This is a genomic window from Haloferax sp. Atlit-10N (assembly GCF_003586325.1).
GTDB classification, from domain to species: domain Archaea; phylum Halobacteriota; class Halobacteria; order Halobacteriales; family Haloferacaceae; genus Haloferax; species Haloferax prahovense.
In genome coordinates this window covers 225,014-282,684 of record NZ_PSYX01000005.1, presented here as the reverse complement: position 1 = coordinate 282,684, position 57,671 = coordinate 225,014, and the positions used below count along the sequence as shown (strand labels likewise).

General features: G+C 65.8%; 48 protein-coding genes (1 of these 48 cut by a window edge). 21 read left to right on the top strand and 27 right to left on the bottom strand.

Annotated elements, in window-relative coordinates; genetic code table 11:
- From C5B91_RS16020 to C5B91_RS16010, 3 genes are all read left to right on the top strand, one after another.
- Window positions 1-507: the 3' end of a glycosyltransferase family 2 protein gene (locus tag C5B91_RS16020; protein ID WP_049968921.1), read on the top strand. The gene continues 528 nt to the left of window position 1, outside the view; only the last 507 of its 1,035 coding nucleotides appear in the window; its start codon lies off the left edge, out of view; the stop codon is at window positions 505-507.
- A gap of 105 nt (window positions 508-612) precedes the next feature.
- Entirely contained in the window at window positions 613-2,241 is a 1,629-nt protein-coding gene (locus C5B91_RS16015) for a right-handed parallel beta-helix repeat-containing protein (RefSeq protein ID WP_115819998.1), read from the top strand.
- Window positions 2,242-2,301: 60 nt separating this feature from the next.
- The gene (locus tag C5B91_RS16010; RefSeq protein ID WP_115819997.1) at window positions 2,302-3,522 is read left to right on the top strand and encodes a glycosyltransferase; all 1,221 of its coding nucleotides are present in this window, start codon (window positions 2,302-2,304) and stop codon (window positions 3,520-3,522) included.
- A 136-nt stretch (window positions 3,523-3,658) separates the two neighbouring features.
- On the opposite strand, the gene C5B91_RS16005 is transcribed toward C5B91_RS16010, so the two are convergent.
- The 3 genes from C5B91_RS16005 to C5B91_RS15995 all read right to left on the bottom strand — a co-directional run bounded on the left by C5B91_RS16005 (window position 3,659) and on the right by C5B91_RS15995 (window position 7,969).
- Window positions 3,659-4,120 (bottom strand): hypothetical protein, encoded by a 462-nt coding sequence (locus C5B91_RS16005; RefSeq protein WP_233514277.1) that lies wholly within the window; start codon window positions 4,118-4,120, stop codon window positions 3,659-3,661.
- Between the two features lie 149 nt (window positions 4,121-4,269).
- Entirely contained in the window at window positions 4,270-6,810 is a 2,541-nt protein-coding gene (locus C5B91_RS16000) for an oligosaccharide flippase family protein (protein ID WP_199519535.1), read from the bottom strand.
- A 130-nt stretch (window positions 6,811-6,940) separates the two neighbouring features.
- Window positions 6,941-7,969 (bottom strand): hypothetical protein, encoded by a 1,029-nt coding sequence (locus C5B91_RS15995; protein ID WP_115820014.1) that lies wholly within the window; start codon window positions 7,967-7,969, stop codon window positions 6,941-6,943.
- 141 nt (window positions 7,970-8,110) lie between these two features.
- Here C5B91_RS15995 and C5B91_RS15990 point away from each other — a divergent pair, with 141 nt between their 5' ends.
- The 4 genes from C5B91_RS15990 to C5B91_RS15975 are packed head-to-tail and all read left to right on the top strand — an operon-like array spanning window position 8,111 to window position 11,455.
- Window positions 8,111-8,938, top strand: a complete 828-nt coding sequence (locus C5B91_RS15990) for a DUF4129 domain-containing protein (protein WP_115819995.1) — start codon at window positions 8,111-8,113, stop codon at window positions 8,936-8,938.
- A complete protein-coding gene (locus tag C5B91_RS15985) occupies window positions 8,935-9,516 on the top strand; it encodes a hypothetical protein (RefSeq protein WP_049968917.1) in 582 nt (193 codons plus the stop codon). Before C5B91_RS15990 ends, C5B91_RS15985 begins: the two co-directional genes overlap by 4 nt.
- Window positions 9,513-10,775 carry a DUF58 domain-containing protein gene (locus C5B91_RS15980; RefSeq protein ID WP_115819994.1) on the top strand — a complete coding sequence of 421 codons (1,263 nt, stop codon included), beginning with the start codon at window positions 9,513-9,515 and terminating at the stop codon, window positions 10,773-10,775. The genes C5B91_RS15985 and C5B91_RS15980 overlap by 4 nt, the downstream gene beginning before the upstream one ends.
- Complete coding sequence (locus C5B91_RS15975) at window positions 10,772-11,455, top strand: hypothetical protein (RefSeq protein WP_115819993.1); 684 nt, start codon at window positions 10,772-10,774, stop codon at window positions 11,453-11,455. Before C5B91_RS15980 ends, C5B91_RS15975 begins: the two co-directional genes overlap by 4 nt.
- Here the strand turns inward: C5B91_RS15975 and C5B91_RS15970 are convergent.
- Window positions 11,433-12,401, bottom strand: coding sequence for a MoxR family ATPase (locus C5B91_RS15970; protein ID WP_008094252.1), 969 nt, complete (start codon window positions 12,399-12,401; stop codon window positions 11,433-11,435). The genes C5B91_RS15975 and C5B91_RS15970 overlap by 23 nt on opposite strands.
- A gap of 115 nt (window positions 12,402-12,516) precedes the next feature.
- Here C5B91_RS15970 and C5B91_RS15965 point away from each other — a divergent pair, with 115 nt between their 5' ends.
- Window positions 12,517-13,431, top strand: a complete 915-nt coding sequence (locus C5B91_RS15965; protein ID WP_049913484.1) for a glycosyltransferase family 2 protein — start codon at window positions 12,517-12,519, stop codon at window positions 13,429-13,431.
- A 55-nt stretch (window positions 13,432-13,486) separates the two neighbouring features.
- Here the strand turns inward: C5B91_RS15965 and C5B91_RS15960 are convergent, their stop codons facing one another.
- The 4 genes from C5B91_RS15960 to C5B91_RS15945 form a co-directional block, all read right to left on the bottom strand.
- Window positions 13,487-14,824, bottom strand: coding sequence for a helix-turn-helix domain-containing protein (locus tag C5B91_RS15960; protein ID WP_004977915.1), 1,338 nt, complete (start codon window positions 14,822-14,824; stop codon window positions 13,487-13,489).
- Between the two features lie 324 nt (window positions 14,825-15,148).
- Window positions 15,149-15,751: a hypothetical protein gene (locus C5B91_RS15955; RefSeq protein WP_049905289.1), complete on the bottom strand. Its 603-nt coding sequence runs from the start codon at window positions 15,749-15,751 to the stop codon at window positions 15,149-15,151.
- Between the two features lie 262 nt (window positions 15,752-16,013).
- Entirely contained in the window at window positions 16,014-17,003 is a 990-nt protein-coding gene (locus C5B91_RS15950; protein WP_008094247.1) for a Gfo/Idh/MocA family protein, read from the bottom strand.
- A complete protein-coding gene (locus tag C5B91_RS15945; RefSeq protein WP_115819992.1) occupies window positions 16,996-18,138 on the bottom strand; it encodes a DegT/DnrJ/EryC1/StrS aminotransferase family protein in 1,143 nt (380 codons plus the stop codon). The genes C5B91_RS15950 and C5B91_RS15945 overlap by 8 nt, the downstream gene beginning before the upstream one ends.
- Before the next feature lie 249 nt (window positions 18,139-18,387).
- Here C5B91_RS15945 and C5B91_RS15940 point away from each other — a divergent pair, with 249 nt between their 5' ends.
- Window positions 18,388-18,996 (top strand): hypothetical protein, encoded by a 609-nt coding sequence (locus C5B91_RS15940; protein ID WP_049913483.1) that lies wholly within the window; start codon window positions 18,388-18,390, stop codon window positions 18,994-18,996.
- A 268-nt stretch (window positions 18,997-19,264) separates the two neighbouring features.
- Window positions 19,265-19,426: a hypothetical protein gene (locus tag C5B91_RS22135; protein WP_156037901.1), complete on the top strand. Its 162-nt coding sequence runs from the start codon at window positions 19,265-19,267 to the stop codon at window positions 19,424-19,426.
- Window positions 19,427-19,551: 125 nt separating this feature from the next.
- Here C5B91_RS22135 and C5B91_RS22670 read toward each other — a convergent pair whose 3' ends face one another.
- The 5 genes from C5B91_RS22670 to C5B91_RS15915 form a co-directional block, all read right to left on the bottom strand.
- On the bottom strand, window positions 19,552-20,031 hold the full coding sequence (locus tag C5B91_RS22670; RefSeq protein ID WP_233514276.1) for a hypothetical protein: 480 nt from the start codon (window positions 20,029-20,031) through the stop codon (window positions 19,552-19,554).
- A gap of 373 nt (window positions 20,032-20,404) precedes the next feature.
- Window positions 20,405-20,974, bottom strand: coding sequence for a helix-turn-helix domain-containing protein (locus C5B91_RS15930; protein WP_004977928.1), 570 nt, complete (start codon window positions 20,972-20,974; stop codon window positions 20,405-20,407).
- 146 nt (window positions 20,975-21,120) lie between these two features.
- On the bottom strand, window positions 21,121-21,954 hold the full coding sequence (locus C5B91_RS15925) for a phosphatase PAP2 family protein (protein ID WP_115819991.1): 834 nt from the start codon (window positions 21,952-21,954) through the stop codon (window positions 21,121-21,123).
- Window positions 21,951-23,825 carry an ABC transporter substrate-binding protein gene (locus C5B91_RS15920; protein ID WP_233514275.1) on the bottom strand — a complete coding sequence of 625 codons (1,875 nt, stop codon included), beginning with the start codon at window positions 23,823-23,825 and terminating at the stop codon, window positions 21,951-21,953. The genes C5B91_RS15925 and C5B91_RS15920 overlap by 4 nt, the downstream gene beginning before the upstream one ends.
- Before the next feature lie 61 nt (window positions 23,826-23,886).
- On the bottom strand, window positions 23,887-25,356 hold the full coding sequence (locus C5B91_RS15915; RefSeq protein ID WP_115819989.1) for a hypothetical protein: 1,470 nt from the start codon (window positions 25,354-25,356) through the stop codon (window positions 23,887-23,889).
- 139 nt (window positions 25,357-25,495) lie between these two features.
- Between C5B91_RS15915 and C5B91_RS15910 the strand changes: the two genes are divergently transcribed.
- From C5B91_RS15910 to C5B91_RS15895, 4 genes are all read left to right on the top strand, one after another.
- Window positions 25,496-26,848 carry an aryl-sulfate sulfotransferase gene (locus C5B91_RS15910; protein WP_115819988.1) on the top strand — a complete coding sequence of 451 codons (1,353 nt, stop codon included), beginning with the start codon at window positions 25,496-25,498 and terminating at the stop codon, window positions 26,846-26,848.
- Window positions 26,849-26,858: 10 nt separating this feature from the next.
- The gene (locus C5B91_RS15905) at window positions 26,859-28,562 is read left to right on the top strand and encodes a glycosyltransferase family 39 protein (protein WP_115819987.1); all 1,704 of its coding nucleotides are present in this window, start codon (window positions 26,859-26,861) and stop codon (window positions 28,560-28,562) included.
- Window positions 28,563-28,590: 28 nt separating this feature from the next.
- The gene (locus C5B91_RS15900) at window positions 28,591-29,925 is read left to right on the top strand and encodes a phosphoglucosamine mutase (protein ID WP_115819986.1); all 1,335 of its coding nucleotides are present in this window, start codon (window positions 28,591-28,593) and stop codon (window positions 29,923-29,925) included.
- A 104-nt stretch (window positions 29,926-30,029) separates the two neighbouring features.
- Window positions 30,030-30,626, top strand: coding sequence for a SprT-like domain-containing protein (locus C5B91_RS15895; protein WP_008094227.1), 597 nt, complete (start codon window positions 30,030-30,032; stop codon window positions 30,624-30,626).
- Between the two features lie 32 nt (window positions 30,627-30,658).
- On the opposite strand, the gene C5B91_RS15890 is transcribed toward C5B91_RS15895, so the two are convergent.
- Entirely contained in the window at window positions 30,659-30,853 is a 195-nt protein-coding gene (locus C5B91_RS15890) for a hypothetical protein (protein WP_049905292.1), read from the bottom strand.
- A gap of 403 nt (window positions 30,854-31,256) precedes the next feature.
- Here C5B91_RS15890 and C5B91_RS15885 point away from each other — a divergent pair, with 403 nt between their 5' ends.
- The gene (locus tag C5B91_RS15885) at window positions 31,257-31,946 is read left to right on the top strand and encodes a DUF1028 domain-containing protein (RefSeq protein WP_115819985.1); all 690 of its coding nucleotides are present in this window, start codon (window positions 31,257-31,259) and stop codon (window positions 31,944-31,946) included.
- A gap of 45 nt (window positions 31,947-31,991) precedes the next feature.
- Here C5B91_RS15885 and C5B91_RS15880 read toward each other — a convergent pair whose 3' ends face one another.
- From C5B91_RS15880 to C5B91_RS15865, 4 genes are read right to left on the bottom strand one after another with little or no spacing between them, the layout of a single operon-like run.
- Window positions 31,992-34,145 carry an ABC transporter ATP-binding protein gene (locus tag C5B91_RS15880; RefSeq protein WP_119712791.1) on the bottom strand — a complete coding sequence of 718 codons (2,154 nt, stop codon included), beginning with the start codon at window positions 34,143-34,145 and terminating at the stop codon, window positions 31,992-31,994.
- A complete protein-coding gene (locus C5B91_RS15875) occupies window positions 34,142-35,041 on the bottom strand; it encodes an ABC transporter permease (RefSeq protein ID WP_008094223.1) in 900 nt (299 codons plus the stop codon). Before C5B91_RS15875 ends, C5B91_RS15880 begins: the two co-directional genes overlap by 4 nt.
- The gene (locus C5B91_RS15870) at window positions 35,041-36,000 is read right to left on the bottom strand and encodes an ABC transporter permease (protein ID WP_008094222.1); all 960 of its coding nucleotides are present in this window, start codon (window positions 35,998-36,000) and stop codon (window positions 35,041-35,043) included. The genes C5B91_RS15875 and C5B91_RS15870 overlap by 1 nt, the downstream gene beginning before the upstream one ends.
- A gap of 15 nt (window positions 36,001-36,015) precedes the next feature.
- Complete coding sequence (locus C5B91_RS15865; RefSeq protein ID WP_008094221.1) at window positions 36,016-37,689, bottom strand: ABC transporter substrate-binding protein; 1,674 nt, start codon at window positions 37,687-37,689, stop codon at window positions 36,016-36,018.
- A 167-nt stretch (window positions 37,690-37,856) separates the two neighbouring features.
- Here C5B91_RS15865 and C5B91_RS22130 point away from each other — a divergent pair, with 167 nt between their 5' ends.
- From C5B91_RS22130 to C5B91_RS15855, 3 genes are all read left to right on the top strand, one after another.
- On the top strand, window positions 37,857-38,027 hold the full coding sequence (locus tag C5B91_RS22130; protein WP_158545704.1) for a hypothetical protein: 171 nt from the start codon (window positions 37,857-37,859) through the stop codon (window positions 38,025-38,027).
- 88 nt (window positions 38,028-38,115) lie between these two features.
- Window positions 38,116-39,363: a Zn-dependent hydrolase gene (locus tag C5B91_RS15860; protein ID WP_008094220.1), complete on the top strand. Its 1,248-nt coding sequence runs from the start codon at window positions 38,116-38,118 to the stop codon at window positions 39,361-39,363.
- A gap of 400 nt (window positions 39,364-39,763) precedes the next feature.
- Window positions 39,764-40,579, top strand: coding sequence for an IclR family transcriptional regulator (locus C5B91_RS15855; protein WP_004977952.1), 816 nt, complete (start codon window positions 39,764-39,766; stop codon window positions 40,577-40,579).
- A gap of 915 nt (window positions 40,580-41,494) precedes the next feature.
- Here the strand turns inward: C5B91_RS15855 and C5B91_RS15850 are convergent.
- Both C5B91_RS15850 and C5B91_RS15845 read right to left on the bottom strand, forming a co-directional pair.
- Window positions 41,495-42,256 carry a universal stress protein gene (locus C5B91_RS15850; RefSeq protein WP_008094217.1) on the bottom strand — a complete coding sequence of 254 codons (762 nt, stop codon included), beginning with the start codon at window positions 42,254-42,256 and terminating at the stop codon, window positions 41,495-41,497.
- Window positions 42,249-43,718, bottom strand: coding sequence for an APC family permease (locus tag C5B91_RS15845; protein WP_049968906.1), 1,470 nt, complete (start codon window positions 43,716-43,718; stop codon window positions 42,249-42,251). Before C5B91_RS15845 ends, C5B91_RS15850 begins: the two co-directional genes overlap by 8 nt.
- A 202-nt stretch (window positions 43,719-43,920) precedes the next feature.
- Between C5B91_RS15845 and C5B91_RS15840 the strand changes: the two genes are divergently transcribed.
- Window positions 43,921-45,171: a tyrosine-type recombinase/integrase gene (locus C5B91_RS15840; RefSeq protein WP_008094213.1), complete on the top strand. Its 1,251-nt coding sequence runs from the start codon at window positions 43,921-43,923 to the stop codon at window positions 45,169-45,171.
- Window positions 45,172-45,256: 85 nt separating this feature from the next.
- On the opposite strand, the gene C5B91_RS15835 is transcribed toward C5B91_RS15840, so the two are convergent.
- Window positions 45,257-45,610, bottom strand: a complete 354-nt coding sequence (locus tag C5B91_RS15835) for a DUF1269 domain-containing protein (protein ID WP_233514274.1) — start codon at window positions 45,608-45,610, stop codon at window positions 45,257-45,259.
- 378 nt (window positions 45,611-45,988) lie between these two features.
- On the opposite strand from C5B91_RS15835, the gene C5B91_RS15830 reads away from it, so the two are divergent.
- Both C5B91_RS15830 and C5B91_RS15825 read left to right on the top strand, forming a co-directional pair.
- A complete protein-coding gene (locus tag C5B91_RS15830) occupies window positions 45,989-50,137 on the top strand; it encodes a PKD domain-containing protein (protein WP_115819983.1) in 4,149 nt (1,382 codons plus the stop codon).
- A gap of 69 nt (window positions 50,138-50,206) precedes the next feature.
- On the top strand, window positions 50,207-50,650 hold the full coding sequence (locus C5B91_RS15825) for a DUF5518 domain-containing protein (RefSeq protein WP_008094197.1): 444 nt from the start codon (window positions 50,207-50,209) through the stop codon (window positions 50,648-50,650).
- A 72-nt stretch (window positions 50,651-50,722) separates the two neighbouring features.
- Here the strand turns inward: C5B91_RS15825 and C5B91_RS15820 are convergent, their stop codons facing one another.
- From C5B91_RS15820 to C5B91_RS15795, 6 genes are all read right to left on the bottom strand, one after another.
- Complete coding sequence (locus C5B91_RS15820) at window positions 50,723-50,938, bottom strand: hypothetical protein (protein WP_008094195.1); 216 nt, start codon at window positions 50,936-50,938, stop codon at window positions 50,723-50,725.
- 68 nt (window positions 50,939-51,006) lie between these two features.
- On the bottom strand, window positions 51,007-51,495 hold the full coding sequence (locus tag C5B91_RS15815) for a universal stress protein (RefSeq protein WP_115819982.1): 489 nt from the start codon (window positions 51,493-51,495) through the stop codon (window positions 51,007-51,009).
- A 3-nt stretch (window positions 51,496-51,498) separates the two neighbouring features.
- On the bottom strand, window positions 51,499-53,148 hold the full coding sequence (locus C5B91_RS15810; protein ID WP_008094190.1) for a VC_2705 family sodium/solute symporter: 1,650 nt from the start codon (window positions 53,146-53,148) through the stop codon (window positions 51,499-51,501).
- On the bottom strand, window positions 53,145-53,582 hold the full coding sequence (locus C5B91_RS15805; RefSeq protein WP_008094189.1) for a DUF4212 domain-containing protein: 438 nt from the start codon (window positions 53,580-53,582) through the stop codon (window positions 53,145-53,147). The genes C5B91_RS15810 and C5B91_RS15805 overlap by 4 nt, the downstream gene beginning before the upstream one ends.
- A 55-nt stretch (window positions 53,583-53,637) precedes the next feature.
- The gene (gene acs / locus C5B91_RS15800) at window positions 53,638-55,632 is read right to left on the bottom strand and encodes an acetate--CoA ligase (protein WP_115819981.1); all 1,995 of its coding nucleotides are present in this window, start codon (window positions 55,630-55,632) and stop codon (window positions 53,638-53,640) included.
- Window positions 55,633-55,830: 198 nt separating this feature from the next.
- On the bottom strand, window positions 55,831-57,597 hold the full coding sequence (locus tag C5B91_RS15795) for a bacterio-opsin activator domain-containing protein (RefSeq protein WP_115819980.1): 1,767 nt from the start codon (window positions 57,595-57,597) through the stop codon (window positions 55,831-55,833).
- Window positions 57,598-57,671: the final 74 nt, after the last annotated feature.

Here is a 57,671-nt window from a genome sequence, read left to right as displayed (position 1 = left end):
GCGATTTCCCACGAGGCGCTTCGGCAGGCCGACATCGAGAACATGTACGAGTACTACGGCTACTGCAACGACCTGCTCGTCAAACTCAACGCCGAGAACCTCCGCGTCGCGGACATCGCCTGCTCCGCGGAGTACCTGTACGACGACGACTGGAAGAGCCACATCAACTACAGCGAGTACGTCCCCCGCGTCTCGGGCATGCTGCTCCGGAACTACTTCTGGCGGCTGAAAAACAAGTACATGCTCCGGGACTTCCACCCGCTCGCGGCGTTCTACTACCTCGGAACCGTCATCGCGGGCGTCGCGGCCATCGGCCTCATCGGCTCGGGACTGACGGGTGGCGGTGACGGCGACGACGACTCACGCGGCCTCGGCAGTTGGGCGATCGGTCTCCTCTTCGGTATCACGTTCCTGCTTTTCGGCACGGTCCTCGACCACGACGACAACGAAGCGCTCGAGATTCGGGTCGACGACGACACCTACGAGACCGAGGTTCCAAGCGAGTAACCCGAGTCGAATCGGGGGCCGTAGGCCGCCGAAACTCGCAGGCATACTTAAAGACTGAACATGTGAAGCCGGGAACGTTCGTGAGTATACGACGTTCTCGGTTGTATGAGATTCACGCAATCTGACGACACCGACGCCAATGACTCCCGCGACCCGAAGCTCACGCGGCGCTCGTATCTCCTCGGAGCCGTCGGCACCCTCGCGGTCGGAAGCTACCTGTCGCACCCCGTCAACAGCGTCGAGGCGAACGCGATGAGCGTCGACGTTCCGCAGGCGTACCTCGACCGGTTCTCGAACGTCGTCAACGTCGTCGATGCGGGGGCCGACCCGAAGGGCGTCGAACCCATCGACGACGTGCTCTCGCGGCACGTCGCGGACGACACGCTCCTTGTCTTCCCGGAGGGGCGATACCTGATGCACAGGCAACTCCGAAAGACCGGGTTCGAGAACCTCGGGTTCTACGGGCCGAACGCGACGCTCACGCACGGCCGAATCGACGCCATCGACAGCAACGTCGTCACCGAAGGCGAGTTTACCGGTGCGGCCCGATTCTTCCGGCTCGGCGTCATCTACGCCCCCGGCAAGGACCTCCTCTTCGAGGGGTTCACGTTCGATTTCACCGCCCCGCAGACCGGGATTCGGGCCGTCGAGGCCTACGTCACGGACGGGCTCGAAGTCCGCGACATCACTATCGCGGGCGAACACGACACCGGGACCCTCGGTCCGGCGCTGTTCAGCGTGACCACCGCCAACGGGACCGGGACCGTCGAGCGGTTCAGCGCGCCCGACGGCGCGGCGTTCACCGAAGACACCATCGGCGACATCAACCTCGGCCCAACCGGGATACTCATCGACCCGAACAGCGCGGGGACGCTCCGCTTCGTCGACTGCGAACTCGGTCGGTTCCCGGACAACGGGCTGTACGTCTCGGGGTCGAAAGGCGTCGTCCACGTGGAGGGCGGGACGTACAAGAACAGCACCGTCTCGTCGATTCGACTCAAAGGGTACGGCAGCAGTATCCGCGGCGCGACGGTCGTCATCGACGAACTCGTCCCCGGCATCAGCCAGCGCGGTATCCGCCTCGACGACGGGGCCGACCTCCGCATCGAAGACACCACCATCGAGGTCACGGGCTCCGCGGAGAACGCCATTCGCGTCCTCGACGACGCACAGACCTCGGTCATCGAGAACTGCAGCATCGTCCTCAACGACGACGAGGGCTGTGCGCGCGGCATTCAGGTGACCCCTGGCGCGGGTCGCCTCGAAGTCCTCGACACGACCATCGACATCCACGGGTCGAACTTCGCCATCTACCTCCAGGGCGAAAACGCCCCGGAGGACCCGATGGTGCTCGTCAAGAACGTCACCATCACCGGCTCGGCACCCGGCGACGGCCAGCGTGAGGCGATTCGCGTCGAGCGCGCGAACGCCCGGTTCGAGAACCTGACCGTCCACCAACCCGGCGAGAGCTACCGTCGCTGCGCCGAGATTCTCGCGGACGACGCCCTGTTCGTCGGCGGGACCTACGAGGCGACGCACCACCCCTTCATCAACAAGGGCAACCGGACGCGCTTCGACGGCATCACCGCGCGGTCCCTCGGCGGACGGCAAGCCATGAAGCTGTACTCGCAGGGGACCGACGTGGTCGTCATGGACTCGGTGCTCTACGGCGGCTACATCGACGGCGGCGCGGAGGGGTTCGTCGTCGACAACACCGAACTGCCACCCGTCTGAGACGAGCGGACCTTACCGACCCGATAATCATGGGGGTCGGTACGCAACTGCGGGTAACGCATGGACCACGACCGACTGGCCGACAAGGACCTCCTCGTCGTCTCACACGGCTACAAACACTTCGTCAAGTCGCAGGTCGACGTGCTCGCGGAGTACTTCGACTCCGTCACCGTCTGCGTCAGGTACAACTGGTTCGCCGACGTAGCGTCTCGCCTCCCCGTGAGCGGCGGTGAAGGGTTCGGAAAAGACGCCAAAATCGCCACGACGAACGTGCCGGACAACGTGCACGTCATCGAGACCCCGCTTTTGTACCTCCCGGTCGACGCGCAGCGCGAGCACCTCCTCGGACAGCAACACGCCCGGAAAGTCCGCAAGAAACTGGCGGACCACCCCGTCTCGTTCGACCTGATTCACTGCCACATGACGTGGACCTCGGGGTACGTGGGCGCGCGCCTGAAGGAGGAACTCGGTATCCCGTACGTCCTCACCGTCCACGCCAACAGAGACTGGTTCGAAACGCAGCTCACCTCCGACAACGCCCGGCTGAAGCGGGCGTGGACCGATGCCGACCGGCTCGTTCGCGTCAACCGACGCGACCGCTCGAAACTGGACGCCTACAACGACGACGTGGTCCACATTCCGAACGGCTACGACACCGACGCGTTCGAGCGCGTCTCCGCCGCCGCGGCCCGCGAGCGACTCGGCGTCGACGACGACACGCCCGTCGTGTTCGCGCTCGGGACGCTGAAACCACGGAAGGGCTTCCAACACCTGATGCGAGCGATGACGCGGGTTCACGCGTCCGAACCGGAGGCGCGGCTCGTCATCGGCGGGCAGGGCGGCATGCGCGACGAACTCGAATCCCTCGCGGGCGAACTCGGTATCGACGACCGGACCGACCTGCTCGGCTACGTCGACTCGGAGACGCTCAACGACTGGATGAACGCGGCCGACGTGTTCGTCCTCCCGAGCTACAGCGAGAGCTTCGGCGTCGTCCAACTGGAGGCGATGGCCTGCGGGACGCCCGTCGTCGCCACGAAAAACGGCGGGAGCGAAGAAGTCGTCACGAGCGACGACTACGGCACCCTCGTCGAGGGACCGGAGTCGCACGACGAACTCGCCGACGCCGTCGTCGATGCCCTCCGCGGGCCGTGGGACGCGGACGCCATTCAGGCGTACGCGAACGAGTGCACGTGGGAGAACGTCTGCGAGGACATCGCCGACCTCTACGTCGAGGTCCTCGACGAAAACGAAACACAGACCGTCGCAGCCGCGCGGTAAGCACCGGAGAAACGGCGGAGAACGGCCAGTCATTCCTTTCTTTGGTCTCGGCCGCCGGCGACTAACACAGTAACGAACGCAGTACGCTGTCTCGATTCGGCGACGCGCGCTGTCGAATCCGCGGAGTCGAACGTTCCTACAGCGTGGTCGTCCCTTCGGGGACCGACGTCCAGCATCGGTGTCGGGGGTTTTCGGACGAGACGAGCGGCGTCTCCGAACACATCGGTCTGTACGCGAGGCGGTAGACGAAGCCGTCGTGACGAACGTAGAAACCGGACGGAATCGATAGCTCACCCTCCGTTCGGTCGTAGTACGGGAGCGTCTCCAGCGCGTCTGCGACGGACCAGTACTCGCTTCTATCCAATCGGAAGTCCATCACGCCGCGAGCCTCGTCTTGCGTCACGCGGTCGAGCGCTCGCTGGAGCAACGGTTCGTCGGAGAGTCGCTCGTCGGAGGACGGAACGACGTCTGGGAACTCGGACGACGACACGTGCATCACCGTGAGGACGCCGCCATCGACGCCTTCGAGATTGAGACAGCCACTTAACGCAGAGATGGAACCGAGACCCAGCGTCGCGAGTAATGACCGTCGGTTCACGCTAAGGGAACCAACCTGTTAGTATATTATCATTCCGATTCCCGAATCGCGCCGGCCGGGGGACGCGCCGAGTTCGGCACGGTTCTCGAAAAGTGGCCGGCGACTGCGGCCGCCAACAGAAGTCATCGACCGGGAGACGAGACAGCCCGTTAGCGCGCGCTTCGACCGGCGAGCGCCACGATTCCGACGAACAGAACCGAGTGGAACCACGGCGACCCGCCGAGCGGAGGCGACTGCAAATCGAGCCACTCGACCGCCGAAAGCGGTTGCGCCATCAGAAGCGTCGACCCGCTGTCAGTCGTATTCGATGTCGTCGTCTCGGTCGTGGTCGTGTCCGTCGTGGTCGTGGACGTGTCCGTCGTGGTCGTGTCCGTGGAGGTTGTCGCGGTGTCTGTGGTCGTGGTCGTATTCGTCGTTGTGGTCGTCGTATCCGTGCTCGTTGTCTCGGTCGTGGTTGTGTTCGCCGCCGTCGTCGTCGTGTCTGTGGTCGTTGTCGTGACCGTATCGGTCGTGGTTGTCGTCTCAGACGTTGTCGTGGTCGTCGTGTCCGTCGTCGTCGGTGACGAGGTAGTCGTCGCCGTCGTCGTCGTCGTGTTGTCCGACGGCGTCTCCGTCGCTGTCGATGTCGAGGTAGTCGTCGGCGATGAGGTGGTCGTCGAAGTGGTGGGTGCCGTCGAGGTGGTCGTCGTGTTGTTCGACGGTGTCTCTGTCGCTGTCGTCGTGTTGTTCGTCGGCGTCTCCGTCGCTGTCGGCGACGCGGTCGTCGTCTGGTCGTCGCTATCATCGCCGTCGTCGTCAGCGTCGTCGTCACCGCCCCAGAGCCAGCCGCCGCCGTCGTCCGACTCGGTCGTCGTCGTGTTCGACGGCGGACTGGTCGTGTTCGTCGTCGTCGCCGTCTCGGTCGTCTGCGTGGCCGTCTCGGTCGCCGTCGTCGTCACCGGCGTGTCGGTCGTCGGCATCGGCGTGTCGGTGACCGGCGTGGTGTTGTTCACCTGCGGCACCGGCGAGTCGCCGTCGACCGAGGGAGCGATGCCGACGCTCGGGACGCCGACGGCGAGCGCGACGCCGGAGAGCGAAAGCAGGATACCGGCGACGAGAAGAACGCGTTGCAGCGTGTTTTTGTGTCGGTCGGTCCAGGACTCGTCGCCCCACGCGGGACTCCCGGCGTTGCCGCTGCTACCGCCGCGACGGGCGCGTATCGCGGTGGCGCGGGAACCGACCGGGTCGGGGAGCGAACTCAGCAGGTCCAGCGCCTCGTCGGCGTCCACGGCTCCGACCACGAACGCCACCGTCACGAAGACGAGGAGGCCGATAATCGGGACGACGACCAGCGCGAGGAGACTGCTCTCGATGGTCATCGAGAGCAAGAAGATGGGCACCCCGGAGATGAACCCCGTCGCGAGCACTCGCACGAGTCGGGCGTCGGAAAACGGCTTGAACCCGAGGTAGCGCGCGCTGGCGAGATTGAACACCGGAAGCGAGGAGTACCCGATGGTCGTCGCCACGGCGGCCCCGAGAATGCCGTGACGCGGGATGAGAATCACGTTCAAGACGATGTTCAGAACCGCCGCGGCACCGGTCGCCGCGATGAGCGGCTTCATATCAGCCTTCGCGTGGCTGATTGCGAGGATGGGCCGAACGACCGCGAAGCCGATAGTCCCCGGGAGCAGGATGAGAAGCGGCGTGACGACGGGCATCGACCCCGAACCGAGGTACAGCGGGACGAAGTCCTTCGCGAGCGCCGCCAGCCCGAGCGACAGGAGGACGATGACGAGCATCCCGTATCGGGTGACGCGGGAGGCGATTTCGTTTATCTGGTCGATTCGTTCGTCCGCCCACAGGTCCGAGACGGACTGCACGAGCATCGACTGAATCGAGCGGGGGATGACCCAGAGGAACTGGCTGATGACCAGCGCGGACTTGTAGTAACCGACGCGCGTCTCCGTGACGTGGGACGCCAGCATCAGCACGTCGACGTGGTACATCGACGTGAGAAACAGCATGTAGACCACCGAGAGGTGGTTGAAACTGAACAGCTCCTTCGTCGGAAAGCCGCGCGGCGTCGTGCTGAAGATGCCGCGAAGCGAGACGTTCTTGCGGACCCACCACAACGCGAGGAGCGCGACGAGGCTGTTGACGACGATGAGGCCGACCATCAGCCCCCCGATTTCGTACCCGAGGTAGGCGATGCCGATGAGCGCGAGCCGGGTTCCGACCTTGTTGAACACCCGAAGCGGCTCCGAGAGGTGCTCCTGTTTGAGCCCCATCAGGGACCGGCGGGCGTACTCGCGGAACTGCGTCGCGATGGTGAGTCCGGCGAGGCCGTAGAAGCCGACGACGTACTCGGGGCCGAGGAACCGGGTGACGATACCGAACCGCGCGGCGGCGGCGAAGGCGAGCGCGGTCAGCACCGCGAGGACCGTCCCGAGGCGGAAGTAGTAGCCGAAGACGTGGGTCTGCCAGTCCGAAATCGAGCGGTCTTCGGCGAGGAACTTCCGGGCACCGCTGTTGATGCCGGAACTCATCAAGATAGTCGAGATGCCGAAGACCGCGGTGAGCGTGCCGTAGCGACCGTACAGTTCGAACCCGAGCGTCGTGATGAGAAGCGGCGTGAGCACCACCGAGGACAGCACGATGAAGATGCGCCCCCCGAAGATAGAGAGGAACGCGGTGACCATGTTCCGCTTCATTCACACCACCCGTCGGCGTCGCTCTCGCCGGGCTTCCTCGCCAGCGCGACGCGCGGGGACCAACGGCGTATCGGTCGTAGACCGCCTGCTGTTCGGTGATTCGTGTACATAAATAAACGAACGCGGGAGATTAGTCGGAAGACGCTATCTCGATAGAGACCGAGTCGCCGTTCTTGAGGTAGTAGTCGGTCGGGTCGACGGACTCGCCGTTGACGGTGACGTTCGCAGTCGCGTTGTCACCGTCACCGTCGTACGCGTAGGTCGTTCCGTTGTAGGTGACGCCCTCGTCGGTCATGTTGATGCCGTCGAGCGTGGACATGCCGTAGGCGAGCGTGACGTGCGCCGAGTGCGCGTGCCACGGGTTCGCGTGACCGCCCTCGAAGTGGAAGTGGTCGTTGTGACCCGCCTGCTGGTACTTGTCGCGGCTGAAGTCGAGCCGTTCACCGTCGACGGTGAAGTCGATGGTCCCGTGGACGTGGAGCTGTTCCGGCGGGATGTACTCGCCGGGAGTGGTGACGTTCGAGTCGTCGCTCACGACCAGCACCCACACCTTATCGTCCGATTCGAGCGTGTACGATTCGGGGTCGACCTCGTGGCTGTCGACGCGGTAGATGAGTTTCGTGCCGTTGTTCGACTCCTCGTAGGTCTCGCCGTCGTAGGTCAGCGACGACTCGGTGGCGTTGACGTCGGCCGCCTCGAGCGCCTCCGCGAGCGTTGTGCTCTCGTTGGTGTGCCACGAATCGACGTCGGTCATGTGAACCGGCGCGTCCTCGTCGAGGTCCTCCGTGAGGCTCACGCGCTCGCCGGCGACCATGACGGCCATCTGCCCGGTGTACGCCGCGTCGACCGACGACTCGTTACTGGTGTTCGCCGCCGAGTCGTGGCTGTGTGAGTGGTTGTCGGAGTCGGAATCCGACGACTCGTTCGTCGCGTCCGCGGCCGTCGTCTCCGCGGCCGTCGCGTCGTTCGAAGACGCCGTGTCGTTCGCGGTGCCCTCGACGTCGGACGCCGTCGTCTCCGTCGTTTCGGCGGTTTCGTTCGCCGCGGTCGTGTCTCCCGCGTCGCCGCCCGCGAATGACGAACAACCCGCTGTCGTCATCAAGAGCGCGACGAGGAGGGCGATACTCGCACGTTTCAGTGTATTGGATGGGATTTCCATCTCGAACTCGAACGAGACATCACAGCCACCCACCGTTATTATCGACTACGTAGCGGCGGCTTATCGGGCGGATAATTAGTATGAGCGGGGGCGGGTCTACACCCATCGTGATACGCCTCGACACCCGCGGAGGTCGGTCGGATGGACAGTGACGCGCTCGTCACGCTCGGACTGGCTCTCGTGTGTCTGTTCGCCGTCGGGTCGGCGGCCGGGTCCCTCGAATCGGCGGTCGACTCTTCGCCGAGCGAGGCGATTGACCTCGACTACTCCTCGCTGCCGCTCGACAAGGGCGACGCCAACGACATCAAGCGCGAATACCAGACGCTGACGGACAACCCGAGCCAGCAGGAACACGGCGGCGAACAGTCGTCACAGTCGGGACAGTCTAGCGCGAGCGGTCCGGACGACGGGAACGACGACTCCACGTCCGACAGTTCGACAGACAGTTCGGACGCCCAGCACGACCAATCTGAGGGGTCGAAAGAGACGCCAGGCGAGCGAGACAGGCTAGAGGCGCTCATCGACGCCCTGCTCGCGCTCCTCTCGCGCCTCGTCGAACTGGTCGTCGGAGTCGTCGCGGTGGTCGCCCTCGCGCTCGTCGCTCGGTATCGAGACCGCATCGCGGCGCGACTGTCGCCGATGGTCGCCCGCTTCCGCGGGGGCGAGTCTCCGGCGGAAGAACGCGCCGAAGGCGGGTTCGACGCGCCGCCCGAACCGCAGAACGAGGTCACCGAATCGTGGTACGAGATGGTCGAGCGCCTCCGGCTCGACGACCGTCAGTTGCTCACGCCGCGAGAGCGGGCGGCAATCGCCCGCGAGAACGGGGCCGACGCGAACTCGGTGTGGTCGCTCACGGAGCTGTTCGAAGAAGTCAGGTACGGCGGCGCGCCCGTGACCGAAGACCGACGCCGGCGCGCGAGGGAGTGTCTCGAACGGCTCGGACCATCCGGGGGGCGAGACCAGTCGTGAACCGCCGAAAGATACTGTTCGGCCTCCTCGGACTCGGCTGTCTCGCCGTCGGAACGGTCGCACGCGGGACGGCCCTCCCGGTGACGGCACTCGTCTCCGAGGCGGGCGGCGACTACGTCCTCGTGGCCGCGCTCTCGGGAGTCGCGCTGCTCGCGTCGCTGCCGGTCATCGCCTCCGGCCGGGAGAGCGAACTGCAGCAGGCCGACACGCCGGACCCGGAGGTCCCCGCTCGGGTCCCGCCCGCGGGGCGCGAGTTCGACGAGACGGTTCGGGGATGGGACTATCGGACGCCCGTTCTCGGCGACAGCGCCCGACAGCGAGTGAAAACGCGACTCCGGACGGCGGCCGTCGAGGCGGTGATGCGCGAGCGGAACTGCGGTCGAAGCCGCGCGCGTCAGCTCGTTCGACGCGGCGAGTGGACCGACGACGCCGAGGCGGCGTCGTTCCTCGGGAGTCCGAAACGGTCGACGCTCGCCACCGCGGTCGCCGCGCTTCGGCGACGACAGACGCCCGCTGAGTTCCGCGCCCGGCGGACCGCCGAGGCCGTCTACGCGGTCGATGGGGGGACGGGACGGTGACGACGCCACAACAGACGAACCGCTGGCGCGGCGTCGTCGCCGTCGCGCTCGTCGTCGCGGCCGCCGGGCTACTGGCGAAGCGACAGGAACTCCTCTTGCTCTCGACGGTCGGCGTCGTCTTCGCGGCGTACCACCGGACCGTCCCGATGCCGACGCCGAATCTGTCCCTCGACCGCCGGGTCGACACCGCCTCACCGGCGAGCGGCGACGAGGTCGAAATCGAAGTCGCGGTGACGAACGAGGGCGACGAGACGCTGTACGACTGCCGGGTCGTCGACGGCGTCCCCCCGGCGCTCTCCGTCACGGACGGCCCGGCGAGGCGCGGGATAGTGCTTCGACCCGGTGAGACGCGGACGTTCTCGTACGCCGTCGAAGCCGAGCGCGGGCGGCACGCGTTCGACGACGCGACCGCCATCGTCCGCGACCCCAGCGGCGACAGGGAGGTCGAACTCGACGTGCGCGCCGCGGACGAGACGGAACTCGACTGCACGACCGAGATTACGAAGCCGCCGCGTCGGTCACAGACGCTCGACACCGTCGGCAGCGTCGCCGCGAACGGGACGGGGTCGGGCATCGAGTTCCAACAGACGCGGTCGTACCGCCGCGGCGACCCGGTCAGCCAAATCGACTGGAAACGGTACGCCGCTTCGGGTGAGTTGACGACCGTCGACTTCAGGGAAGAGCAAGCGGCGTCAATCCTCGTCCTCGTCGACGCGCGGGCGGTCGCCTACAGGGGCCCGCCCGGGGAGACGCACGCCGTCGACGCCGGGGCGTCCGCCGCGACCCAGTTGACGACTGCCCTGCTGAACGGCCGGAACCACGTCGGCCTCGCCGCGCTCTCGGCCGAAGACTGCTTCCGAGCGCCGGGTGCGGGGCGGGAACACCGGCTCCGGTTGCGGAAACTGCTTTCGAGGCACTCGGCGTTCACCGCGAGTCCGACGGACACGGACGACCCCGTCGACGAACAGGTCGAATCGTACCTCGGTCGGCTCGGCGAACAGACGCAGCTTCTCTTCGTCTCGCCGCTCTGCGACGACGCCGCCGTCGAAGTTGCGCGCCGGTTCGACGGGCACGGCCACGCGGTCACGGTCGTCTCCCCGGACGCGACGGCGAACGAGACGCCCGGCGAGCGCTTGGCGGCCGCAGAGCGCCGGAATCGGTTGCGGGCGCTCCGGCAGGTCGGTATCCCCGTCATCGATTGGTCGCTCGACGACCCGCTCGCGCTCGCAATCGACGCACAGCGGGGGGTTCGGACGTGAACGGAGAGATAACCAGACGGCCGGCGCGGTTCAGCGCGGCGCTGTCGTTGTTCGCCGTCGCGCTGTCCGTCTCGCTCGTGAACACCGGCGCGTCGACCGGGACGTTCGTCGCCGTGGTCGGCCTCGTCCTCGCTATCGAGGGCGCACACCGGTTCCGAACGGGACAGCGACTGCTCGGGGCTGCCGGGCTACTCGTCGGCGTCCTCGTCGCGACGGGCGGTGCGGGCCTCGCCGTATCGAGCGCCACCGGTCAGTCACAGCTCATCGAGTCCGGGCTCGGACTCTTCGGCCTGCTCTGTCTCGGTCTCGGCGTGCTTCCCCTTCGCGGAGCCGGGTCGCGCGGACTGAGTAAACTCGGCTGCGCGTCGGTCCTCTTGGCTGTCGTCGCCGGCGGGCTGTTCCAGACGGCCGACGCCGTGGCCCTGCTCGTCGCATGTGCGGCGCTCGTCGTCTCGTGGGACGCCGCGGAGAACTCGATAACGGTGGGCGAGCAACTCGGACGGGAGGCGAAGACGTGGACCGTCGAGATGGCGCACTTCGGCGGGACGGCGCTCGTCGGGGGCGTCGCGGTCGGTACCGGGCTCGTGGTCCGCGACCTCGGGACACCCGGTCTGCCGCTTCACGCGATCGCGTTCATGCTCGTCGCCTTGGTCTTCCTCACGCTCGCTCTGCACGACTGACCGTCGGGACGGAGACTTCGGCGAGCACGTCGTCGACGAGTTGGCTCCGCTCGACGTTGTCGACCGTCGCCTCGGCGGTCGGAACGATTCGGTGGGCGACCGTCGCGTGGACGACGGCTTTCACGTCGTCCGGAATGACGAAGCTCCGGCCGTGGACCGCGGCCGTCGCGCGGACGACCTCGAACAGCCGCTGACAGCCGCGCGGCGAGACGCCGACCGCGACGCGGGGGTTCTCCCGGGTCGCGCGAACGATGTCGACGATGTACTGTTTTATTTCGCCGTCGACGCGGACCGTCTCCGGAACGCGCTGCATCTCGCGGACGCGGTCCGTCGAGAGGACCGAAGAGACCGTCGGCGTGGGCTCGTCGCGCGCGTCGCGGCGGTCGAGCAGTTCCAGTTCGCCCTCCTCGTCCGGGTAGCCGAGGCTGTCTTTGACGAGAAACCGGTCTTTCTGCGCTTCGGGCAGGGGGAACGTTCCCTCTCCCTGTTCGACCGGGTTCTGCGTGGCGATGACGAAAAACGGGTCCGGGAGCGGGTGCGTCTCGCCGTCGACGGTCACCTGCCCCTCGGCCATCGCTTCGAGGAGCGCGGCCTGCGTCTTCGGCGAGGCGCGGTTAATCTCGTCGGCGAGGACGACGTTCGCGAACAGCGGGCCCTCGCTGAACTCGAACGACCGGTCTCGCTCGTCGAACACGTACGTCCCGGTCACGTCGGCGGGGAGGAGGTCCGGCGTGAACTGGATTCGGCTAAACGAGAGGCCGAGCGCCGTGGCGAAGCTCTGCGCGGTCAGCGTCTTTCCCGTGCCGGGAACGTCTTCGAGCAGAACGTGTCCCTGCGAGAGCGCTCCGGTGAGGATGCGCCGGAGGACGGCTCGGTCCACGACGACTGACCGAGCTATCTCGTCGAGAACACGCGTGCTGTGGTCGTGGAGTTCGCGGACGTCCATATTCCGGAGTCAGCCCAGCCGGGCATTATTATGCGATAGGTAAGCGCGCCACCGACCCGCGCGTTACCTGCTCGATAATAATGCGCCCCCGACGGAGAGTAAGAGGCGATACCCGATGCCGACAGTGAGCGTCATCATTCCCACGTACAACCGCGCGGACGATATCCCGCGCGCCATCGACAGCGCGCTCGACCAGACGCTGTCGGACGTTGAGGTCATCGTCGTCGACGACGCCTCCACGGACGACACAGCGTCGGTCGTCACCGCCTACGACGACCCGAGAGTGAACTACCTCGTCCACGAGACGAATCAGGGGGGAAGCGCCGCCCGGAACACCGGAATCGAGGTCGCGACCGGCGACTACGTCGCGCTCCTCGACTCCGACGACGAGTGGGCGCAGACGAAGCTCGAACGGCAGGTCGAGACGCTCGAACGACGGTCCGACGAGTGGGTCGCCGCCTACTGCGGGACGGTGATTCTCGACGACGCGGACGCCAACCCGCTCGTGGAGCGCGTCAAGTCCGTCCTCGGAACACACGACTCCCGAGAAGGGGCGGAAGGCGGCGAGGAACTCATCAAGGAGATTCTCATGGAGAACCTCCACACCAGCGCGGGCTCGACGCTCGTCGTCGAGTCCGAGGTGGTCGAGCGAATCGGCGGGTTCGACGAGTCGTTCGACCGCTACCAGGACACGGAGTTCCTCATCCGCGTCCTGAAGGAGGGAAAACTCGCCTACGTCGACGAACCCCTGTTGCGGCGGTACCCCTCCGGCGGACCGAGCGCGGACGCCGTCCGGCGGGCCAACGCGCACTTCCTCAAGACGTTCGCCGAGGAGGTCGTCGAGTTAGAGACCCGCGGCTACGACGTCACCGGCACCCACCAGTACGCGCTCGCCGCGCAGTACCTCCGCGAGGGACGGTTCGACGCGGGACTGGCGTACCTGCGCGCGGGCTCGACACCCGGGCCGGCGCAGCTCCCCGGTCTCGTCTACAGCGTCGTCAGAGGCGTTCAGAACAGAGTGAGCGCGTAACGCGGGGTGGAAGCCGGGGAAAACCGAGTCGAAACGACGAGACGACCGCGAGGGGTCACTCGTCGAACGGCGACCCCGCACCCTCGGGCATCGACCCCTCTTCGGCGACGATGTTCTGTCGGCCGACAGAGATCTTCTCCACCGTTCCGAACTCGTCCATGCTCGAAAGCAGTCGGCTGACCTTCGATTTCGACCAGCCCGTCTGCTCGACGATTTTACTCTGGTAGACCCAGCCGCCGTTGTCGCGGAGCAGTTGAATGACTTTGTCCTCGTCGGTCAAGACGGGCTGTGACGACTGCTGGAGTTCGTCTCGGTCGAACTCCGGCGGCGTCGATGGCGAGTCCGATTCGTCGTCTCCGTCGTCCGTTTCGGCCCCGGCCGGCTCGAACAGTTGCGGCGCGGACACCGGTGCTTCGAGCTGGTACTTCGACGAGGCGAGGAACCAGCGGCCGCCGACGGCGACGACTCCGAGCAGCGTCCCGCCGGTGAACACGAGCATCGGAGTCGTGCTGCCGTCGGTGGGCTCCGTTCCGAGCTTCCGCTCTAGCCCGTCGTTCAGCCCGTCGCCGTCCGTGTCGGGGTCGACGGGGTCGGTCCCGTGTTCGTACTCGTACCCGTCGTCCAGTCCGTCGCCGTCCGTGTCGGCGGTGCTGTCGTTCGGCGGCGTCCCGAGTCGCATCTCGACGCCGTCGGGGATGCCATCACCGTCCGTGTCGGGGTCCGTCGGGTCCAGCGAGTTCGACAGTTCGGCCGCGTCGTTCAGTCCGTCGCCGTCCGTGTCCGGGTCCGTCGGGGACGTCCCGTAATTTTTCACCTCGGCCCCGTCTTGGAGGCTGTCCTTATCCGTGTCCATAAGGAACATCGAGGTGTTGTTGGACAGTTCGTTCGCGTTGCTGAGTTTGTCGCCGTCGACGTCGCCATCTTTCTGGAGTATCGTGATATTGACCGTGTCGCTGGCAATCTGCTCTGACTGCCCCGGGAAACTGTTCCAGAGGACGACGGAGACGTTGCTCGAGCCCTCGAACTCCGAGAGGGATTCGTACGAGAACTCGACGGTCTGCGTGCCGGACGAGATGCCCTTATCGGTGCAGTCGACCCGGTAGCCGCTCTCGTTTCTCACACACACCTCGTAGATGTTCGACTCGTTCGGGGCGTCGAACTCGACCGATAGCGTGTTGCTTTCGGACGCCCAGAGGAACGTCGACTCCCGCGACCGGTCGACCGGAACCGTGTTCGTGAACGCCCCTTCGATGGACGTTTCGTTGGTCGTCTCTTCGTCCATTGCCATCACCGGTGCGGTCGTCTCTTCGTCCATCGCCATCACCGGTGCGGGAAGGACCGCGCCCGTGAGAACGAGCGCGACCAAAACGAACACCACGCGGGCATACGACATGGTTATCGGAGAGTCACCTCGATTCGGGCGCGTCGGCTCGGGGGCGACGTGACGTTCGCTCGGCTCGCGGGAGACCATTGAGAGACTCCACCGAGTGCTCGCGAACGAAGAGGGCGCACGTCTGAAATCATTGGGGCCAATTTTGCGCTGTATCGATGATTCTAGTTCAACAATATGAATCTCACGGCCTGTTATGACAGCCGGGCAGTAGCTACCTATCTGGATAGTTCGAGTCGAGAGACGGATAAATCACCCTCGATATAGCGGGTACTTAGGTCGGAACCAGACGAACGGCGTACGTTGCGCGATAGAACTCGAAGAGCGTTATTCCTCGTCGCCCGTCTCAAAATTGTCGAGAACCTGCCAGAACGTGAGCGCCGTGTAGACGCTCATGACCGCGAGCGCGACGAGGAGGTGAGGGATGGAACCGAACCCGAAGAGTCCGAGTCCGGATGCGCCGATAAAGAGCGTACTCAGCCCCGAGACGGAGAGATAGTACGCCCCCCACGGTCGCTCGGACTCGACGTCCGTCTCGTCGTCGTCATCGTCGGGGAGTTCGAGGTGCGCCGCGAGCTCGTTTGCGAGGGGCGTCTTCTCGACGATACCCCTGCTCTGATTGTAGTCGATGACGCCCTCTTCGTCGAGTTTCGGGAGGTGCGCTTGGTAGAGGGCGATATAGACGCGCTGGCGCTGATCGGACATCAACGCCTGAACGGTCGTATCGTGCTCCCACGCGGCGACCTGCTCCGCGATGTCCCGCATCTGAACCGGTCCTTCGCGGTCGCGCAGGTATTCGAGAACCTTCCGACGGCGCTCGTTCTGGAGCAGGTGGTATATCTCGTCTTTCCCAAGTTCCGTGTTCTGCTCGGCCGCATTCGTATGCTGGTCGATGAGCGCGCTTTCGGTACCGTTCACTTGAGTGGTCATGCTCGCTCCAACCGTTACTGTGGCCCCAAATAAAGCGTCAACACCGTCCCGGATTTTCCGAACTGTTGTGAAAACCCGACCGGAATCAAGGCATATTGCAGCAGTTTAGTGACTGTTTCAGACCGTTTCACCGGCGTATAATCGCAAGACAGCGGCTTTGTTGCCTATTTGACAACAGTCGAGAAGCGCCCGATAGCAATTCAGCGAAAACCCGATTGTTGATCCAGCAAAGGCACGTGATAAGCCCGATAAAGCTCGTGTTTCAGTCGACCGTGGAGGTCAGTCGGGCCCCGCCGTCGAGGGTTTCTCGTGCAGCCTCGTCGAGTTCCTTCGTCAGCTTCAACACCCGAAGCCCCTGCTCGCCGTCCACGACGGGCTCCGTACCGGTCGAGGCGGCGTTCGCGAACGACCGCAGTTCGCTCTGTAGGGGCTCGACCTGTTCGACCGCGAGCGTCTCCACGAAGTTCTCGTGGCGGTGGCGGACGAGCGACTCGTCGTCGATGTACGAGGGGACCGACGAGCGGTGAATCTCGATGTTCTGTTCGATGTAGTCGATCTTCACGCGGCAGTCGGCCGCCGAGATGGTGAGGCCGCGGACTTTCTCTTGGGTGACGCGGCTCGTCGTGAGCGACGCCGTCACTCCGGAGTCGAACGCGAGGTTCGCGTTCGCGTGGCTGCAGTCCGGCGTTCCCACGGCGTCGTACGAGTCGACCGCGCCGTCGACGATGTCGAGGACGATGTCGAGGTCGTGAATCATCAGGTCCATCACGACCGTGTCGTCGATGGCGCGGTCGACGGGCGGCCCGAGTCGCTCGGTCGAGACCGCGTGGATGTCGAGGTCGTCGACGAGGTCGCGGAGGGCGCGAACCGCCGGGTTGAACCGCTCGATGTGACCGACCTGCAACACGAGGTCCCGCTCGTCGGCGATGTCGACGAGTTCCTGTCCGTTCTCGGGGTCTTCGACGAACGGTTTCTCGACGAGGACGTGAACGTCCGATTCGAGGGCGCGCTTCGCGTTCTCGTAGTGGAACTGCGTCGGCACGACGACGGAGACGATGTCCGCCGCGTCGAGGAGGTCGTCCATCGACCGCGCGGTCGTCCCGTAGTCGTTCGCGACGGACTCGGCCCGGTCGCCGTCGACGTCGAAGACGCCGACGAGCGCCGTGTCGCCCAGTTCGTCGTACACCCGGGCGTGGTTCTGTCCCATGCTCCCGACGCCGATGACGCCGGCCGCGACGGTGTCGTCAGTCATCGGACGCCTCCACGGCGGACGCGCGAGCGCCGGCCGGAGGGACGATGGTGACCTCGTCTCGGAGGACGGTCCCAACTCGCTTGACCTCCGCTTCGGTGAGGCTTGGGTGTACCGGGATGGAGAGGGCCTGCTCTGCGACCCGCTCGGCGACGGGCGCACGCACGTCGAGGAAGTCGTAGGCGGGCTGGTCGTGGATGCACCGCGGGTAGTAAATCCCGCACCCGATGCCGCGTTCGTCCAGCTGTTCGACGACCGAGTCGCGGTTGCCGACCCGAATCGTGTACTGGTGGTACGAGTGGTCGAACCCGTCGGGGACCGTCGGCGTCGCCGCGTCCGTGTCGGCCAACAGCTCGTCGAGTCGCGCCGCGTTCGAGCGACGGTTCTCGATGAAACCGGGGAGGCGTTCGAGTTGGGCGCGACCCATCGCGGCCGCGACGCTCGTCATCCGGAAGTTGTGACCGAGCGAGACGTGACGGTACCCGTCGGTCTCCCGGCCGTGATTGACGAAGCTCGCGGCGTTCTGTGCGACGGTCTCGTCGTCGGTGACGACCATCCCACCTTCGCCGGTGGTCATGTTCTTCGTCGGATAAAACGAGAAGCTCGCGGCGTCGCCGAGCGACCCGACCGGCGTGCCGAAGTACTCGGCACCGTGGGCCTGCGCCGCGTCTTCGACGAGAGCCACGTCGTAGTCGTCCGCGATGTCACGGAGTTCGTCCATCGGCGCTGGGAGGCCGTAGAGGTGGACGACGACCATCGCCTGCACGTCCGAGTCGAGCGATTCGAGGGTCGCTTCGACCCGCTCGGGGTCGAGGTTGAACGTCTCGGGGTCGATGTCTGCGAACACCGGCTCGGCACCGGCGAATCGAATCGCGTTCGCCGTCGCGACGAACGAAAAGGGCGTCGTCAGGACGCGGTCGCCGGGGCCGACGCCGACCGCTTCGAGCGCCGTGTGGAGCGCGGTAGTCCCGTTCGACGTGGCCACGCCGTGGTCGGCGTCGCAGTAGTTCGCGAACTCGGACTCGAACGTCCGTACCTCGGGACCGTCCGCGATCATCCCCGACTCGACGACGGACTCGATGCGGTCGAGTTCTTCGTCACCGAGAACCGGGGAGGCGATACTGATGTCTCCAGTCATCGGCGTCGTCCTCCGCGCGTCGGAGCAGCCGCGCCGTGAAGCGCCGAACAGTCGCGTCGATAGTCGCTTGGGTGTGTGCGTCTCATAGCATGTCCTGCGGTCCTGCGACCGCTGTCGAGTGCCAGACACCAGGAACCCATTATTATGGTTTAGATAAGCCCACAGCGCCACTGAAGCGTCGATTCCAGCGATTCAGTGGGGCGGGACACCGTAGTTTTATTTTTATAGATTACATAGTCGAGCACGTCAATGGCACCATCGTGGGCACCGGGCGGCCCCGACGACACCGGAGAGCAACCTGGACCATCACTCGACGACAGACCCGGTCTCGGCGGTGTCACCGAATCTCGACGACGGGACACCATCGTTTCGCTCGTGAACGAGCGTTCCGAGACGCCGTACACCGTCGGCGAGCTGACCGTCGCGCTCTCGGAGTGGTTCCAAGACGAGACGGACGGGATGGTCCCGACGGACGAGGAGATACACAGCGTGCTCTTCGACTTCGACCTGCCGCGACTCGACGCCGACGGTCGTCTCGTCTTCCACCGCGAGACCGGGCGCGTCTTCGCGCCGACCCACGAGGCGGCCCACGCGATTCGCACATCGACCGGGATAGACCCGGGTTCGACTCTCGATAACGCAGGAGGCACGGACCGAGGTTCGGTCGCGCCCGAGTCGACTGGCGACCGAGTGACGGTCTCGCGAAAACGGTTAGTGAACTTCGGTGTCATCTTGGTTGGCGTCGCCGGCGTCGCCGTCACCGCATCGAGCGTGAGCCCACTAGACACGTCTTTCGCCCTCGTCCCCGCCGTGTTCGTCGTCCTCTTCTTCGGCTACCGCACCCTCACCGAAGAGTGACGCCAGCGAATCCTTGGGAAGTCGAACGGTTCGTCTCGCGGCACTATTTCGCTCGGTTTACCGGGGCTGTAACGCCGGCCGACGCCGAGTCGACCGCAGAAAACCCGAGTAAATGACAACAAAATATTATGAGTTCGCGGTCTTTTCCGTGTCAGTTACAGCCTGAATAAGGATATGTCGATGCCCACAACTCACGACCATGCCTCGTGGACACGTAACAAGTGGGACAGAGACGCCAACCGCGACCCCAGAGGAGGTCCGGTAGCCGATGCTCACGGGAGAGTTCGCCGCGGTGAGCGCACTGTTCGTCGGCCTCGCGGTCGTCACGTCGGGTCTGGGGCACGTGAACCGCGTCGGACCGTCGTACGCCCGAGCGCGCCAGCTCGTGTTCCTGTTCATGCTGTTCGGGACGGTCACGCTCGCGCTGTGAATCGCGACGGTGGGACTTCGCCCGGTCCGCCATCGAGTCTCACGTCGGCGTCCTCGTCGCGTCTGTGCGCGGGGACGTGCCCTCACGGCACGCTCCACGGCGAGTCGACCGAGCGGTCGAATCGGCTACTCGTCGTCCTGCGGGAGGACGACGCACTTCCCCGACCCGAGTTGGAAGCGCTCGATTCGCCCCTGCGTCTCCATCCGACACAGCGTTCGGCTGATAGTCGAGTCGGACCACCGCGTCCGCTCGACCAGCTGCGACTGCGGCAATCGCCCGCCCGCGACGATGAGCAGTTGAAGGATTCGGCGCTCGGAGTTGAGCAGTTCGGGGTCGACGCCGAGAAGCCCGTGATTCGCCTCGGAGTCGGACGACGCGTGTCTCTCTGAATACGGGGACGCGTCCACCGAATCAGTGGTCGGTTGCCCACCGTTTCTGCGGCCGGAGCGGTTCGAGAGGGACACAACGAGACGGACGAACGCGTGCCAGCAGGCCGCGAAACGCGAGGCGATGGCTCGTCGATACCCGAGCGCACCACCTCCCGCTCCGGCGGTGCCCGCCGCGGTCCCGGCCAAGTAGGTGTCATCGTTACTGCGGTCCGCCATAGCTCACTATCTGTGCCTCATCTTTTTGTACGTGTTACCAACGTGGTTAGGGATGCGTTCTGTGTCATAGATTGCGGTAACGGTACCCGGATGGTTCGGTCGCCGGATAGCCGGCGGCTCGTCGATGTCGAGGGCGGGAACGAGTATCCGTCGTACCGAGCGTTCGACGGCGGTGGAAGCGCCGGGACGGGGGACGCAACCGATGGGACGTGCAGGGTCCCGGAACCGACAGAACAGCGGCGCGGTCGGACCGAGAGACCGACTGCGCAGCGAGGGGTCACAGCGTCCGGCTCTGTCGTTCGCACCGAGTACTCGTTCCAACAGTTGCTATCTCGACTAGACCCCTCGTCTTATCGGTTGCAAGTGCAAGCGCCTAATAAGGGAGGCTCGGTGGCGGCCGCTCGACGAGCGCCCTCCGAATCAACCGTTCGTGACCGCGTCGGAGTCGCTGCGAGGTCGCCTGATGGGTGACACCGAACGCGTTCGAGAGCTCCCTTATACCCGAATCGCGGGGGACGCTGTAGTACCCCTGTCGGAACGCGGTGACGAGGGTGCGGTACTGCCGGTCGGTCAGCCCGAACCGCGTCGGGTCCTCGAGGTTCTCGGGCGACCGAAGCCGTTCGACGTCGAACTCCGTTCCGGTGCGTCGCCATCCGTCGCCAAGCGACCCGATCGAATCGCGGTCGTGGGCGAAGACGCGGACCACCCACTCACCGTCTCGGCCGTGGGCGTCGAGAACGCTGAGGCCGCCGTCGACGAACAGTTGCATGAACTCGTCTGCGAGCGGCCTGAGGCTCAGACGGTAGACGCCGCCGTGGGACGACGGGGCGAACGGTGCGACCGACCCGACGCTCGGGTCGTCTCGAAGCGACGACGCAATCTGCGCTGGGTCGTCACTCCGGACCCACAGCAGCGGCGAGAGCGTGGGCCCATCGAGTTGCACGGAGCGAACCAGACGCGCCTCGGTGATGGAACTGCGTGAGAGGACATCATCGAGAACGAACGCTGACGCCGGGATTCGAAGTGTAATGATGGCGCTCACGACCGACCACAGGAACCGGCCGGACCTTATTATCCGGGCGGTAAGGGTTACGCGTCGGCGGACTGGCGGCCGACGAGCCAATCGCCGAACGCGACGCTTCCGACTCCGAGGACGACGCCGGCGACGACGTCGGTCCCCCAGTGAATCCCGAGGTACATCGTCGAGAACGCGACCGCGGCGGCGAGCACCGACGCGACGACGGCCCACGCGGGGTACGTCTCCCGCGTCCGAATCGCAATCGCCGCCGCCGAGACCGAAAGCGACGTGTGAAGCGACGGGAACACGTTCGTGTTCACGTTCACCTCGCCGGTGAGTATCTGCGTCTGCGGGTAGGTGCTGTACAGAAGCGACTCGACCTGTCCCGGCAGGAGGTTACGGGGACCGTAGGAGATAAACAGGACGTAGCATGTCAGTCCGATGGCGTAGTTCGCCGCGTACGTGACCGCGGTGAGTTTCAGCGGTCGCTCGTCGGCCGCCACGAAGTACGCGACGAACGGGAACGTGAGAAGGAAGACGTATCCCGAGAGGTACACGGTCGAGAGGACGGCGGTGAGCGCCGGCGTCGCGAGCGACTGAACGTGCTGGACGAAGTTCCCCTCGATAGCATAGATGACGCCGGTGGCGTTCCAGCCCAACGCCCACGACACTTCCGGGCCGACGCCGCGGGCGACCTTGTTCACGAGGAGAACGACCGCCAGCAGGCCGAGGTACGGCGCGGCCTCGCGCAAGCGGTCGCTCCCCGACCCGTACGCCGCCGCGAGACGCGACGGTCCGACGATAGCGAGCGTTGCGAGCGCCAACGCGACAGCTGCACCGCCGAGCACGCGAGCGAGAACCGCGACGAGCGGTGAGAAGCCTATCGAGGATTGAGCGGAAATCATTCTTGAATGAGGAGGTCGCCGTCGCCCGAGTAGGCGTATCCCGCGTCTTCGAACACCGAGCGCGCTCGCTCCGCGTCGAGCGTGCCGGTCCCCGAGTCGCCGACGAACTCGAGTTCGGACACGGCCTCGTCCCACGCATCACCCGCTGGGACGTACGTCGTCGCGACCAGCGGTGACGACGCCGGTTCGGTCTCGCCGTCGAACACCGAATCCACGAGGAACTCGCGGTCGACGAGCCGGGCGACCGCCCGTCGGAACCGGGGGTTCATGAACGGCGGCCGTCGGTGGTTGTAGCCGACGTGATAGCACCACTCGGGCCGGCTGGTGCGAACGGAGATTCCGGGTTCGTCCGCCGCGGCCGCCCTCGAATCGGCCGACAGCGAGTTCGCCGTCGCGTCGACGGCGTCGGTCGCGAGCAGTTCGACGGCGGCGCCGTCGGAGGGAACGACGTCGAACCGAAGCGAGTCGAACGAGAAGCCGCCGTCGAACCGGGACAGTCGGCCGTCGAGCGCGTCGTCGGCGAGGAAGTGGTCCTCGAACGGTTCCATCGAAACCGACTCTCTGGCCGTCGTTCCCGTCACGCGGAGCGGTCCGCTTCCGACCGGTTCGAGGTTGTTCCGGACGAGCGCCTCGGTGACGGTGCCCCCGTCGAGCCACGAGACGCTCGTCGGGCGGGCGAACGGTTCCCAGACGTGCGCAGGGAGCACCGGAATCGTCAGCGCCCGCGCCGCGGCCGGTTCGCTCACGTCGCCGAATCGAATCGTCACCTCGCGGTCGGACGCGGCGTCGACCGACTCGACGAGCGAGGCGCGACCGCGGTATCGCGGCGACGGGACCGGCTGGTCGAGCGAGCCGAGCGCCGTGTCGGAGATGAACCGGAAGGTGAACGCCACGTCCGCCGCCGTTATCGGCTCGCCGTCGTGCCACGCGAGGTCGTCGCGGAGCCGGACCGAAAGCGTCGTCTCGTCCCCGTCGGCCCACTCCCACGACGCGGCCATCCACGGCCGCATCCGGTCGTAGACCGGACGACCCAACGAGTCGTAGACGAGGTCGAGGAGCGTCCCGTCCGACCGAAACGGCGTCGAAAGCGGGTTGAGGTTCTCCGTCGGACGCGAGTCGCCGATCGTCATGCGGAGTTCGTTTTCCGGGGCCGGTTCGTCGGTCGTCGTCGCGGGCGTCGAGGTCGTCGCGGACGTCGAGGTCGGTGCGGGCGTCGACGACGACGTGACCGCCGACTCGGTTCGCGAGGCGGTCGCCGTGGTGGTGACAGCCCTGGCACCGAGATATCCCGTGAGGCTGTGGATTCCAACGCCGTCCGGCCAGTCGACCCGCACCGGCCGAGTCGCCTGAGCCGGGCGCGGGGCCGCGACGGGCGTGAACGGTTGGGCCTCCACGACGCGCCGTTGAATCTCCGCGAGCGTCGCGGCGCGGACGGAACCCGTCTCGGTCCGCTGTCGCTCCAGAAGCGAGTCCAACGACAGGTCGCCGTATCCGAACGGGTTTTGCCAGCCGCGTCCCGGGCCGTAGCGAGAGTGGAGCAGGGGACGGAGGAAGTCCGGGTCGCGCCGGAGCAGCAGCCGGGAGACGTAGATATCGAAGTCGTGGTTCGAGAGCACGTCGCGGAGGAGCTCCTCCCGGCTCATCGGGACCACGGTGGCCGCGACGCCGACCGTCTGGAGGCGGGTGGCGAGGTAGCGGGCGAGCCTCGTCGCCGTCGCGTCGGTGTCCGCGGGAACGGTCTTGATAGAGAGCGAAAACGGCGTCCGCTCGTCGCGCGAGACCGTCGATTCGAGCTGCCGGACGCACCCGCTGGTCAGGCCCGCGCCTGCGAGCGCCAAAACCGACCGTCTAGAGAGTCGTGTTGATGACATGTACGGGAGGGCAGGTAACTGTCTTGGAGCGCGGTGTCGTTATTATCTGGGGGCTAAGCGCCTAGATACCCAAGAAAAGCGGCCACGCGAACAGGAACAGCCACAGGCAGACGGCCGCCGAAAGCGCCGCTCGCCGGGGCTCAGACGAGTCGAAGCGACGGTGGCCGGCGACGGCGAGCACGCCGAGCGCGACGAGCACGGCGAACCGGTGGAGGACGACTTCGACCGGGACGACGGCGACACCTATCATCGCGAAGTCGGCGACGAGACCCACTCCGTAGCCGACGAACGCGGTACCGAACCACAGTTCCGAGGAGTACCCCCGCGGCAGGCGAGCGGCCAGAACGGCCGGCGCGAACGCGAACACCGGAAAGAGCAGTCCGGCGACGACCTTCGGGTGGTTCGGAACGACGCGTTCGAGCCCGAGGGCGGCCGAGCGGACCAAAACCGGGAGCACGACGAGTGCGACCGCGAGCGCGACGACGCGCTGGAACCGGTCGTCGGCGAGGCGCGACCAGCGGAGGCGCTCGACGAGCGCGCCGAGTTCGTCTCGGCGAGTGGCGAGCGCGGCGAGTCCACCGACACCGACGAAGCCGACGGCGAGCACGGACAGGACGGTTCCGACGCTCTCCGGCCCCGTCGTCGGCGTATCGAGTGCCGAAGAGGTGTCGTCGCGTTCGGAGCCGGCGCGCTCTGCGGCCTCGTCCCTGGTTGTCGCCGACCCGGCGGTGGTCGGGCGAGACACGTCGTCTCTCGGGAGCGTCGAGAGTTGCGGCGGCCCGAGTTCGACGACCGACACCCAGCCGTCCGCGTCGATGATGCCGCCGTTGGCGAACCGCTCGCGACGAACGTCGACGACGGTCGGGCGGCGCATCAGGTCGCGTTCGACGACGTGTTGCGGGCCGGCAAGGCTCGTCACCGTGTGTCGAAGCCGGAACCAGTCCCAGTAGTCTCGGTGGGCCTGAATCGCCGTCCACGAGTCGTCCGGGGTCCCGCCGCCGTACAGTCGGAGGTGAGTACGGCTCCCGAAGTACGTCCCGTCGTGGAGCTGCATCGACTCCGCAATCCACAGCCCGCTCGAGTCCGCGGTGTCGACGAAGGTAAACCGGTCCGCGCCCGTGGCCGACCCCCACGGGGAGCCCGCCTCGGCGGCGGGGGGCTGTTCGGTGGACGCCTGTTGCCACGACTCGTTCGTCTCGTCCCACGTCGCGTCGCGCGAGTACAGGAGCAGCGAGCGGACCCGCGCGGGGTTCCCCTCGACGACGACGTTCACCGGCAGTGTCAGCGTTTCAAACGACCGGTCTCGGCTGGTGAACGGCCAGAGCCTGTCCCCCCGGTCGCCGACCGGGACCAGCCGAACGTCGTCGGCAGATTTCGGACCGTTCGGTGCCGACTCGACCGTCGCGGCCGTCGAAGCGCCCCCGTTCGCGCCGAAATCGACGACGCTCGCGGTCGGCACCGCTGTCGCCACCAAGAGGAGAACGAGACCGAGGACGACGAGGCTCTCGGCCGCCCCGAGACGAGACGCCATTGTGTCGTCTACCCGCCCTCGGGACCCTAATTATTCCGTGCGTAAGGTCCGGTCGAGCACGTTCCACGTCGATGGGCACGGACGCACCCGCAGTTTAGCATCCGGATAGTAAGACCGTCTACCGATCGACGACTACGAAATGGTCAAGCGGACGCATCTGCGAGTCGCCGCGGCAGTCGCCCTCCTCGTCTGCGCGGGTATCGTCGGGGCCGCGTACCTGAGCCGACCGACCTCGGCGGTGACGGACGCGACCGGCGAGAGTGCACGGGTCGCGCCCGCGAACGGGACGACGGTCATCGCGACCGACTCGAACACGTGGCTCGGACGAGAGAGCGACGGCCCACGAGCGAACGCCGAACTCGTCGCGTTCGGTGCCGATGGAGAGCGGCGATACTACGACGATTCCCACACCCGCTACTGGGACGTCGACCCCGTCGAGGGGACGAACGCGACGGTCGAGTACCTCTACGCGGACCATCTGACACCCGAAGAGTGCGGCGGCGAGGGCGCGTGCACGCGAAACGGCATCGAGCGCGTGAACCTCACCACCGGGAGCGTCGAGGGGATTTACAGCCGCGTGACCGCCGGGAAGCACTCGACGCGGTGGCACGACGGCGACCGGCTGAGCGATTCGACGTACGTCGTCGCCGACATCGCCGCGGACCGCGTGTTCGTCGTGAACACGACGACGGGCATCGTCGAGTGGTCGTGGGACGCGCAGGCGGCGTTCGACCCCGCGACGACCGGCGGGCCGTATCCCTCCGATTGGACCCACCTCAACGACGTGGAGGTGCTCGAAAGCGGGCACATTCAGGTCAGTCTCCGCAACCACGACAGAGTGGTGTATCTCGACCGCGAGACCGGCCTCATCGAGAACCGAACGCTCGGAAACGGGTCTCACGGCGTCCTCTACGAGCAACACAACCCCGATTACATCGAGAATCCCACCGGCGACGACGCCGTCCTCGTCGCCGACTCTGAGAACAACCGCCTCGTCGAATACCGCGACGACGACGGTCGGTGGGTTCGCTCGTGGCACTGGCGGGACGCGCAGTTACAGTGGCCGCGAGACGCCGACAGGCTTCCGAACGGCCATACGCTCGTGACGGACTCGAACGGAAACCGCGTCTTCGAACTGGACGAGACCGGCGAGGTCGTCTGGAGCGTGCCTATCGCGTTCCCCTACGAGGCCGAACGGCTCGGGACCGGCGACGAGAGCGCGGGTGGACCACCCGCGCACGAACTCGGTCTCCGGAATCAGGCGGCCGGCGGCTCGACGGTCGGAGACGGCGGCCCGTCTCAGTCGTCGGTACTCCCCGGACCGGTCGTGAACGCCGTCTACTACGTCCTCCCACGGTGGATGGGCGTCGCCGAACTGTTGGTGTCCTGTCTCGGGCTCGCTGTCGGAGTCCTGTGGGCCATCGCCGAGCTGCGGTGGCTCCCGTACCGCGTCTCGCTCACGAACCCCGTCTCGCTTCGAAAGCGCAAGTGAGAGTTACTCCATGAATTCAACGACCGACGAAACGGCGAACGGCCTCGACCCCGCGGCACCGGGCCGCGCGAACGCGTTCACCGACGGCGTTCCCGGCCTCGGCCGCGAGAGCCACGCGTGGTTCGCACTCGCCCTCGTCGCCGGACTCGTCGTCTCGGTGACGTACGTGGCGACCCACGACTACCCGGCCTACGGGTCCGGGCTGTACCTCGAAATCGCCGAGCAGATTCGGACCGGCGGCTACGCGCTCCCGGCTTCGATTCCGTACTACGACGGCGGGATTCCGTTCGCGTACCCGCCGCTCCAGTTCTACGTGGTCGCGTTCCTGACCGACCTCGGCGTCTCGGGGACGACGCTCAGCCTCGTCCTCCCGGCCGTCGTCACGGTGCTCTACCTCGTGCCGTACTACGGAATCGCGCTCGAACTCCTCCCGACGCCGCGGCAGGCGGGAGTCGCGACGGCGATTCTCGCGGTCGCTCCACCGGTCCTGCAGTGGCACCTCTCGGCCGGCGGCATCGTCCGCGCGTCCGCGTTCTTCCTGTCTCTCTGCGGAGTCTACGTCGGAGCGAGACTGTTCCGCCGCGGCACTCGGCGGCCGCTGTGGGTCGGCTCCGGCGTCATCTGCTTCGGGCTGACGGTCCTCTCCCATCCGACGTACACCGTGTTTTTCGGGGTCAGTTGGCTCGTCCTCTACGCGATGCTCGACCGAACGCTGCCCGGGCTCGTCAGCGGTGCCGCGGTGGCTCTCGGGGGACTCGTCCTCGCCGCGCCGTGGTGGGCCAACGTCGTCACCACTCACGGCGTCGGGGCCTTCGTGGGTGCGGCGGGCAGTCACAGCGGTATCGCCGGCGGCGTCGGGCGGCTCCTCGACCAGTTCGTCTACCCGCTGGACCCGACCGTCGTCACGGTGTTCTTCCTCGCGAATTTCGCCGCCGCGGGCGTGCTCGTCTCTCGGAGGAAATTCACGCTGCCGCTGTGGCTCTTCGTCTGCGCGTACGTCATCGGAAAGGAGCGCTTCCAGTTCGTCGCCGGCGCGATGATGATTTCGACGGTGCTTTTCGGCGTCGTCGTGCCGCGGCTGACCGACAGGGCTCGCGGGTCGCTCGACAACCGGCAGCTGATGGCCTCGTCGTTGGTCGTGGTTCTCGTCGTCGGGACGAGTCTCGGCGGGTTCTACGCCGCGAGCGGCCTCGGCGCGGCGCACCACGGCAGCCCGAGTCTCCCCTCGTTCATGGACGACGACGACCGAGGGGCCATGAAATGGGCGAGAAACGACACCGACACGAACGCGTCGTTCGTCGTACTGTCAGACGCGGCCGAGTGGTTCCCGCACTACGCGAAGCGGACGATGCTCGTGGGGCCGTGGGGCGTCGAATGGAAGAGCCCCGACAGGTACTACGACCAGATTTCGGCGTTCAAAACGGCGAGTACCTGCGAGAACGCGACCTGCGTCACCGAATCGATGGCCTCCGTCGACGCCTCGCCCGACTACCTGTACGTCCCCCGCGGGACGTACACCGTCCGGGGGCTCGAAGAAGACGGGACCGAACGGCTTCGCGCCTCGCTCGCGGACAGTCCCCGGTATCGACGAGTCTACGGAAACGACGGGGTCGTGGTGTACGAGGTCGTGTCGGACGATACCAACGCCTCGGCGACCGAACCCGCCGTTTTGTCGGACGCTAAGCGACGCCGACCGGGATTATCCGGCCGATAGTAAACACACCTCGGGCGGACAGTGGGGTATGTTCGCACCATCACGAATCCGCGGTTCGTACGGGACGCAGGTGACCGCGAAACTCGCCCTCAAAGCCGGTCGCGCCCTCGCCGGAACGGGCGACGAAATCGTCGTGGGCCACGACCCGAGCGACAGCGCTCGTCTCCTCACTGACGCGGTCGCGACCGGGGTCTGCGAGTGCGGCGGCACCGTCCACCGACTCGGGCCGGTGGCGAGTCCGACCGTCTCTCACGGCGTGCGGCGACTCGGCGGCGACGCCGGCGTGGCGGTGACGACCGTCAGCGACCCCGCCGAGGACACCGGGCTGAAACTGTTCGACGACGACGGCTCGCGCCTCTCGTGGGAGCGACAGAGCAGGGTCGTCCGCCGCGTCAACGGCTCGTCGGCCGAGGTCGCCCCGTGGGACGAAATCGGCGAGGAGCGTCGCTGGGACGACGCCACGGCACATCACCTCGACCACCTCTGCGAGGGGCGAACTTCGGTTTCCGACACGCGCGTCGTGGTCGCCGTCGGCGAGCGGGACGACGACATCATGGCCGACGCGCTCGACCGACTCGGCTGTGACGTCGAGCGCCTCGACGGAACCACGGACGACTCGTTTCCGCGCCGTCGGGTCGCCGCGGGCGACGACGCGTGCGGGACGCTCCGCCGAGCAGTCGCAGCCTCGGACGCCGATATCGGTCTGGCTCACGACGCCGACGCGGACCGCCTCGTGGCCGTCGACGAGACCGGTGAGGTCGTCGGCGGAGACGCGCTCCTCGCGCTGTTCGCGCGAGAGACGGTTCGCGATGCGGACGGGGACGCCTGCGTCGCCGTGCCGCTGGAGGCGAGTCGTCGCATCGGAGAGGTCGTCTCCGACGCGGGGGGAAGCATCGTCCGGGTCGAGATGGACGGGATTCCGGGGTCCGGACCGGCGGCGAACGCGGACGTCGTCTTCGGCGGCGAGCCGAGCGGCGTCTACCAGTGGCCGGCCGAGTCTCCCTGCCCGGACGCGGCGCTCTCGGCGATTCGCCTCGCGCGGCTCGTCGACGAGGGGGCGGCGCTCTCCGAACAGGCGGGTGAAGTGGCGGCGTACCCGCTGTTTTTCGACTCGTTCGCGGTCGACAACTGCGCCCGCGAGATGACGCGGCTCGCGACTGAGTGTCAGGCGCGCTTCGACGACGTTCGGACCGACGACGGCATCTTCGTCGAGCGCGGCGACGCGTGGTTCGTCGTCAGGGCGAGCCGAACCGAGCGCGTCCTTCGCGTGACTGTCGAAGGGACGTCCCGGAACAGCGCGAAGCGGCTGTTCGACGCGGTTCGGGAGCTCGTGTCCGACGAGAAAGCGACGCTCACAGCCTGACCGCATCCACACCCGCACCAACACCCATACCCACACCGCTCGACGGCGACCGCGCGGGTGGCACAACACACATATCGGCGCGCTCCGAACCACGGCTCGAAATCGTGGGACACGAAGACGGGAGCCTCGGCGGGTACGACGCTATCGAGACCGGCGACGAGCTGGTGAGCTGGTCGCGGACGTACTGCCGCCACGCGGCGGGTCAATACGACTTCGCCGTGGACTTACACCGCGTCCGGTGGGAAGTGTCCACCCGCGCGAAGCGGCGGGCGGCGGCCGTGAAGACCCCGAACGTCGACGACGCGACGGTCGGTGAGCCGAGACGGTGGACCGGAACGTCGTCGCAATCGGCCGAACTCGACGCCGCGCCCACGTGTACCATGTCGCTGTCGTGGCGGGCGTTCGAGTCGTTCGACCGCGGGGAGTGGACGGCGACGCTCCGGCACGAACTCGTCCACGTCGAGCAGTTTCAGGCGTTCGGCACGACCGACCACGGTCCGGCGTTCAAGCGCCGCGCCGAGGCGGTCGACGCGCCGGTCCGCGTCCGCCGGTTCGCGGAGCCGAAGTACACCCTCACCTGCGAAGCCTGCGGCGCGGACGTCGCCTACCGCTACCGCGAGTGCAAACTGGTCCGCGAGTCGTCGGCTTATCGTTCGGCGTGCTGCGAAGCGCCGCTCGACTGCAGAGAGCGCGAAGAATAGCGGGCGAAAACCACGTTCCGAGCGGCGAACGACTACCGACTCGGCGGGTGCGCCCGCGCCTCCCGAATCGCCACGAACGCGACGACGAGGACGAACACGAGCGCCAGGAAGAACTCGACGCCGGGAACGGTTCCGGCGACGGCCCAGACGTACACGTCCTCCGCACCGAGGATGACGAACAGTCCGAGGAGAATCACCACGCCGGTTCGACCGATGCCGAGTCTCATACGTTCGTCTTGCCACCGCGACAACATAAGCCTTGGATTCGACTGCCGGCCCGCGAGACGGTCGGTATTGCTCTCCGAGACAAATACTGCACCGCAGTAGAGCGTCTCCCGAATTAGCTTTTTCGCTCAATCAGAAGCTGGGGTGATAATGCAATCATTCACGACTGATTCAAAAACATCCGGATAGGAAAGTCCGATAAATAAGAAATAGTGCTCATCAATGATGTCTCTCATTTACAATACTATCTCGGTAGTTGCGAACGGGGAGGACGCTGAATCCGGTGCGGGACTCCACAGAGTCCGAACTGTTACGTCGCGCTCGGACACTACCCGCGTCTCCGTTCCGCTCCGCGAGAGGGAGAGTATTTACCGTGCGAGCGTGACCGAAACGCAGTACCGTACTATGCGACACGTCCCAGGAACCTTCTCGATAGCGGCGCGCGACCCGGACGCGAACGTTTTCGGCGCGGCGGTAACGACCGGCACGGTCGCTGTCGGCGCGACCTGCCCCTACGTGAGCGCCGGCGGCGCGGCGGTCACGCAGTCGTACACGAAGACCGAACACGGCCGCGACGCGGTCGCCCGCGCGGAAGCCGGCGAGCGCATCGACGACGCCTTCGAAACCCTCCTCGACGCCGACGACCACGCCGCCTACCGGCAGGTCCACGGCGTCGGCGCGGCCGGCGAGTTCGCCTTCACCGGCGGCGAGTGCGTCTCGTGGGCCGGCCACCGCGTCGGCGACGACTACACCGTCGCGGGCAACATGCTCGCCGGCGAGGCGGTCGTCGAGGCGACCGCCGAAGCGTACGAGTCCGCCGACGGCGACATGGCCGACCGACTCGTCTCGGCGCTCGAAGCCGGCGAGGCGGCCGGCGGCGACGACCGCGGCGAGATGAGCGCCGCGGTGCTCGTCCACGCGCCGACGCCGGAGTTCTACCACAACCTCCGGGTCGACCTCTCCGACGAACCGGTGTCCGACCTCCGCGACCTGCTCGCGGAGGCGCGGCGCGCGAAAGACCAGATTCGGCGCGAGACGGACGCGCAGTTCGGCGACTACCCCGACGAGATTCTCGACTTCGGCGTCAAGTACTGAACCGGCTTCGGCGCTAAATACTGAGAAGAGACCGCGCGGGCGGATTCAGTCCGAGTCGGCCGGACTGGTCTCCGCGCGCTTCGACGGCGTGATGAACGAGTCACGCTGGCTCATCTCCTCCTCCGAGAGGTGACAGGAGATGTAGTGGTCCGCGCCCCCGACCGCTTCGAGTTCCGGGAGCTCCTGCTCGCAGACGTCGCCGATTTTCTTCGGACAGCGCGTCTGGAACGGACAGCCCGACGGTGGGTTGATGGGACTCGGAACGCTCCCCTCAAGCAAGATTCGGTCCGTCTCGCGGTCCGGGTTCGCGTGGGGGACCGCCGACAGGAGGCTCTCCGTGTAGGGGTGGAACGGCGGCGAGAACACCTGCTCGATGCTCCCGAACTCCGCTATCTTGCCGAGGTACATCACGGCCACGCGGTCGCAGATGTGCCGGATGACGCCGATGTTGTGCGAGATAAACAGGAACGAGATGTTCTCGTCTTCCTGAATCTCGTTCAGGAGGTTGAGAATCTGCGCCTGCACGCTCACGTCGAGCGCCGAGACGGGCTCGTCGCAGACGATGAGCTTCGGTTCGACCGCGAGCGCGTGCGCGATGGCGACGCGCTGTTGTTGCCCCCCGGAGAACTCGTGGGGGTACTTGCTCGCGGCGGCCCGCGACAGGCCGACGCGTTCGAGCAGGTCGCCCACTCGTTCGCGCTTTTCCTCGCCGGTGGCGATGCCGTGTTTCTCCATCGCGCGCCCGACGATTTGGCCGACGGTCTTCCGCGGGTTGAGCGAGCTCTGGGGGTCCTGGAATATCATCTGCATCTCGCGGCGCAGACTCCGAATCTCCGAGGTGCCGAGCTCGTGGAGCGGCTGTCCCTCGAAGTACACCTCGCCGTCGGTCGGGTCGAGGAGCCGGAGCGCGGTGCGAGCGACCGTGGACTTCCCGCAGCCGGACTCGCCGACGAGCCCGACGGTCTCGCCGGGATAGACGTCGAAGCTCACGTCGTCGACGGCCTTGACGTGCCGCCGTTCGACGGTCGGCAGGCCGCCGCCCTCCCACGAGAGGTGGACGTTGCCGAAGACGCCCTCGCCGGCGTTGAAGTACTTCTTCAGGTTCCGCACCTCGAACAGCGGTTCGCCGCTGCGGTCGACGTCGCGGCGGCCGGCCCCGGCTTCGGGGACCGTGCTCTCCGAGAGGTCGAGGTCGGCGGCGTGGAGACACGCCGCGCGCGACGAGTCGTCGCCGACGGAGTCGAGCGACGGGTCGCCGCCGGTCCGGCACGCCTCGGTGGCGTGCGGACACCGCGGCGCGAAGTTACAGCCGCTCGGGAGGTTCCCGAGGTCGGGCATCGCGCCGTCGAGCGTCGGCAGTTCGTCGTAGTCGGTGTCGACCTCCGGGATGGAGTCGATGAGCGCGCGGGTGTAGGGGTGTCGCGGGCGGTCGAACAGGTCGCCGAGTTCGGCCGTCTCCACGAGGTTCCCCGCGTACATCACGCCGACGTGGTCGCACGTCTGGGCGACGACGCCGAGGTTGTGGGTGATCATCAGCACGGCCGTTCCTTCGCGCTCCTGCATCTCGTTGAGCAGGTCAAGAATCTTCGCCTGCGTCGTCACGTCGAGCGCGGTGGTCGGCTCGTCGGCGATGATGAGGTCCGGCTCGCAGGAGAAGCCGATGGCGACGAGGACGCGCTGGCGCATCCCGCCGGAGAACTCGTGGGGGTAGTCGTCGATGCGTTCTTCCGCGTCGGGGATGCCGACGTCGTCCATCGATTCGATGGCGAGCTGGCGTGCCTCTGACTTGGAGACGTCCTGATGGCGGCGAATCGTCTCCGTGATCTGCTCGCCGACGGTCATCACCGGGTTGAGCGACGACATCGGGTCCTGCGGAATCATCGCGATTCGGTTGCCGCGGATGTCGCGCATCTCGGCTTCCGTCTTCTGCAGGAGGTCTTCCCCGTTGAAGACGACCTGCCCGCCGGTGATTTCGCCGGGCGAGTCGATGAGGCGCATGAGCGACCGCGCCGTCACGGACTTGCCCGCGCCCGACTCGCCGACGAGACCCATGGTCTCGCCGCGGTCGAGCGAGAACGACACCTCGTTGGAGGCGACGATGGGGCCGCTGTCGGTGCGGAACTCGGTTCTGAGTCCGCGCACGTCGAGCAGCGGACCGTCGTCGGCCTCGCGGTCGGTCGCGGTGGTGGGTGCGCTCATTCTATCGCCTCCACTTTGGGGTCGAGCACGTCACGCAGTCCGTCGCCGAGCATGTTGAACCCGACGACGGCGATACCGATAGCCAGCGCTGGGAACAGCAACATCCACGGCGCGGTCTCCATGAAGCCGCGACCGGTGTTAATCATCAGCCCCCACGACGGCCGCGGCGGTTGCGCGCCGAGGCCGAGGAACGACAGGCTCGCCTCCGCGAGGATGGCGAACGAGACGTTCAGCGACCCCTGAACCAGCATGGGCGCCATACAGTTCGGGAACACCTCGCTGAAGACGATGCGCGAGTCGCTCTCGCCGCGGGCGATGGCGGCCTCGACGTACGCCTCGTTGCGCTCGGCTAACGCCGCGCTCCGCGAGACGCGGGCGATGTACGGCGTGTAGACGAACGCGAGCGCGATGACGACGTTACTCAACTCCGGGCCGAGAACGACCAGGAGCGTGAGCGCGAGCAACACCGGTGGGAACGCCATCGCGGCGTCCATGACGCGCATCAGTATCTCGTCGGTTAACCCGCCGGCGTAGCCGGCGACGACACCGACGACGGCCCCGACGGCGAGCGCGCCGGAGATAGCTCCGAAGCCGACGTACAGCGAGATGCGGCTTCCCATGACGACGCGGCTGAAGATGTCGCGGCCGAGGTCGTCGGTGCCGAACGGGTGTTCGACCGACGGGGCCTGCGAACGGTCTTCGATGTTCGTCGCGTCGATGGGGTACGGCGCGATAATCGGCGCGAAGATGGCGACGAGCACGAGCAGCACCACGATGGTGAAGCCGAGCATCGCCTTCGTGTTGCTGCGGAACTTCCGGACGAACCGGGCGATGCGGTCGCGCTGTGACTGCGTGATGGTGAAGCGACCGCGGTCGGTCTCCTGTTCGGTCGCCATCAGTCGTCACCTCCGTAGCGGATGCGCGGGTCGAAGTACGCGTACAGCAGGTCTGCGGCGAAGTTCGAGAACATGTAGATAAGTGCGACCACGAGGATGCACCCCTGAATCAAGGGGATATCGCGGCTCTGAATCGCGGTCAGCGTCAGCCGACCGATGCCGGGCCAGAAGAACACCTCTTCGAGCACGACGACCCCGCCGAACGCGTAGCTGAACTGGAACGCGATGACCGTGATGACGGGGATGATTGCGTTCTTGAGCGCGTGTCTGAGGACGATGACCCGTTGGCTCATCCCCTTCGCACGCGCGAGATTGATGTACTCCTCGCTGAGAACCTCAAGCATCGACGACCGGGTCATCCGCATGATGTAAGCGGTGAGCGCGAAGCCCATCGCTCCCGCGGGGAGGACGAGTCGCGTGAGCGACCCGACGAGGTCCTCGCTCGGGGAGACGTACCCCCCGGTCGGAAAGAGGTTCAGCCAGACGGCGAACACCAGGATGAACACCAGCCCCCACAGGAATATCGGCATCGAGATGCCGACGAAGGCGAACATCGAGGCGCTCACGTCGGGCGCTTCGTTCTGGTTGACGGCGGCGTAGACGCCGAGCGGGACCGACAGCACGACGGCGACGAGCGTCGCGGCGACGGCGAGCATCATCGACCGGGGCAGACGCTCGGCGATGAGTTGCGACACGGGTTCGCCGAACCGGAGCGATTCGCCCATGTTCCCCTGGAGGAGCCCGACGACCCAGTCGATGTACTGCACGTACAGCGGGCGGTTGAGTCCCAGTTGGGTTTGGAGCGCTTCGAGCGATTGTTCGGTCGCGTTGGGGCCCAAGATGAGCAGGGCCACGTCACCGGGCAGGATGTTGGTGACGGCGAAGGCGATGAGCGTGACGAAGAACAGCGTCACCGCCATGAACCCGACGCGCCGAAAGACGTAGTTGTACATCGACATTGTGTGGAATCTGTGTTAGCGGTCGAGCCAGTTGTCGCCGAACTGCAGCGTCGACCCGTCGGGCGCGCCGATGTCACCTTTGTACTGCGAGGCGGCCCCGTAGAGGCTCGGCTGCCACCACAGGAAGAGGTGGCCGGCGCGGTCCTCGTGGAGAATCTCCGTCGCCTGGTGGTAGAGGTCGGCCCGCTCCTGTTCGTCGTAGATAGTGCGCGCCTCCTCGACGAGCGCGTTGTAGTCCTCGTTCACCCAGTTGGTGAAGAAGAACGCCCCGTTGGGGTGCAGGAATTTGTAGAACGACACGTCGGGGTACCAGAGCGCGAGGTAGGAGCTCGTCGTCGCCTGGAAGTCGCGGTTGGAGTAGACGTCCGAGAGCCACGTGCTCCACGTAATCTGCTGGATTTCGAGGTTGATGCCGACCTCGGCGGCATCGGCGGCGATGACCTCCGCGGCCTGCACCTGCGTCGGGTAGGACTGCGGAATCTTGAACGTCGCCGTGAAGCCGTCGGACATGCCGGCGGCGTCGAGGTGCTCTTGGGCCTTCTCGAGGTCACGTGGGCGGGGTTCGATGTCCGGGTTGACCCACGGACTACCGGGCGTCGCCGGGGACGCGGTGGTCTGACCGGTGCCGTAGAGGGCCGCCTCGGCGACCTTCTCCTTGTCGATGGTGTAGTCGAGCGCGAGGCGGGCGTCCTTGTTGTCGAACGGAGCCACGTCGCAGTTCAGGCCGAGGTAGACGAGCGATTTCGGGAACTGCTTTTCGAACCGAACGTCGGGGGCCTGCTCGACGCGGGAGACGTCCTTCGGCGCGATGCCGTTGATGAAGTCGTACTCGCCGGCGAGGAACGACTGGAGGCGGACGCTCGGGTCCGGCACCTCGCTCTTGACGATGGTGTCGATGAACGGGCCGTCCTCGTCGGACGCGCCCCAGTAGTCCTCGTTGCGCGACATCGTGAACGAGGTCTCGATTTCGCGGCTCTCGAACACGTACGGGCCGGTCCCGATGGGTTCTTCGACCATGTCCTTCTCGGCGTTCTCGGCGGGCATGACCGACAGTTCCGCCGTCGCCATCTTCGCGAGGAACGGCGCGAAGGGTTCGGTGAGTTGGACCTCGAAGGTGTAGTCGTCGGGGGCGCGAAGCTCCTCGACGTAGTCGAAGAAGCCGGTGGCGAGGTAGTCGCCGTTCTGGACGCGCTCGTAGCTCGCCAGCACGTCCTCGGAGGTCATCTCCTTGCCGTTGTGGAAGGTGACGCCCTCCCGGAGGTTGAACGTCAGGAGCGTGTTGTCGTCGGACTGCTCCATCGACTCCGCGAGGTGCGGCTGGATGGAGTAGTCGTCCTGTAGCGCGACGACTTCCTCGTAGATATTCTCCAGGACGCGCTTCGAGGCCGCCGAAGTGTCGATGTGCGGGTCGAGCCCCTGCACCGGCACTGCGCCGCCCCACTGGAGCGTGCCGCCCTGCTTCCCGCCGCTCGCGGCGGTCGTGTCGGTGCTCTCCGTGTCGTCGCTTCCACCCGAGGACCCCGAATCTTCGGTCGTGCTGTCGTCCGAACCGCCGCCCGTACACCCGGCGAGCGCCGCCGCGCCGGTCGTCGCCGCCGCCCCGAGGAAGGTACGGCGGTCGAAACGACTGCGACGCGTGCCGTCGCCGGTGCTGTCGGAGGAGTCGCTCCCCTTGCCATTCTCTTGCATACAGTCGCTCAAATCCGTTACTGTGTGATAAAAATTGTGGTTGTGTGAGTACAACCCCCATATCGAGACGGAGAAGATGTAATATCAGATACTGTTCCGAGCGCCGAACGCGAGTGAACTGTAGAATGACCAATTCTATCTCGTCCGTGTCCGGGATTACTCCACGAATGTCAACCCTCTCGTCGCAAACGACGGCCCGCATCGGCGTCCCGCAGGTCACTCGCGGCGACCGAACCGTCGCCGACGCGCGTCCTCGAACGTCGCCGATGTGCGCCCTCGAACGACACGGGTGGTGGGCAGAGTCCCAGAACCCACATCCAGCGCGCCGTGCCTGCTGATTTCGGGGAGTTCGCGGCCACTCAGTACTGTCACGCATGTGACCGAATTCCAAACAGTAAAATAGGGTTAGTCACGAATCCGGGAACCATGCGAGTCAATCAGCAGCGACTCCGCAGCGACATCGAGTCGAACGCGGAGTTCGGGGCCGTCCCGACGGACGAGGGTCGGGGGCGGACGGTCCTGAGCGGCAGCGAGGCGGACCGGCGGGCGAGAGAGTTCTTCTGCGAGCGCCTTCGGGACGCCGGTCTCTCCATCACCATCGACGAGGTCGGCAACATCGTCGGTCGGTGGGTACCCGAGAGCGCGGACCCCGACGCGGCCCCCGTCGCCACGGGAAGTCACCTCGATTCGGTCCCCGAAGGCGGCATCTTCGACGGTCCGCTCGGCGTCTACGCGGGGCTGGAGAGCGTCCGCGCGATGCAGGACGCCGGAATCGAACCCGTCCGACCCGTTGAGGTCGTCAACTTCACCGAGGAGGAGGGCCAGCGGTTCGGCGGCGGCCTCATCGGGTCGGCGGTCGCCGTCGGCGAGTTGAGCGTCGAAGAGGCCCTCGACATCGAGGACGCCGACGGGATTCCGCTCGGCGACGCCCTCGCGGACATCGGCTACCGGGGCGACGGGCGCGTCGACGCCGCCGACTGGGACGCGTGGATAGAGCTTCACATCGAGCAGTCCGAGCGCCTCGAAGACGCGAACGTCCCCGCCGGCGTCGTCACGAGCATCGTCGGTCTCTCCCGGTGTGCCGTCGAAATCACGGGCGAGGCCGACCACGCCGGGTCGACACTCATGGACGACCGGTCGGACGCGCTCGCCGCCGCCAGCGAGTTCGTCCTCGACGTGGAGCGCGCGACGACCGAGCGAAACGAGGTCTCGGAGACCGCGGTCGGGACCGTCGGCAAACTGGAGGTCTCGCCGAACGCGCCCAACGTCATCGCCGGGAAAGTCGACCTGACCGTCGACATCCGCGACGTGGCGTACGACTCCATCGAGTACGTCATCGACGAGGCGGCGGCGAGCCTCGACCGCATCGAGGCCGAGCGCCCGGTCGAGGCCGCGCTCTCGCACCCGTGGGACCGCAAGCCCGTCGAGATGAGCGAGCGCTGCCGCGCCGCGCTCCACGACGCCGGGACCGACGCCGACCTCGAAACCCTCGACCTCCACTCCGGGGCGGGCCACGACACCATGCACGTCGCGGCCGTCACGGACGCCGCACTGCTCTTTGCCCCCTCCCGCGACGGCATCTCGCACAACCCCCGCGAGTGGACCGACTGGGAGGACTGCGCCGACGCGACTCGCGTGCTCGCCGGCGCGCTCGCCGACCTCGCGACCGAGTGACGAAACCGCCCGACTGACGACTGCTGTTCTCGGTTCCCTTCTCCGCGGACCCGCCCTATCGGTGCGTTCGAATCGACCGCCGCCCGCCGCTCGCGACGACCGCGTAGTCGAAACGCCCGCCACCACGATGCACTATTCTCCACCCAGAGTCCCTGATACACGTGTTTTCTCGCTGTACGGTGAGTCTCGAATCGGTTAGAACACCGCGGTGTTTGTACAATGAGAACACAGTGGCTAAGTAGTCGAATTCGCTCGTTTCGGACACGTTACAGACGATATTCGAAATTAAAATCACGCTGATCACGCTATTTTGCGGCAAGCGGTGCGACTTTCCGGCGATTTCAGAAGTGACCGTTCGTCAAATACAAACACATATGACTTCGCGGCTTCGAACTTGACTATGGCAGACGAACACACGACCGGTTCGCCGCGGACCCTGAAGACGGTGTCTCGTGCGTTCGATGTCGTTCGGGCGCTCGAGGAGCTAGACGGCGCGCGGGTGACGGAGTTGGCGAATCACCTCGACCTCTCGAAGAGCGTCGTCTACAACTACCTGAGCACGCTTCGAGCCGAGAAGTTCGTCGTGAAGGAAGAAGACACCTACCGGCTGTCGCTGCAGTTCCTCCTCGTGGGCGAGTACGTCCGGTACCAGAACATCCTCTACCGCATCGGAAAGCCCGAAATCGAGGAGCTCGCGGAGAAGACCGGCGAGTACGCGCACCTGGCGACTGAACAGCACGGGCTGGGTATCAATCTCTACAAGGTGAGCGGCGAGAAGGCCGTCGGGAGCGACTACCAGGTGAACAAGCTCCAGCGCGCCGACTACCTCCACTTCTCGGCGACGGGGAAAGCGATTCTCGCGCACCTCCCGAAAGAGCGCGTCGAGTGGATTATCGACCAGTACGGCCTGCCGGGCAAGACGGAGGCGACCATCACGACCCGCGAGGAGCTCTTCGAGGAGTTGGAGACGATTCGCGACCGGGGCTACTCGCTCAACGACGAGGAGGAGATCAAGGGCCTGCAGGCCATCGGCGCGCCGGTGACGAACCGTCACGGACGCGTCCTCGGCTCCATCAGCGTCTCCGGTCCGGTCCGCCGGATGAAACAGCCCGACTACCACGAACAACTCATCGAGAGCGTCGTCAACACCGCCAACGTCATCGAAGTCAACGTCAACATGGAGGAGTCCGACGACGACTTCCCGACGTTCAGTTAGCGGTCCGCGTCGTCCTCAACGCTTCTACGACGGTATCGCTTTCGCGCCGACCGCGCGTCGATACGGTTCACAAACGGAGAACCAACGGTCTCGTCCGAGTCGCGGGCGAGTCGGAGACCGCTCTCGGTACGATCGACGGGCCGAACGAGTCTCCAGTCCCCCGAATCTCGGCGTCATGCTGTCGAAGCCGCGCTCGGCCCCTCGATACGACTCGTCGGCCGAGATTGACGGTTTCGAACGTCGGACGGTCAACGCGCCCCGAAAAGTTTCGAGAACGGAATATCTGAGAGACGACACACGACAACGAGTATCGCGATGTATTGACTATATATGAACACAGTCGCGACATCTGTTAGAGAAGATACAACGATACGCTAGATTACAGCTAGTTCCCCATAGATCTCGTTGCTACCGATACGTCTCGCCGGAGGAACGGGCAGTGACTAACGCCCGTCAAACGACCCACACTGCATTACATAATTACTGGTGTAATGGAAGTGCGCACGTCCACAGCAGTCGGATGTCGTTCGCGGACGACTGAGCTGGCCGGGCGAGTCGCCGATGGGAGACGCTCCGCGCCGACCGAGTGAGTCGAGGCGGGCGAGACGCGTCGAAGACGGGCGTCTGACCGAGATAGTAATTCAGTTATTTTGCAATGATAATCAAGTCCGAATCGACTGTCGATTATAATCTGGATTCACGTGTGAATCAACGTTCGACAGGCTCGTATTCTCATATCGCATCTCTAACGCTTCATTCCCTCAAATAGTCTAAAATTTGTAAAAATTGTAGAAATTATTCTCTTACCTGGATTTTGTTGCATCTATCAAAACAGTCGATCCGTATCGTGATAATTGAAATAATAGTACAATAGTATTCAGTGGCGAGCCGGAGACGGTCGAGGGCGAACCGCCCTCACTCCGAGTCGCCGGTACCGTCGGCGTCGTCAGGTTCGGGGTCGAGCGGTCGCCGGACCACGAGCACCGGACCGACGGTCTGCTCGGCGACTCGGTCGGAGGTCTCGCCGAACAGTCGGCCGCGGAGCGTGGGCTTCTCCTCGCCCATCACGACCAGGTCGTGGTCGTCCGCGCCCTCGATGAGCGCCTGGAGCGGATTCTGCGCGACGACGACGACGCGCGAGACGTGCTCGCGGTTGACGCCGAGGACCGCCAGGTCATTCGCGACCTCGTCGAGGAGGGCTTCGCCGTCCGAGACCGCCCCGTCGTCTTCGACTGCGTGGAACAGCGTGAGTTCGACGTCTCCGCGCTTTCCGACCGCCGCGGCGACCCTGGTAATCGTCTCGAGGTTGATTGCCTCCTTTATCGGAACGATGACGCGGTCGATGGTCGGTGCGGGGTTCGAGAGTAGTACCGCGTCGCACTCTGCCTCCGTGGCGATGCGCTCCGTCGTCTGGTCCACATCGTGAGTGAACACGAGTCGCGTCTCGACGGTCGCACCGGCGGATTCGAACACCGAGACGAGTTCGTCGAGTTCTTCGCGGGCCTTCGGTTCGAACTGCTCTCTGGCCTGTTCGGGGGCCGTCTGCTCGGGTATCTCGTGGTACGCGAGCAGGACGACCGTCGTCTCCGAGAGGAGGTGAATCAGTTGGTCGGGAATCACTTGCCCCTCCAGCACCGCGACGGGGACGAGCACGCGAACGTCAGGAGAGTCACGCATCGGCGCTCACCCCCTTCAGGCGCACGTCTCGGGCGTAGGCGAAGTACCAGACCAACGCGGCGAGCGCGACGGCGACGCCCACCGCCTGCGAGAGCGGTTGCATGAACGCGACGAGGCTGAAACTCGCAAGCGCCCCGAGGACCGGGACGACGGGGTAGCCGGGGACGCGGAACGACGGGTTGTACCACGCGGGGTTCGAGCGACGGAGCCCGATGAGCGCCACGCAGATGAGCCCGTAGGTGACGAGGTGCAGGAACGACGCGACCTCGGCGAGTACCTCCGTCCGGCCGACGGCGACGAGGACGACCGTCGGTCCGCCGACCAGCGCGAGCGCGATGTGGGGCGTCCCGTACCGGAGGTTGATTCGCGCGAGTTGCGGCGGGACCAGCGCGTCGCGGCTGAGCGCGTAGAGGGCGCGCGACGAACTGAGAATCGAGGCGTTCGCGCTCGACACCGTCGCCAAGAGCCCGGCGATGAGGATGGCGACCGCGCCGGGGAAGCCGAGGTACGAGCGCGCGACCTCGACGATGGCCGTCTCGCCGAAGGCGGCGAGTTGGGCGCTCCCGAACGCGCCGGTCGAGACGAGGATGGTCACGACGTACAGCACCCCGACGACGACGACGGAGCCGACCATCGCCAGCGGGAGGTTCCGCCCGGGTTTCGTTATCTCGCCCGCGACCGTCGCCACCTGCGCGAATCCGAGGTACGAGGTGAACACGAGCGCCGCCGTGGTGAAGATGCTGAGCGTCCCGTAGGGCATGAACTCCTCGGGGACGGTCTGACGGCCGAACAGCCCGAGCGTGTCGAGCGAGCCGTAGACGAGAAACACGAGGAGGATGCCGAGGAGCAGACTCACGATACTGTTCTGGAGCTTCGTCGCGTTCTCGGTCCCGAACATGCTGAGAGCCGTCAAGACGACCCCGAAGCCGACCCCGAGGAGCGCCACGAGCGGCAGGTCCGAGACCATCGACGCCGCCCCCAACTCCGCCAGCACGGCGATGGCGTACTGCGCGAAGCCGACGAGGTAGAACGCCGAAGCGAAGACGAGCCCTAGCCAGAGCCCGATGCCGACGACCGCGCCGAACGCAGAGCCCATGGCGCGGGAGATGAAGTAGTACGCGCCGCCGCTTTTCGGCATCGCCGTGGCCAACTCCGAGGTCGGGAGCGCGACCAACAGCGCGATGACCGCCCCGAGCGCGAACGAGAGCGCGGCCGCGGGACCCGCCTGCCCCGCGGCGAGGCCGGGAAAGACGAAGATACCCGCGCCGACCATCGTCCCGATACCGATTGCCAACCCGCCGCGGAGGCCGATCGTCCGCTCCAACTCGGTCCCGCTTTCGAGGACCGTCACCTCGTCGGCCGCGGCACCAACGTCGACCGCCGGGTCCGCGTCGCCGACCCGTACCCCGTCGCCGGGCGGGTCCGCCCCGAGCACCGAACCGCCGTCGTTTCCATCGGACATTGTGATTTCCTGTTATCGCGTCTCCCCAATATATCTATTACCCGTCATATTGAGGGTCGACGGGTCGGCCGGCGGGCACGACTCGCCGACCGCCGTCGGTCCCAGCGAGAGAAAGTGTTAATCCGTCCGCGGCACGCCCTGCATGCAGAACGATGGCGCACGGAACGCGACGCGGCGGCCGGTTCGCGCGGGGTGAGCCGCGGTGAACTGGTCGCGGAAGTCGCTCGACGAACTCGAAGCGTTCTACTGGGAGACGATAGCGCCCGCGATGGATCGCGACGGGATGGACCCGACGCGAGACGTTCCGACCTACTCGTGGCTGACCGAACGCGGCTGGTCGGGCATCGCCTACGCGCTCCGCGAGAAACACGACCTCACGCCGCGGGAGTTCTTCGTCGGCGTCGTCGGCCTCGGCGACGAGGCGACCGACGAAGGCTACGATTGGGGTATCGACGACGACCGCACCGTCGAGGCGTTCGAGACGTACCTCGACATGCTCGAATCGCGGCGCGGCCTCGCGGACTCGACGCTACCGACCCGCCGGACCCACCTCGCGCGGTTCGCCCGGGTCTACCGCGACCGACACGGTTCGGCCGACCTGCTCTCACGACTGGACGACCGAGACGCCGAGCCAGACGAGATAGACCGCTGTCTCGCGGTCCTCGACGAGTTCGACGCCGAACTCGCCACCGACGGGACGAAGCTCAAGTACCTCCAGACGGTCCGGTCGTTCTACGAGTACCTCGTCGACTTCCGGCGCGCGCGGTACAACCCCGTCGGGAACGCCGCCAAACAGTTCCGCTGGGAACAGGGCCAGCCCGACAACCGCACGATGACCGCGGACCAAGTGAGTGAGGTGTACGCCGTCGCCGACGACCTCGAAGACCGCCTGCTCGTCCTCGGACTCGCCGGCTGGGGGCTCCGCCCGAACGAGCTCGCGTCGCTCCGCGCGTCGCAACTCGTCCTCTCCGGCGACGACCCCCACATCGCGTTCGAAGAGCGGAAGAACGGGCCGGGAACCGTCGCGCTCCTCTACGGCGTCGACGCCGTCGCCGCCCGCATCGACGCGCTCGCCGAGGACGACGACTGGAACGGCGCACTGTTTCCCTCCTCGCGGGCCGCCGCGGGCCACATCGCCCGCGAGACGGTCAACCGCCGGTTCAAGCGCCTCGCCGACGAGGCCGGCGTGACCGTCGATGGCGAGGTCCCGACGGCGAAGCTCTGTCGGCGCTTCTGGTACACGGCCTATCAGGCGGCGGTCGACGAGATGCTCGCGCAGTTAGAGGGCGTCGCCGCCGACCAGGGGTCGAAGAGCGCCGACGTCGTCATGTCGAACTACCTCTCCGAGGAGCGCCGGCGGTCGTTCCGCCGGCAGGCGATGCGCGAGACGCTGGCCGAGGTGTTCGAATCGGCGGACGAGTCTGTGTCCGTCGAAGAACAGATAGCGCAGTAGCTGTCGGTTGCGCCGCGGCGCGTGCTCTGCGACCGGCGACGATTTGGAGTGAACAACTGTATAAATCACATGTCGCGATACACAACTATCGTGCGATAAGCCAGAGAGGAGCAACGTATTTCTGTACAAGAACGGCCCGATGAGGGTCCAGAACGGCCAAACTGTTCAACGGCGAACGCCTCACGGAGTCGGTCTTCGTCCTCGGGGAGAGGTTCGTCTCGATACTCTCGAACTTGTCGTCGGACAATCCCGCTCTGATTCGCTCCATCTGTGCGCGGGACAGGAGGAACAACGCGGAGTCACCGGGGTCGACCGTGTTCGCGACCTCTTTGATGAACGCGTCGTCGATACCGATATCGGTGAACTTCACGCCGACGAGGCTCTGGGCCTGTTTGACTTCGAGACGTCCGAACGGCCCGACTTCAGACGGAGGGACCATAGATAGTATATCCGGCTAGCTAAAATCTTCAATTTGATAATTTTAGTTTCGCCAGTAGTGTTGATTGTTCAAACTACTATATTAAATATGGTATTTTGTATTTCGAAAATACAAGTTTGGAGTGCTGTATTGGCATAGTAGAGCAAAGCCCGGTCTTCACTACAGATGATAGTGTTTCCAAGTAGCATTAGCTACAATGTCTCTCGTCCGTCTGCGATAATATTTACACGGTACACTCCGGTTTTATACGATATTATTATATCCGTACCCAGACAGTCTGAATCGCCTGATTATCGGTGGTGAAACCGAATTCGGCAGGGAAATGACATCGAAGGGAACCACAGGGAAGGTTGCGGCGGACAGGGAGGCGAACAGCAGGTGACGCAGAGACCACGGATAACGCGACAGCAGGCCAACACGCTCCTTCTGACGCTCGTGACGGTGATTTCGCTCGTCGCGTGGGTTCCGGTCGGCGCATCGGCGGTCGCGAATGGCGCGGATATCTCGTATACGAACCTCTCGGTGACGCCGACGACGCTCTACGAGGGAAGCGCCGTCACCGTGAACGTCACCGTCGAGAACGGCGGCGGGACACAACAGTCGTACAACACGACGCTCACCGTCGACGGCGACGTCGCGGCGTACCAAACCGGGACCCTCAGGGCGGGCGCGACCGAACAGGTCACGTTCACGAAGACGCTCTGGAGGGCGGGGACCTACGACGTCGCCGCCGGGGGACTCGCCGCGCAGACCGTGACCGTCGAGGAGGCCAACGCGAAGTTCCACGGCGGACCGGGCAACCTCGGCTACTACCCGAATCAGACGGGGCCGCTCACGGAACCCGTGGAGGCGTGGAACATCACCGACATGACTCCGCAGGTGATGCAGCCGACCATCGTGGGCGACACGCTTTACACCGCCTTTCACGACGGCGGCAGTCTTTACGCGTTAGACCCCGAAACGGGCGAGGAGAAGTGGAACGCGACGCCCGGCGGCGCTTCGGGGTCGACGTGGACCACGCCCGCGTACGCAAACGGCGTGCTCTACCTCGGAAGCAACGACTACAAGCTACACGCGATAAACGCAACTGACGGCACCGAAATCTGGAGCTACGAGACGCAGACGAACGTCCGGTCGGCCCCCGCGGTCGTCGACGGCGTCGTCTACTTCGGAAGCAACGACGGGAACCTGACCGCGGTGGACGCCGAGACCGGCGAAGAACTCTGGTACTACACGATGTACCAACCGGTGCTGGTGGAGTCGAACCCCGCGGTCGTCGACGGCACCGTCTACGTGTCGGGTAACGACGATAACTTGACCGCGCTGAACGCCACCACCGGGGCGAAAATCTGGAACTACACGCTCCTCGACGAGAGCCAGTCGGACCCGACGGTCGCGAACGACACGGTGTTCGTTGGGAGCGATAGCACGGCGGGCCCAACCGGCGAAACCGGAAGAGTGTACGCGATAAACGCGACCGACGGCACCGAGCGCTGGAACTACTCAATGCCGGGGGACGTGGATTCGAGTCAGGTGTACGCCGACGGCGTCGTCTACGCCGGGAGCCGCGGCGGCGAGCTCGTCGCGCTCGACGCCGACGACGGAAGCAGACTCTGGAACGCGTCGGGGAGCGGTTTCCGCGGCGCGCCGGTCGTCGCGGGCGACGTGCTCTACATCTCGGATTTCGGTAACGACACCGTCCACGCGTTCAACGCGACCGACGGCACCGAGCGCTGGTCGTACGACTCGCCGGTGAGCACCCTCTATCCGACGCCGCTCGCGTGGAACGGCTACCTCTACTACGGCAGCAGCAGCCAGTTCCACGCGCTCGCGGAACCGGCACCGGCCGTCTCGGCGGTCGCCGCGACGAACCCTTCGGGACAGAACCTCTCGGTGTCGTTCGACTCGTCGCAGCGCCTGACGAACATCTCCGTCTCTGTCTCGGGACCGAGTTCGACGACGTTCACCGAGGGCGACTTCTCGGAGTCGGGAACCGACCCGTACACGTACGCGCTCGCGTCGCCGTACGAGACCGGAACCGACGGCACGTACACCGCCACGGTCCGCACCGCCGAGAACGCTGACGAGCAAGACGGGGCCGGAAACGAGTCCGACAGCGTCACTATCGATACGGTCGCGCCCGCCGTCGACGCGGGCGAGGACGCGACCGTCGACGAGGACGTCGCGCTCGATTTCAACGCGACGGCGACCGACGCCGTCGGCGTCACGAGCACGTCGTGGGACTTCGGCGACGGCTCCGCGAACGAGACGGGCGAGAACGCGACTCACACCTTCGCCGACCCCGGAACGTACACGGCGACGTTCACCGCCGCCGACGCCGCGGGGAACGAGGAGACCGACTCGCTGGTCGTCACCGTCAACGACACGACCGCACCCGCCGCCGACGCCGGGGTGAATCAGACGGTCGACGAGGACACCGCCGTCAGTTTCGACGGCTCGGCCTCCACCGACAACGGAGCAATCGACGCCTACGAGTGGGACTTCGGCGATGGCTCCGCGAACGTCACGGGCGAGGACGTGACCCACGCGTTCGCCGACCCCGGAACGTACACCGTCAGCCTGACCGTGACCGACGGCGGCGACAACGCCGATTCCGACTCGCTCGTCGTCACGGTCGACGACACGACCGCACCCGCCGCCGACGCCGGGGTGAACCAGACGGTCGACGAGGACACCGCCGTCGAGTTCAACGCGAGCGGGTCGGTCGACGCTTCGGCAATCGACTCGTACGAGTGGGACTTCGGCGACGGCTCCGCGAACGCCACGGGCGAGAACGCGACCCACACCTTCGCCGACCCCGGGACCTACACCGTCGTCCTGAACGTGACCGACACCGTCGGGAACACCGCGTTCGACACGCTCACCGTGACGGTCGACGACACGACCTCGCCGACGGCCTCCGTCGGAACGAACCAGACGGCCGACGAGGACACCGCCGTCAGTTTCGACGGCTCGGCCTCGGCGGATAACGGGGCAATCGCCACCTACGAGTGGGACTTCGGCGACGGCTCCGCGAACGCGACGGGGGCGACTCCGAACCACACGTTCGCCGACCCCGGAACGTACGCCGTGGTGCTGACTGTGACCGACGGCGGCGACAACGCCGATTCCGATTCGCTGGTCGTCACCGTCAACGACACGACCGCACCCGCCGCCGACGCCGGCGGCAACAAGTCGGTCACGCGGGGCGACGCGGTCGAGTTCGACGCCAGCGGCTCCACCGACAAGGGAGCAATCGACGCCTACGAGTGGGACTTCGGCGACGGGTCGAACTCGACGAACGCCTCCGAGACGCACAGCTACGACTCGACCGGGACCTACACCGTCACGCTGACCGTGACCGACGCCGCCGGCAACGTCGGGTCGGACACGGCGACCGTGACCGTGAACGCCGAATCGTCGTCCTCGTCATCATCGTCGTCCTCGTCTTCGTCCTCGTCGTCGACATCGGAGTCCTCCGAGGCGACTGGCGGTGACTCAGAGGTCGTCGTCGACACGAAGGGCGAAGGCACGAGTAAGCGGTCGAACGTGTCGGTCAGAAACGTCGACACGAGCCGCGCCGTCGTCATCGCGCTGGAACCGGTCGCGAACGACACCGAGACCGGGGCGGTCGAGAACGGAACGACCGGGACCGACGCAACCAACGACTCCGCCGAAGCAGCGGACGGGTCGGCCTCGCCCGCCGCCGAAAACATCTCGGTCGCACAGCTCTCGATGAACGTGAACAGCGGCGAGGACTTCACGCTGAACGTCACGACGTACGAGGCGGCCGACGACGAGGCCACGGGCGAGCGCTTCCAGCGCGAGACGGGCGCGACCTCGGCGGGCTACGTCGTGGTCAACCACTCGATACACGATGACGACATCGAGGACGTGACGTTCACCTTCAGCGTGCGAAAGCGCTACTTCGAGACGACGGGTATCAGCCCGGATTCGGTCGCGCTCTACCGCGACGAGCACACGCAGTGGCGCAAGCTCGACGCAAGCCTCGTCGAGGAGTCCGAGACGCACTACGTCTTCGAGGCGACCTCGCCGGGCCTGTCGCTGTTTACCATCGGCTCGACCGTCCCCGTCTTCGAGACGACCGCCGCCGAAGTCACCGAGACGAGCGTGTCGGTCGGTCAAGCGGTCGAAATCGCGGTCGACGTGTCGAACATCGGCGGCGCGGGCGGAGTCCACGCGCTCGATTTACTGGCCGACGGCGAGCGCGTCGCCGGCGGGACCGTCGAACTCGGCGCGTTCCAGAACGGGACGGCCACGCTCAGCTACGCCTTCGACGAGCCCGGGACGTACGAACTCGCGGTCGGCGAACAGGTCGTCGGCAGCATCACCGTCGAAGAGCCGCAAGCGGCTCAGACGGCGGCGTCGGTCGACGGGGCGGACGCCGACGCCGACGATAGGTCCGGAGACGGCGACAGCGCCAGGTGGACGATTGCCGTCGTCGTCGCCGTCCTGTTGGCCGCCGGACTGGGCGTCGCCTACCGGCGGCGGGCGCGCGACGAGTAGCCGCGGAGCGGTCCACTCTTTTCGGCGGGTCGTCCACAGAGTTATTAGATAGTATACATTATTGGGCGTATGGAAAACCATAGCCCTCCAGGCGAACTGTCGTGGCGACGGCGGTACACCCTCGCCGGCGGCCTCGTCGCGGCGGCGTTCGTCTCGTGGAGCTATCTCGACGGACGGTCGGCGATGTCCCTCACCGCGGTGTTCTTCGCCGGGCTCGTCGTCGGCGCGCTGGCGAAGCGGCGGCACGGGACGGCGACCGGCGTCGGTGTTCGGACGGGACTCGTCGGTGGCCTTCCCATCCTCTGGGTACTGTTCGACGTGCTTGCGTTCGCGACCGGACTGTCCGGTCCGACGTGGTTCGTCGTCGCCGGCTGGTTGATGGTGCTCGGCGGGGTCGTCGCCGTCGGCCTGCTCGGGTTCGGCCTGTCCGCGCTCCTCGGCGCAGCGGGCGCGAGGGTCGGCGCGGCGCTGACGACGTCCGACCCGCCGTCACCGACGGCGACGAACGAGTGACCGCGCCGGCGAGCGCGAATCCGTAACCGCCCCGAATCCGTACGAGAAGATAGTCCGGGAGTGAATCCGGCGTCAGCGCTGCCCGCGGACGGCTTCGACCGAGGCGAAAAAGCCGAAGTACGCGACGACGCCCGCACCCATACAGAGGTAGAACGCCCACTGTGGGCCGTCGAGCACGTCGAACAGGACCGAAACGACCGTCACCCACACGAGGGCGAACAGCAGGTCGGTCAGCATTCCCGAGCGGTGTTCGCGCACGTGGGTGCGAATCGTCTCCGCGAGGCTCATCGGCGGGTCACCCCGTCGGGAGCCCCGAGTGGCGTGGTCGTCCTCGCGTGGGTGGTGTCGTACATCGGTTACGCTTCCGTTTCCGCTTCTGCTTCCGCTTCCTTTTCGTGGACGTCGACGACGAGCACCGGAAGTCGGGTCCGCCGCAGGACGCGTTCGGTCACGCTTCCGAGGACGACCCGGGAGAGCCCGGAGCGGCCGTGAGAGCCCATCACGACGAGGTCGATGTCGTTGTCCTCGACGAACTTCCTGATGGCTCGCGCCGGTTCGCCCGCAACGACGTGTTCGCGGATGGCCAGTCCGTGCTCGGTTGCGGCGTCGGCGACGTACCCCGTCGCCTTGTCGGCCGCCTCCTTCACTTCGGGCATGTCGTCGAGGCGGCCCTGTCGGATGCGGTCGACCTGCTCCGTTCCCAGCGAATAGCTGGTGGCGTCCACGTCGACGACGTACAGCGCGTGGACTGTCGCCCCGTACTTCGACGCGATGTCGACCGCCTGTTCGACGGCGTACTCCGCCGCGTCGCTTCCGTCAGTCGGAATGAGGATATGTTCGTACATTGGTTAGTCGTCCGCGGGGGACTGCCCTCCGTCTGCGCTCATGACCACGTCTTCTGCGGACTGTTGCTGACCCATCGGTTCGGGGCTGTGACACTGCCGAACCATCTTCTTGATTCGCTCCGGCGGTTCGTCCGTCGCCATCGAGACGGCGATGGTGATGACGAACACCAGCGGCGTGCCGACGAGCGCCGCGCCGATGGCCGGCACGAACTCGGCGAAGGCGTCGCTGAAGTGGAAGATGAGGTCGTTGACCACCGCGGCGACCCAGAGCGCGAGGCCGACGCTCATACCGGCGAGGGCGCCCTGACGGTTGGTGTTCTCCCACCAGAGGCCGAGGAAGAACATCGGGAACAGCACGATGGCCGCGAGCGAGAACGCGAGCGCGACCAGTTCGCCGACGAGCGCGGGCGGGTCGAACGCGGTTATCGTCACGATGATACCGAGCGCGACGATGGTCGCGCGACCGACGAACACCTGCTGGCGCTGGGTCGCGTCGGGGTTGATGATGTTCGTGTAGATGTCGTGGGAGACGGCGGACGAGGCGGTGATGAACAGCCCCGCCGTCGTCGCGATGGCGGCGGCGATACCCCCGGCCGCCACGAGGCCGACGAACCACGTCGGCAGGTTCGAAAGCTGCGCCGCGAGCACCACGATGAGGTCGCCCTCACCGCCGCTCATGCCGCCGTTGGCCGCGAACGTCGGGCCGTACTGGGAGGCGTCGTAGAGGTCGACACCGAAGGCCGCCAGCGCCGGGGCGCTCCAGTACAAAAGCAGGATGAAAAACAGCCCCCAAACGGTCGACTGACGCGCCGTCTTCTCGTTTTCGACGGTGTAGAACCGCACCAGCACGTGCGGGAGCCCGCAGGTCCCGAAGATGAGCGAGAACGCCGTGGCGATCCAGAGGTAGAACCCCGCGTTAGCGAACGGTTCGGAGAACTCGGCCGACAACTCGCCGATGAGCTGGCCGTATTCGATTTGCGGGAGGACGGTCGAGTAGCCGCCGGTGAACCCGACGACGTAGACGGCCGTCAGGAACGCGACGATGAGGATGACGTACTGGACGGCCATGTTCTTGGTCGCACCCATCATGCCGGAGATAGTCAGGTAGCCGACCGTAATCGCCATCATGACGACGACCATCGTGACGTAGTCGGTCCCGAAGACGTACAGTCCGACGAGGCCCATCCCGCGGGCCTGTCCGACCGAGTAGACGAACCCGATGAGGATGGTCGTCAGCGCGCCGATCGCCCGCGCCGTATCGGAGTTGAATCGGTCGCCGACGAAGTCGGGCGCCGTGTACTTCCCGAACCGACGCATCTGCGCGGCCAGGAAGATGAGGAGGACGAAGTACCCGGCCGTCCAGCCGATGATGAACGCGAGCCCGTAGAAGCCCGCGAGGGCGACCAATCCCGCTAATCCGAGGTACGACGCCGCCGACATCCAGTTCGCGCCGATTGCCATCCCGTTTTCGACGTTTCCGATGGACCGGCCGGCGACCCACATGCCCTCCGTGTCGGCGACCTTGAACACGTAGCCGATGGCGAGAAACAGGGCCAACATCCCGACGACCATGATGGCCGGCACGAGTTTGAACGAGATGTTGAGCGCCTCGGGGAGCAGGTCGCCCGACTGGAGGAACACGCTCGCAGTCATTCGACGCTCCCTCCGTCGGTGACGGCGGCCTCGCTCTCACTCTTCGAGCGCGACTTCGAGGCCGCGTGGTCGATGCCGTACCGCCTGTCGAGTTGGTCGCGCTTGCGGGAATAGACGAACGCGAGGACGAGCGAGCTGGTCGGCGACAACACGGCGACGAGGAAGTAGTGCGCCGGGAAGCCGATGACCGGAAGCTCCGCGGTCATCGTCGCCGGTGCGAAGTAGGTGAGCACCGGCGGTCCGAACGTGAGGAGCGCCCACGCGATGAATCCGGCCCAGATTATTTTCAGGTGGTCTCGCATGAACGGGGTGCTCGGTTTCAGCAGGTTCACCTCCCTCGACAGGTAGTCTACCTCGTCGTGTTCGGGAGCTGTGCTCCGGTCGGTGCTCGTGGTGTGTGAGTCAATTTCTGACTCGGTTGATTCGCGTGACATAGATCGGTTGGTCGTCTCGTAGTTACGCTCGATACGGGCGGCCGAAGGCGGCCGCTCAGTCGCTCTGTGCGCGGACTTTCGCTTCTATCTCCCCGACGATTTCGGGGTTCCGGAGCGTCGAGGTGTTACCCAGTTCCGCGCCGTTTGCCACGTCTTCGAGGAGGCGGCGCATGATTTTGCCCGAGCGCGTCTTCGGCAGTTCGGGCGTGAACACGACCTGTTCGGGTCTGGCGATGGGTCCGATGGCGTCCTCGACGCCCTCGATGATGCGCGCGCGGAGGTCTTCCCCCTCCTCGTACCCGTCTTCGGTGATGACGTAGGCGTAGACGGCCTCGCCTTTCACCTCGTGGTTGCCGCCGACGACCGCGGCCTCGGCGACACCTTCGACGCCGACGATGGCCGACTCGATTTCCATCGTCCCGAGGCGGTGGCCCGAGACGTTGATGACGTCGTCAACGCGCCCGAGTACGGTGATGTAGCCGTCGTCGTCCACTTTCGCGCCGTCTTCGGGGAAGTAGACCCAGTCGTCGGGGTCGTCGCTGTCGGTGTCGGAGTACTCCTCCCAGTATTCGGAGATGTAGCGCTCGTCGTTCTTGTAGAGCGTCCGGAGCATCCCCGGCCACGGCTTGTTCACCGTGAGATAGCCCGCCCGTCCGGGTTTCACTTCGTCGCCGTTGGTGTCGACGATTTGGGCGTCGATGCCCGGGAGTGGCGGCCCGGCGGACCCGGGTTTCATGTTTTTGACGCCCGGCAGGGTCGTTATCATCATGCCGCCGGTCTCGGTCTGCCACCACGTGTCGACGACCGGGCAGTTCTCGTTGCCGATGTGTTCGTAGTACCACTTCCACGCCCGCGGGTTGATGGGTTCGCCGACGGTGCCGAGCAAGCGGAGACTCGACAGGTCCCGCGACGCTGGGTACTTGCTGCCCCACTTCATGAACGCGCGAATCGCCGTCGGCGCGGTGTAGAAGATGTCGACGGCGTACTTCTCGACGATGTCCCACATCCGGTCGCGGTTGGGGAAGTCGGGCGTCCCCTCGTACATCACCGTCGTCGAACCGAGCGCGAGCGGCCCGTAGACGATGTAGGAGTGACCCGTAATCCAGCCGATGTCGGCCGAACACCAGTACGTGTCCTCCTTCTCGATGTCGAGCACGGCGTGGGAGGTCCACGCCGCGTAGGAGAGATACCCGCCGGTGGTGTGTTTGACACCCTTCGGCTGTCCCGTCGTCCCCGAAGTGTACATCAGGAACAGCATGTCCTCGGCGTCGCGTTCGACGGGCTCGACGCGCTCGCCGCCCTGTTCGTCGAGGAGGTCGTCCCAGTCGTGCTGATTACCCTTCAGGTCGTGGCCGAAGCCGTCGTCGCCGAGGCGGTCGACGACGACCGTGGCGTCGACACCGTGGTCGACGCTGTCGAGTCCTTCGTTGGTTTTGTCGAGGTGGTCGAGCGGGTCGCCGCGGCGGTAGTAGCCGTCGCAGGTGACGAGAAACCGGGAGTCCGCGGCGTTCATCCGCGTCGCCAGCGCCTCGGCGGAGAAGCCGGCGAAGACGACGTTGTGTGGTGCGCCGATGCGGGCGCACGCGAGCATTGCGATGGGCAGTTCGGGAACCATCGGCATGTACAGCGTGACCACGTCGTCCTCCTCGACGCCGAGGTCGCGCAGCGCCGCCGCGAACTCGTTCACCTCGCGATAGAGGTCCTGATAGGTGTAGGTCCGCGTCTCGCCGTGTTCACCCTCCCATTTGATGGCGACGCGGTTCTTGGCCCCGTTTTCGACGTGGCGGTCCACGCAGTTGTGACAGGCGTTCAGTTCGCCGCCGGTGAACCACTCGTAGAACGGCGGGTTCGAATCGTCCAACACCTCGTCGTACGCTTCGTCCCAATCGAGCATCTCGGCGGCCCGCTCCCAGCACTCGGGCCAGTTCTCCTCGAACTCGTCGTAGATGCCGGCGTCCGAGACGTTCGCTTGCGCGACGAACTCCTCGGAGGGTTCGAACTCGTCTTGTTCTTCCAGCCGTGCCTCCAGTTCGGTGTCACCCTGTGCCATATGTCGTGTTAACGAGTCTCCACAAGGGGCATAAGTAGGGTAACTAATTATCGAAAATTAACATCACGATTATGGATAACAGTCTAAATTCGGTACAATAGGCCTCGAAAAGGAATACAGACGGGATGAACTACTATCAAAATATATTAATAATTCATCAATCAATAATGAACGTTCGTGTGCCAACTGGTCGCACGCCTAAGGGTTTAGGGTCGAAGCGTGTTCGTCGCTGTCGTCGTCGAAGAACGCAGTCATGAGTTTCTGCTGTGCGGTTCGGAGGTGCTGGTGGAGCGTCGGCGACGAGATGTCTATCGAATCGGCGAGGTCTTCGGCGGTACTACCGCGGGGCCACTCGAAGTACCCGGCGAGATAGGCCGCTCGCAGGACGGACTGTTGCTTGTCTGTGAGTCGCGCCACGAGCGACTCCCGAAAGTCGGCGGTGTTTCGCGTGGGCCGTTCGACCTCCTGTTTCGAGACGAGTTCGGTGGTGGGATACGCGTCGGTCAGGTCGGACATCACGTCTCGGAGCGGCGCTTCGTTCGAAAATTCGCCGACCAGACGGGCCACGCCGTCCTCCGCGACGAACCGCGAGACGGTTCCGTCGTAGGACGTGAGCGTCGTAATCGTCGACCCCGCGGAGAGCGCGACTTCGAGGAGCGACTCCGTTCCCCGGTCGCGGATCAGGCGGATGTGTTCGACGGCGTCCGTGGCTTGCAACTCGTCGAACACCGCGTCCGTCGTCACCCCCCGAACGGTGAGAAAGCACAGCAGCGACCGCTCCTCGATAGGAACGACGCCGCGGAGCCGAACCGAACAACCGAGGTCCGCGGAGAGTCCGACGAGCACGTCCTGTTCGTCCGATGATTCGAACTCCAGTTGAACGACCGTGTCGGCGAGGAGTAGCTTCCGACGCTCCGCGGCGGCGATAGCCTGCCCGATGTGGCGGCCCAGCGTCACCAGTACGTCCGTCTCGGCGTCGGAGGCCGCTTCCTCAGCGAGCGCGACGTAGAGCGCGCCGTAGGCGGTTTCGCCGTGTACCAGCGGAACGACAGCGAGGTGGCCGCTCTCGGAGTTCGGCGGCAGGTCGATGCGCACGGTCTGCACGGCACCGGTATCGCACGCGCGTCGAGCGAAGTCCGCGTCTCGACTGGCGAGTGACCGCCGGACCGCTTCGAGCGATTCCTCGTCGAATCCGGCGACGGTGAGTTCCGCTCGCGCATCGGTTTCGTCCGACGCTATCCAAGCGAAACGGTAGTGGCTCGAATCCGCGAGTCCGTCACAGACGGCCTGTTCGACCTCGCCTCGCGTGTTCACCCCCGAGAGTGCCGACCCGACGCTTCGGACGGTCTCGACGACCTGACGCACTCGGTCGGAGTCGCCGCCCGCGGGACGCCCGCCGCTGTCGACGGCGTCCGGCGAGAGCGCATCGAGCACCTCGTCTTCGCTCGGTTCGTCGAGGAGCGGCGCGAGACTCTCGATTCGGTCCCACCCGCCGATTCGCATGACGACGCTCGGCGGGACGCCGTCACCGAGCATCGTTCGGGCGAAGTGCCGACGCAGGTCGCGAGTCGAAACGTCCGCCAACCCATCGCGGCCGGTTCGTTCGGCGGCCCGCGTTCCGACCGACGCCACGAGCATCTGCAGACGCCGCGGCGTGACCGGAAGCACCCGTTCAGTCTCGCCGATGTCTGTCGTCGTGACGTACTTGCGGACGTCGTGTTCGACCTCGTTCGGCAGGTACGCCTCCCGACCGTCGGTCGGAACGACGAGGAAGTAGTGCTCCGTTCCCCGGTGTCGCCGCTGGGTCACGTGTGCGGGTTCGAACTGACTCATCTCGGCCGGTGTGAGCCCGACTTCCGCGCCGAGTCGAAGCACGAGGTCCTCGCGGTACGTCTCGGTCGACCGTCGCAGTTGCTCGTACCCACCCGCGGACAACGGCGTCGGCTCGGGGTCTCCGCCCGGCATTCGTTTCGGAATAATATCGAAGAGCGAACTAAATCTTCCGGTGAAAGGAAGACAGCTACGCAGAGAAGTCAGGG

Bases quoted from the DNA above. Each gene is read 5' to 3' on its own strand.
- C5B91_RS22135 (WP_156037901.1), top strand. From the start codon at position 19,265: ATGCTCACGGGAGAGTTCGCCGCGGTGAGCGCACTGTTCGTCGGCCTC.
- C5B91_RS15825 (WP_008094197.1), top strand. From the start codon at position 50,207: ATGGAAAACCATAGCCCTCCAGGCGAACTGTCGTGGCGACGGCGGTAC.
- C5B91_RS15875 (WP_008094223.1), bottom strand. From the start codon at position 35,041: ATGGCGACCGAACAGGAGACCGACCGCGGTCGCTTCACCATCACGCAG.
- C5B91_RS15990 (WP_115819995.1), top strand. From the start codon at position 8,111: ATGGACAGTGACGCGCTCGTCACGCTCGGACTGGCTCTCGTGTGTCTG.
- C5B91_RS15925 (WP_115819991.1), bottom strand. From the start codon at position 21,954: ATGATTTCCGCTCAATCCTCGATAGGCTTCTCACCGCTCGTCGCGGTT.
- C5B91_RS15920 (WP_233514275.1), bottom strand. From the start codon at position 23,825: ATGTCATCAACACGACTCTCTAGACGGTCGGTTTTGGCGCTCGCAGGC.
- C5B91_RS15970 (WP_008094252.1), bottom strand. From the start codon at position 12,401: ATGGACGTCCGCGAACTCCACGACCACAGCACGCGTGTTCTCGACGAG.
- C5B91_RS15890 (WP_049905292.1), bottom strand. From the start codon at position 30,853: ATGAGACTCGGCATCGGTCGAACCGGCGTGGTGATTCTCCTCGGACTG.
- C5B91_RS15950 (WP_008094247.1), bottom strand. From the start codon at position 17,003: ATGACTGACGACACCGTCGCGGCCGGCGTCATCGGCGTCGGGAGCATG.
- C5B91_RS15965 (WP_049913484.1), top strand. From the start codon at position 12,517: ATGCCGACAGTGAGCGTCATCATTCCCACGTACAACCGCGCGGACGAT.
- C5B91_RS15905 (WP_115819987.1), top strand. From the start codon at position 26,859: ATGAATTCAACGACCGACGAAACGGCGAACGGCCTCGACCCCGCGGCA.
- C5B91_RS15885 (WP_115819985.1), top strand. From the start codon at position 31,257: ATGCGACACGTCCCAGGAACCTTCTCGATAGCGGCGCGCGACCCGGAC.
- C5B91_RS15955 (WP_049905289.1), bottom strand. From the start codon at position 15,751: ATGACCACTCAAGTGAACGGTACCGAAAGCGCGCTCATCGACCAGCAT.
- C5B91_RS15810 (WP_008094190.1), bottom strand. From the start codon at position 53,148: ATGACTGCGAGCGTGTTCCTCCAGTCGGGCGACCTGCTCCCCGAGGCG.
- C5B91_RS15820 (WP_008094195.1), bottom strand. From the start codon at position 50,938: ATGAGCCTCGCGGAGACGATTCGCACCCACGTGCGCGAACACCGCTCG.
- C5B91_RS15795 (WP_115819980.1), bottom strand. From the start codon at position 57,597: ATGCCGGGCGGAGACCCCGAGCCGACGCCGTTGTCCGCGGGTGGGTAC.
- C5B91_RS22130 (WP_158545704.1), top strand. From the start codon at position 37,857: ATGTCAACCCTCTCGTCGCAAACGACGGCCCGCATCGGCGTCCCGCAG.
- C5B91_RS15940 (WP_049913483.1), top strand. From the start codon at position 18,388: ATGGCACCATCGTGGGCACCGGGCGGCCCCGACGACACCGGAGAGCAA.
- C5B91_RS16010 (WP_115819997.1), top strand. From the start codon at position 2,302: ATGGACCACGACCGACTGGCCGACAAGGACCTCCTCGTCGTCTCACAC.
- C5B91_RS15855 (WP_004977952.1), top strand. From the start codon at position 39,764: ATGGCAGACGAACACACGACCGGTTCGCCGCGGACCCTGAAGACGGTG.
- C5B91_RS15960 (WP_004977915.1), bottom strand. From the start codon at position 14,824: ATGTCGTATGCCCGCGTGGTGTTCGTTTTGGTCGCGCTCGTTCTCACG.
- C5B91_RS22670 (WP_233514276.1), bottom strand. From the start codon at position 20,031: ATGGCGGACCGCAGTAACGATGACACCTACTTGGCCGGGACCGCGGCG.
- acs (WP_115819981.1), bottom strand. From the start codon at position 55,632: ATGGCACAGGGTGACACCGAACTGGAGGCACGGCTGGAAGAACAAGAC.
- C5B91_RS16015 (WP_115819998.1), top strand. From the start codon at position 613: ATGAGATTCACGCAATCTGACGACACCGACGCCAATGACTCCCGCGAC.
- C5B91_RS15900 (WP_115819986.1), top strand. From the start codon at position 28,591: ATGTTCGCACCATCACGAATCCGCGGTTCGTACGGGACGCAGGTGACC.
- C5B91_RS15815 (WP_115819982.1), bottom strand. From the start codon at position 51,495: ATGTACGAACATATCCTCATTCCGACTGACGGAAGCGACGCGGCGGAG.
- C5B91_RS15860 (WP_008094220.1), top strand. From the start codon at position 38,116: ATGCGAGTCAATCAGCAGCGACTCCGCAGCGACATCGAGTCGAACGCG.
- C5B91_RS15945 (WP_115819992.1), bottom strand. From the start codon at position 18,138: ATGACTGGAGACATCAGTATCGCCTCCCCGGTTCTCGGTGACGAAGAA.
- C5B91_RS15910 (WP_115819988.1), top strand. From the start codon at position 25,496: ATGGTCAAGCGGACGCATCTGCGAGTCGCCGCGGCAGTCGCCCTCCTC.
- C5B91_RS15835 (WP_233514274.1), bottom strand. From the start codon at position 45,610: ATGGTCCCTCCGTCTGAAGTCGGGCCGTTCGGACGTCTCGAAGTCAAA.
- C5B91_RS15880 (WP_119712791.1), bottom strand. From the start codon at position 34,145: ATGAGCGCACCCACCACCGCGACCGACCGCGAGGCCGACGACGGTCCG.
- C5B91_RS16000 (WP_199519535.1), bottom strand. From the start codon at position 6,810: ATGAAGCGGAACATGGTCACCGCGTTCCTCTCTATCTTCGGGGGGCGC.
- C5B91_RS15805 (WP_008094189.1), bottom strand. From the start codon at position 53,582: ATGTCACGCGAATCAACCGAGTCAGAAATTGACTCACACACCACGAGC.
- C5B91_RS15865 (WP_008094221.1), bottom strand. From the start codon at position 37,689: ATGCAAGAGAATGGCAAGGGGAGCGACTCCTCCGACAGCACCGGCGAC.
- C5B91_RS15850 (WP_008094217.1), bottom strand. From the start codon at position 42,256: ATGCGTGACTCTCCTGACGTTCGCGTGCTCGTCCCCGTCGCGGTGCTG.
- C5B91_RS15995 (WP_115820014.1), bottom strand. From the start codon at position 7,969: ATGGAAATCCCATCCAATACACTGAAACGTGCGAGTATCGCCCTCCTC.
- C5B91_RS15870 (WP_008094222.1), bottom strand. From the start codon at position 36,000: ATGTCGATGTACAACTACGTCTTTCGGCGCGTCGGGTTCATGGCGGTG.
- C5B91_RS15915 (WP_115819989.1), bottom strand. From the start codon at position 25,356: ATGGCGTCTCGTCTCGGGGCGGCCGAGAGCCTCGTCGTCCTCGGTCTC.
- C5B91_RS15845 (WP_049968906.1), bottom strand. From the start codon at position 43,718: ATGTCCGATGGAAACGACGGCGGTTCGGTGCTCGGGGCGGACCCGCCC.